This window comes from Algibacter amylolyticus (genome assembly GCF_014202225.1).
In the GTDB taxonomy this organism is placed as follows: domain Bacteria; phylum Bacteroidota; class Bacteroidia; order Flavobacteriales; family Flavobacteriaceae; genus Algibacter_B; species Algibacter_B amylolyticus.
This window is the reverse complement of the sequence record NZ_JACHGE010000001.1, coordinates 1023735-1081405: the sequence shown is the minus strand read 5'-3', so window position 1 is coordinate 1081405 and position 57671 is coordinate 1023735. Positions and strand designations below refer to the sequence as shown.

Annotated in this window: 53 protein-coding genes and 1 tRNA gene (2 of these 54 cut by a window edge); 25 read left to right on the top strand and 29 right to left on the bottom strand. The window is 34.1% G+C overall.

From position 1 onward, the window contains the following. The 3 genes from HNQ90_RS04640 to HNQ90_RS04630 all read right to left on the bottom strand — a co-directional run. On the bottom strand, positions 1 to 102 hold the beginning of the coding sequence (locus HNQ90_RS04640) for a DUF4136 domain-containing protein (protein ID WP_144115486.1). Its footprint begins 423 nt before the window's first position; the window shows 102 of its 525 coding nt (coding positions 1-102); the start codon lies at positions 100 to 102; the stop codon falls past the left edge of the window. 209 nt (positions 103 to 311) lie between these two features. Beyond that, entirely contained in the window at positions 312 to 1310 is a 999-nt protein-coding gene (gene obgE / locus HNQ90_RS04635) for a GTPase ObgE (protein ID WP_144115485.1), read from the bottom strand. 175 nt (positions 1311 to 1485) lie between these two features. Next, positions 1486 to 2595, bottom strand: a complete 1110-nt coding sequence (locus HNQ90_RS04630; RefSeq protein ID WP_144115484.1) for an adenylate kinase — start codon at positions 2593 to 2595, stop codon at positions 1486 to 1488. Positions 2596 to 2798: 203 nt separating this feature from the next. On the opposite strand from HNQ90_RS04630, the gene HNQ90_RS04625 reads away from it, so the two are divergent. The 8 genes from HNQ90_RS04625 to HNQ90_RS04590 all read left to right on the top strand — a co-directional run bounded on the left by HNQ90_RS04625 (position 2799) and on the right by HNQ90_RS04590 (position 9563). Further along, positions 2799 to 3956, top strand: coding sequence for a 5-(carboxyamino)imidazole ribonucleotide synthase (locus tag HNQ90_RS04625; RefSeq protein ID WP_144115483.1), 1158 nt, complete (start codon positions 2799 to 2801; stop codon positions 3954 to 3956). Positions 3957 to 4024: 68 nt separating this feature from the next. Beyond that, on the top strand, positions 4025 to 4504 hold the full coding sequence (purE, locus tag HNQ90_RS04620) for a 5-(carboxyamino)imidazole ribonucleotide mutase (RefSeq protein WP_144115482.1): 480 nt from the start codon (positions 4025 to 4027) through the stop codon (positions 4502 to 4504). Positions 4505 to 4651: 147 nt separating this feature from the next. After that, positions 4652 to 6685, top strand: a complete 2034-nt coding sequence (locus tag HNQ90_RS04615; RefSeq protein WP_144115481.1) for a M3 family metallopeptidase — start codon at positions 4652 to 4654, stop codon at positions 6683 to 6685. Between the two features lie 100 nt (positions 6686 to 6785). Further along, on the top strand, positions 6786 to 7289 hold the full coding sequence (locus HNQ90_RS04610; RefSeq protein ID WP_144115480.1) for a GbsR/MarR family transcriptional regulator: 504 nt from the start codon (positions 6786 to 6788) through the stop codon (positions 7287 to 7289). 52 nt (positions 7290 to 7341) lie between these two features. Further along, a complete protein-coding gene (locus HNQ90_RS04605; RefSeq protein ID WP_144115479.1) occupies positions 7342 to 7713 on the top strand; it encodes a hypothetical protein in 372 nt (123 codons plus the stop codon). Continuing rightward, positions 7710 to 8096 carry a DoxX-like family protein gene (locus HNQ90_RS04600; RefSeq protein WP_144115478.1) on the top strand — a complete coding sequence of 129 codons (387 nt, stop codon included), beginning with the start codon at positions 7710 to 7712 and terminating at the stop codon, positions 8094 to 8096. Before HNQ90_RS04605 ends, HNQ90_RS04600 begins: the two co-directional genes overlap by 4 nt. Continuing rightward, entirely contained in the window at positions 8080 to 8820 is a 741-nt protein-coding gene (locus HNQ90_RS04595) for a DUF2071 domain-containing protein (protein WP_144115477.1), read from the top strand. Before HNQ90_RS04600 ends, HNQ90_RS04595 begins: the two co-directional genes overlap by 17 nt. Then, complete coding sequence (locus HNQ90_RS04590; protein ID WP_144115476.1) at positions 8811 to 9563, top strand: class I SAM-dependent methyltransferase; 753 nt, start codon at positions 8811 to 8813, stop codon at positions 9561 to 9563. The genes HNQ90_RS04595 and HNQ90_RS04590 overlap by 10 nt, the downstream gene beginning before the upstream one ends. A 444-nt stretch (positions 9564 to 10007) precedes the next feature. Here the strand turns inward: HNQ90_RS04590 and HNQ90_RS04585 are convergent, their stop codons facing one another. The 3 genes from HNQ90_RS04585 to HNQ90_RS04575 form a co-directional block, all read right to left on the bottom strand. Beyond that, complete coding sequence (locus HNQ90_RS04585; RefSeq protein ID WP_144115474.1) at positions 10008 to 10928, bottom strand: LuxR C-terminal-related transcriptional regulator; 921 nt, start codon at positions 10926 to 10928, stop codon at positions 10008 to 10010. 51 nt (positions 10929 to 10979) lie between these two features. Then, entirely contained in the window at positions 10980 to 12032 is a 1053-nt protein-coding gene (locus tag HNQ90_RS04580) for a hypothetical protein (RefSeq protein ID WP_144115473.1), read from the bottom strand. A gap of 177 nt (positions 12033 to 12209) precedes the next feature. Next, positions 12210 to 13301, bottom strand: a complete 1092-nt coding sequence (locus tag HNQ90_RS04575) for a hypothetical protein (RefSeq protein ID WP_144115472.1) — start codon at positions 13299 to 13301, stop codon at positions 12210 to 12212. A gap of 159 nt (positions 13302 to 13460) precedes the next feature. Between HNQ90_RS04575 and HNQ90_RS04570 the strand changes: the two genes are divergently transcribed. Further along, positions 13461 to 14012, top strand: coding sequence for a sigma-70 family RNA polymerase sigma factor (locus HNQ90_RS04570; protein WP_144115471.1), 552 nt, complete (start codon positions 13461 to 13463; stop codon positions 14010 to 14012). Positions 14013 to 14014: 2 nt separating this feature from the next. Next, positions 14015 to 14275, top strand: a complete 261-nt coding sequence (locus tag HNQ90_RS04565; RefSeq protein WP_172625821.1) for a hypothetical protein — start codon at positions 14015 to 14017, stop codon at positions 14273 to 14275. Here the strand turns inward: HNQ90_RS04565 and HNQ90_RS04560 are convergent. Continuing rightward, positions 14268 to 15086, bottom strand: a complete 819-nt coding sequence (locus HNQ90_RS04560) for a UbiA prenyltransferase family protein (RefSeq protein ID WP_144115469.1) — start codon at positions 15084 to 15086, stop codon at positions 14268 to 14270. The two genes, HNQ90_RS04565 and HNQ90_RS04560, sit on opposite strands and share 8 nt — an antisense overlap. A gap of 120 nt (positions 15087 to 15206) precedes the next feature. On the opposite strand from HNQ90_RS04560, the gene gcvP reads away from it, so the two are divergent. From gcvP to HNQ90_RS04535, 5 genes are all read left to right on the top strand, one after another. Beyond that, on the top strand, positions 15207 to 18056 hold the full coding sequence (gene gcvP / locus HNQ90_RS04555; RefSeq protein ID WP_144115468.1) for an aminomethyl-transferring glycine dehydrogenase: 2850 nt from the start codon (positions 15207 to 15209) through the stop codon (positions 18054 to 18056). A gap of 104 nt (positions 18057 to 18160) precedes the next feature. Next, the gene (locus HNQ90_RS04550) at positions 18161 to 19219 is read left to right on the top strand and encodes a 3-oxoacyl-ACP synthase III family protein (RefSeq protein WP_144115467.1); all 1059 of its coding nucleotides are present in this window, start codon (positions 18161 to 18163) and stop codon (positions 19217 to 19219) included. Positions 19220 to 19302: 83 nt separating this feature from the next. Continuing rightward, on the top strand, positions 19303 to 19824 hold the full coding sequence (locus HNQ90_RS04545; RefSeq protein WP_144115466.1) for a class I SAM-dependent methyltransferase: 522 nt from the start codon (positions 19303 to 19305) through the stop codon (positions 19822 to 19824). Between the two features lie 84 nt (positions 19825 to 19908). Continuing rightward, positions 19909 to 20757 (top strand): glycosyltransferase family 2 protein, encoded by an 849-nt coding sequence (locus HNQ90_RS04540; RefSeq protein ID WP_144115465.1) that lies wholly within the window; start codon positions 19909 to 19911, stop codon positions 20755 to 20757. A gap of 4 nt (positions 20758 to 20761) precedes the next feature. Then, positions 20762 to 20983, top strand: coding sequence for a hypothetical protein (locus HNQ90_RS04535; protein WP_144115464.1), 222 nt, complete (start codon positions 20762 to 20764; stop codon positions 20981 to 20983). 24 nt (positions 20984 to 21007) lie between these two features. On the opposite strand, the gene HNQ90_RS04530 is transcribed toward HNQ90_RS04535, so the two are convergent. Both HNQ90_RS04530 and pafA read right to left on the bottom strand, forming a co-directional pair. After that, on the bottom strand, positions 21008 to 21817 hold the full coding sequence (locus HNQ90_RS04530; RefSeq protein ID WP_144115463.1) for a DNA/RNA non-specific endonuclease: 810 nt from the start codon (positions 21815 to 21817) through the stop codon (positions 21008 to 21010). Continuing rightward, entirely contained in the window at positions 21817 to 23439 is a 1623-nt protein-coding gene (gene pafA / locus HNQ90_RS04525) for an alkaline phosphatase PafA (RefSeq protein ID WP_144115462.1), read from the bottom strand. The genes HNQ90_RS04530 and pafA overlap by 1 nt, the downstream gene beginning before the upstream one ends. A 111-nt stretch (positions 23440 to 23550) precedes the next feature. On the opposite strand from pafA, the gene HNQ90_RS04520 reads away from it, so the two are divergent. Further along, positions 23551 to 24291: an MlaE family ABC transporter permease gene (locus tag HNQ90_RS04520; RefSeq protein ID WP_144115461.1), complete on the top strand. Its 741-nt coding sequence runs from the start codon at positions 23551 to 23553 to the stop codon at positions 24289 to 24291. Further along, positions 24288 to 25055 carry an ABC transporter ATP-binding protein gene (locus HNQ90_RS04515; RefSeq protein WP_144115460.1) on the top strand — a complete coding sequence of 256 codons (768 nt, stop codon included), beginning with the start codon at positions 24288 to 24290 and terminating at the stop codon, positions 25053 to 25055. Before HNQ90_RS04520 ends, HNQ90_RS04515 begins: the two co-directional genes overlap by 4 nt. 55 nt (positions 25056 to 25110) lie before the next feature. On the opposite strand, the gene HNQ90_RS04510 is transcribed toward HNQ90_RS04515, so the two are convergent. Genes HNQ90_RS04510 through HNQ90_RS04500 form a run of 3 tightly spaced genes read right to left on the bottom strand, consistent with a single transcriptional unit; the run spans position 25111 to position 28274 of the window. Continuing rightward, complete coding sequence (locus HNQ90_RS04510) at positions 25111 to 26592, bottom strand: DUF389 domain-containing protein (protein ID WP_144115459.1); 1482 nt, start codon at positions 26590 to 26592, stop codon at positions 25111 to 25113. A 2-nt stretch (positions 26593 to 26594) separates the two neighbouring features. Next, positions 26595 to 27674: a mannose-1-phosphate guanylyltransferase gene (locus HNQ90_RS04505; protein WP_144115458.1), complete on the bottom strand. Its 1080-nt coding sequence runs from the start codon at positions 27672 to 27674 to the stop codon at positions 26595 to 26597. A gap of 3 nt (positions 27675 to 27677) precedes the next feature. Then, complete coding sequence (locus tag HNQ90_RS04500; RefSeq protein ID WP_144115457.1) at positions 27678 to 28274, bottom strand: SprT-like domain-containing protein; 597 nt, start codon at positions 28272 to 28274, stop codon at positions 27678 to 27680. A 121-nt stretch (positions 28275 to 28395) separates the two neighbouring features. Here HNQ90_RS04500 and HNQ90_RS04495 point away from each other — a divergent pair, with 121 nt between their 5' ends. Next, on the top strand, positions 28396 to 29040 hold the full coding sequence (locus HNQ90_RS04495; protein ID WP_144115456.1) for a DUF1801 domain-containing protein: 645 nt from the start codon (positions 28396 to 28398) through the stop codon (positions 29038 to 29040). 21 nt (positions 29041 to 29061) lie between these two features. Here the strand turns inward: HNQ90_RS04495 and HNQ90_RS04490 are convergent, their stop codons facing one another. The 8 genes from HNQ90_RS04490 to porU all read right to left on the bottom strand — a co-directional run bounded on the left by HNQ90_RS04490 (position 29062) and on the right by porU (position 40111). Next, a complete protein-coding gene (locus HNQ90_RS04490) occupies positions 29062 to 29697 on the bottom strand; it encodes an HAD family hydrolase (RefSeq protein ID WP_144115455.1) in 636 nt (211 codons plus the stop codon). 3 nt (positions 29698 to 29700) lie between these two features. Continuing rightward, entirely contained in the window at positions 29701 to 30384 is a 684-nt protein-coding gene (locus HNQ90_RS04485) for an SDR family NAD(P)-dependent oxidoreductase (protein ID WP_144115454.1), read from the bottom strand. Further along, positions 30377 to 31408: a M20/M25/M40 family metallo-hydrolase gene (locus HNQ90_RS04480; RefSeq protein WP_144115453.1), complete on the bottom strand. Its 1032-nt coding sequence runs from the start codon at positions 31406 to 31408 to the stop codon at positions 30377 to 30379. Before HNQ90_RS04480 ends, HNQ90_RS04485 begins: the two co-directional genes overlap by 8 nt. 87 nt (positions 31409 to 31495) lie before the next feature. Continuing rightward, on the bottom strand, positions 31496 to 33139 hold the full coding sequence (locus HNQ90_RS04475) for a dihydrolipoamide acetyltransferase family protein (protein ID WP_144115452.1): 1644 nt from the start codon (positions 33137 to 33139) through the stop codon (positions 31496 to 31498). 3 nt (positions 33140 to 33142) lie between these two features. Beyond that, positions 33143 to 34141 (bottom strand): pyruvate dehydrogenase (acetyl-transferring) E1 component subunit alpha, encoded by a 999-nt coding sequence (gene pdhA / locus HNQ90_RS04470; RefSeq protein WP_144115451.1) that lies wholly within the window; start codon positions 34139 to 34141, stop codon positions 33143 to 33145. Between the two features lie 185 nt (positions 34142 to 34326). Then, positions 34327 to 34809 carry a cytidine deaminase gene (gene cdd, locus HNQ90_RS04465; protein ID WP_144115450.1) on the bottom strand — a complete coding sequence of 161 codons (483 nt, stop codon included), beginning with the start codon at positions 34807 to 34809 and terminating at the stop codon, positions 34327 to 34329. Between the two features lie 141 nt (positions 34810 to 34950). Next, positions 34951 to 36192, bottom strand: coding sequence for a type IX secretion system outer membrane channel protein PorV (porV, locus tag HNQ90_RS04460; RefSeq protein ID WP_144115449.1), 1242 nt, complete (start codon positions 36190 to 36192; stop codon positions 34951 to 34953). A gap of 34 nt (positions 36193 to 36226) precedes the next feature. Further along, positions 36227 to 40111 carry a type IX secretion system sortase PorU gene (gene porU, locus HNQ90_RS04455; protein ID WP_144115448.1) on the bottom strand — a complete coding sequence of 1295 codons (3885 nt, stop codon included), beginning with the start codon at positions 40109 to 40111 and terminating at the stop codon, positions 36227 to 36229. Between the two features lie 265 nt (positions 40112 to 40376). Between porU and gldJ the strand changes: the two genes are divergently transcribed. Both gldJ and HNQ90_RS04445 read left to right on the top strand, forming a co-directional pair. Continuing rightward, positions 40377 to 42071 (top strand): gliding motility lipoprotein GldJ, encoded by a 1695-nt coding sequence (gene gldJ, locus HNQ90_RS04450; RefSeq protein ID WP_172625820.1) that lies wholly within the window; start codon positions 40377 to 40379, stop codon positions 42069 to 42071. A gap of 89 nt (positions 42072 to 42160) precedes the next feature. After that, positions 42161 to 43444 carry a UDP-N-acetylmuramoyl-tripeptide--D-alanyl-D-alanine ligase gene (locus HNQ90_RS04445; protein WP_144115446.1) on the top strand — a complete coding sequence of 428 codons (1284 nt, stop codon included), beginning with the start codon at positions 42161 to 42163 and terminating at the stop codon, positions 43442 to 43444. 134 nt (positions 43445 to 43578) lie between these two features. On the opposite strand, the gene HNQ90_RS04440 is transcribed toward HNQ90_RS04445, so the two are convergent. The 9 genes from HNQ90_RS04440 to HNQ90_RS04400 all read right to left on the bottom strand — a co-directional run bounded on the left by HNQ90_RS04440 (position 43579) and on the right by HNQ90_RS04400 (position 52057). Beyond that, on the bottom strand, positions 43579 to 44349 hold the full coding sequence (locus HNQ90_RS04440) for a LuxR C-terminal-related transcriptional regulator (RefSeq protein WP_144115445.1): 771 nt from the start codon (positions 44347 to 44349) through the stop codon (positions 43579 to 43581). Positions 44350 to 44572: 223 nt separating this feature from the next. Next, positions 44573 to 44647, bottom strand: a tRNA-Val gene (locus HNQ90_RS04435). A gap of 86 nt (positions 44648 to 44733) precedes the next feature. Beyond that, positions 44734 to 45951, bottom strand: coding sequence for a bifunctional folylpolyglutamate synthase/dihydrofolate synthase (locus HNQ90_RS04430; protein ID WP_144115444.1), 1218 nt, complete (start codon positions 45949 to 45951; stop codon positions 44734 to 44736). Positions 45952 to 45955: 4 nt separating this feature from the next. Further along, positions 45956 to 46855: an energy transducer TonB gene (locus tag HNQ90_RS04425; protein ID WP_144115443.1), complete on the bottom strand. Its 900-nt coding sequence runs from the start codon at positions 46853 to 46855 to the stop codon at positions 45956 to 45958. A gap of 10 nt (positions 46856 to 46865) precedes the next feature. Beyond that, on the bottom strand, positions 46866 to 47255 hold the full coding sequence (locus HNQ90_RS04420; protein ID WP_144115442.1) for an ExbD/TolR family protein: 390 nt from the start codon (positions 47253 to 47255) through the stop codon (positions 46866 to 46868). Position 47256: 1 nt separating this feature from the next. Further along, positions 47257 to 47958, bottom strand: a complete 702-nt coding sequence (locus HNQ90_RS04415; RefSeq protein ID WP_144115441.1) for a MotA/TolQ/ExbB proton channel family protein — start codon at positions 47956 to 47958, stop codon at positions 47257 to 47259. 237 nt (positions 47959 to 48195) lie between these two features. Further along, complete coding sequence (gene nhaD, locus HNQ90_RS04410) at positions 48196 to 49596, bottom strand: sodium:proton antiporter NhaD (RefSeq protein ID WP_144115440.1); 1401 nt, start codon at positions 49594 to 49596, stop codon at positions 48196 to 48198. Between the two features lie 17 nt (positions 49597 to 49613). After that, on the bottom strand, positions 49614 to 50840 hold the full coding sequence (locus tag HNQ90_RS04405) for a Glu/Leu/Phe/Val dehydrogenase dimerization domain-containing protein (RefSeq protein ID WP_144115439.1): 1227 nt from the start codon (positions 50838 to 50840) through the stop codon (positions 49614 to 49616). Between the two features lie 158 nt (positions 50841 to 50998). Beyond that, positions 50999 to 52057 carry an anhydro-N-acetylmuramic acid kinase gene (locus tag HNQ90_RS04400; protein ID WP_144115438.1) on the bottom strand — a complete coding sequence of 353 codons (1059 nt, stop codon included), beginning with the start codon at positions 52055 to 52057 and terminating at the stop codon, positions 50999 to 51001. A 139-nt stretch (positions 52058 to 52196) separates the two neighbouring features. Here HNQ90_RS04400 and HNQ90_RS04395 point away from each other — a divergent pair, with 139 nt between their 5' ends. The 5 genes from HNQ90_RS04395 to HNQ90_RS04375 all read left to right on the top strand — a co-directional run. Then, entirely contained in the window at positions 52197 to 53339 is a 1143-nt protein-coding gene (locus tag HNQ90_RS04395) for an acyl-CoA dehydrogenase (protein WP_144115437.1), read from the top strand. Between the two features lie 130 nt (positions 53340 to 53469). Next, complete coding sequence (locus HNQ90_RS04390) at positions 53470 to 53805, top strand: arsenosugar biosynthesis-associated peroxidase-like protein (RefSeq protein WP_092847926.1); 336 nt, start codon at positions 53470 to 53472, stop codon at positions 53803 to 53805. A gap of 404 nt (positions 53806 to 54209) precedes the next feature. After that, a complete protein-coding gene (gene arsS, locus HNQ90_RS04385) occupies positions 54210 to 55274 on the top strand; it encodes an arsenosugar biosynthesis radical SAM (seleno)protein ArsS (RefSeq protein WP_144115436.1) in 1065 nt (354 codons plus the stop codon). 23 nt (positions 55275 to 55297) lie between these two features. After that, positions 55298 to 55978 carry a DUF2064 domain-containing protein gene (locus HNQ90_RS04380; RefSeq protein WP_221279724.1) on the top strand — a complete coding sequence of 227 codons (681 nt, stop codon included), beginning with the start codon at positions 55298 to 55300 and terminating at the stop codon, positions 55976 to 55978. A gap of 67 nt (positions 55979 to 56045) precedes the next feature. Continuing rightward, positions 56046 to 57671, top strand: partial view of a SusC/RagA family TonB-linked outer membrane protein gene (locus tag HNQ90_RS04375; protein ID WP_144115434.1) — the 5' portion only. It continues 1569 nt past the right edge of the window; only the first 1626 of its 3195 coding nucleotides appear in the window; its start codon is at positions 56046 to 56048; its stop codon lies off the right edge, out of view.

Sequence of the window (57671 nt, the reverse complement as noted above, 5' to 3'; positions counted from 1 at the left end):
ATAACTGTTAAAGCTCGTTGTTTTATCGTAATCGTAATTTACACGTATTGGTGCACAAGACACAATTAAGATAGCTAGAATAGCAATTTTTAGAAATTTCATAACAGGTTCTTTTTTATTTATAGAATCAATCAAAAATTATTCCAATGTTGAATATTATCTAAAATGCCCGCGTTAGGGATTGCAGAGGAAAGCCCACAGCCTGACGACGGAAGTGCGAGGACTTGCAACCTTTCGACTTAACTCAAGACAAGCTCCAAGCCCGACCCTTAGGGTAACCTGCCTGCCGGCAGGCAGGCGCCCAAATTATTTTAATCGTTCAACATTTTCCATAAAACATCTTTAAGTTCGGTAATGCCTTTTTGGGTCACAGAAGATATAAACATATATGGAATTGGTAGTTCGTTATCGAGTTCTATTTTCATTTCTGCTTGTAACTCATCGTCTAGCATATCGCATTTTGATATGGCGATAATACGCTCTTTATCCAGCATTTCTGGGTTGTAACGACGAAGCTCATCTAACAGAATATCGTATTGTTTTCTAATATCGTCGGCATCTGCAGGTATCATAAACAACAAAATAGAATTACGCTCTATATGGCGTAAAAAATAATGTCCAAGACCTTTACCTTCGGCTGCGCCTTCGATAATTCCAGGAATATCTGCCATAACAAACGTTTGGAAATCGCGATATTTTACAATACCTAAATTGGGTTTAAGTGTTGTAAACTCGTAATCGGCAATTTTAGGTTTTGCAGATGTAACTACAGATAGTAAGGTTGATTTTCCAGCATTTGGAAACCCTACAAGACCAACATCGGCAAGTACCTTTAACTCCATAGTTACGTACTTCTCTTCCATTGGTATTCCTGGTTGAGCGTAACGTGGTGTTTGGTTTGTAGAGGATTTAAAGTGCCAGTTTCCCAGACCACCTTTACCACCTTGGGCTAATATAACTTCCTCGCCATCGAAAGTAATTTCGAAAAGAATTTCATTCGTTTCTGTATCTCGAATTACGGTTCCTAAAGGTACATCGATATAAACATCTTCACCATCGGATCCAAAACTACGACCACTACTTCCGTGCTCTCCATGTCCTGCTCTACTATGTTTTTTAAACTTTAGGTGTAATAAAGTCCATAAATTTGATTTACCACGAACAATAACATGACCTCCACGACCACCATCTCCTCCATCTGGACCACCTTTTGTAATATATTTTTCGCGATGTAAATGCACAGAGCCTTTACCTCCGTTTCCGGAAGACACGAACATTTTTACGTAGTCTACAAAGTTTCCCTCAGTCATAGTAATTTATTTTTATTGAAGCTATAAAACCAAAATACGCGACAGCCACTGGCTACACTCTATTTAATTTTAAACCCTCTGTAATGATTTAAGTTTATATTAAAAATACAAAAACTATAACTTCTATTTTAAAAGTTATAGTTTTTAATAATGAGATTCCTAATTATGCAGGAATTTATAATTTATTGATTACAGTACTTAAGCGTTCTGTAATTTCTTCGATACCGCCAATACCATCAACACCAAAATATTTATCTTGAGCTGCGTAATAATCTTTTAAAATAGCTGTTTCGTCGTAATACACTTTAATTCTGTTTCTAATAACAGTTTCATCGGCATCATCTTTTCTTCCGCTAGTTTTCCCTCTTTCTAGTAAACGCTTTACTAAAACTTCATCATCAACCTCTAAGGCTATCATTGCATTAATTTGAGAATCTTTGCTATCCATTAACTTATCTAAAGCTTCTGCTTGAGCGTTAGTACGTGGAAAACCATCAAAAATGAATCCATTTGCATCGGCATTTTTTTCTACCTCTGCATTTAACATATCTATAGTAACTTGGTCTGGCACCAACTGTCCTTTCTCAATAAAAGATTTAGCCAGCATACCCAAAGCAGTATCATTTTTCATGTTGTATCTAAATACATCACCTGTAGAAATATGTACTAAATTATATTTCTCTTTTAAAAATTCTGCTTGTGTTCCTTTACCTGCTCCTGGAGGGCCAAATAATACTAAGTTAGTCATGTGTTGAGTTTGTTTAATTTGATAGACTTCTGGTAAATCTCTTCCTAAACCATCATAATCTAAGCCGTAGCCTACTATAAATTTATTAGGAATTTCAATACCTATATAATGTAATTTAAAATCTTTTTTATACGCTTCGGGCTTGTAAAATAGGGTTGCTATTTTTAATGCCTTTACGTTTTCGTTTTTAAAAATTCTGTGAATTTCAGCCAGTGTTTTTCCCGTATCTATAATATCTTCTAAAATTATTACGGTTCGCCCTGTTAAATCTTGTGTTAAACCAATTAGCCTTTGTATATCATCGCTAGATTTAACACCCTCGTACGATGCTAATTTTATAAATGTTACTTCGCACGGTTTAGGATACTTTTTAACAAAGTCGCTAACCACCATAAACGAGCCATTTAAAACACCAACAAACACTGGTATTTCGTCGCCAACATCTGCTGCAATTTCATTAGCCATACGTTGTAAAGCAGCGTCTATCTCTTTGGCAGAAACAAAGGGTTTAAAATATTTATCGTGTAGCTTTATCAAGGGAAATAATTTTTAAAGTTGCAAAGATAATCAATATACTTAATACATTTAGTTTTTAGGCGAAATTGACGTGTAAAAAGAATAAAACACACCTATTACAGTTAAATTTAGCAATCCTATTTTTTTGATTTATGATTTCTCGACTAATTTAAGATTTAAGTGTATTTTTGCGTAACTTTAATAGCGTATTAGCAGTAAAAATCATGACAAATTATTTTTCTTCAAAATTTAAACTTGGTATTCTTGGTGGTGGTCAATTAGGCAAAATGTTACTTTACAATACTAGAAAGTTTGACATTTTCACAGCCGTTCTAGATTCTAGTAACGAAGCGCCTTCTAAGATAGCTAGTAACGAATTTCATTTAGGAGATTTAATGGATTATGATGCTGTTTATAATTTTGGTAAACAAGTAGATATTTTAACTATCGAAATTGAAAACGTAAACGTTGATGCCCTAGAAACTCTTGAGAAAGAGGGTGTAAAAGTGTATCCAGCATCAAAAACATTACGTCAAATTCAAAATAAGGCGAAACAAAAATTATTTTATCGCGATCAAAACATCCCAACATCCGATTTTACAAGGTTTGCTTACCTATCGGAAATCGAAGATGCTATTGTAAATGGCGGTTTGCACTTTCCTTTTGTTTGGAAGGCTGCCCAGTTTGGTTACGATGGTAATGGTGTAAAAGTGGTTAGAACATTAGAAGACCTTGAAGGGTTACCTAAAGGCGAATGTATTGCCGAAGAACTAATTCCTTTTAAAAACGAATTAGCTGTTATTGTGGCAAGAAGCGCATCGGGCGAAATAAAAACCTACCCGGTTGTTGAAATGGAATTTCACCCAGAAGCTAATCAAGTTGAGTACGTAATTTGTCCAGCTAGAATTCCTGATAGTGTTGCAAAAAAAGCCGAAGAAGTAGCTTTAAAAACGTCGAAAGCATTTAATCATGTTGGCTTATTGGCTGTTGAAATGTTTCAGACAGAAAACGACGATATTTTAGTTAATGAAGTAGCACCTAGACCTCATAATTCTGGGCACCAAACCATAGAAGCAAGTTATACGTCGCAGTTTGAACAGCATATTAGAGCTATTTTAGATTTACCTTTAGGAAGAACCGATAGTAAAGTTGGCGGAGTTATGGTAAACCTAGTTGGCGCAGAAGGTTATACAGGTAACGTGGTTTATCAAAACATTGAAAACATCATGAAGCTAGATGGTGTAACCCCACATATTTACGGTAAAAAAGAAACACGACCATTTAGAAAAATGGGACATGTAACTATTGTAAATGAAGATTTAAATGAGGCAAGACGGGTTGCAGAATTAGTAAAGAAAAGTATAAAAGTTATAAGCGAATAAACATCAATAAAAACAAAATCCTGATTAATAATCTTTAGGTTTTTGAAATTTAAAAAATTGTAATTTATATGAAAGTAGGAGTTGTTATGGGAAGTAAAAGTGATCTTCCTGTTATGCAAGAAGCCATAGACATCTTAAATGGTTTTGATATTGAAGTTGAAGTAGATATAGTTTCGGCACACCGTACACCCGAAAAACTATTCGATTACGGTAAACATGCACACACTAGAGGTTTTGCTGTAGTAATTGCTGGTGCTGGTGGTGCTGCGCACTTGCCTGGTATGATTGCTTCTTTATCGCCATTACCTGTAATAGGTGTGCCTGTAAAAAGCAGCAACTCTATTGATGGTTGGGACTCTGTACTTTCTATTTTACAAATGCCAGGTGGTGTGCCTGTAGCTACAGTAGCTTTAAACGGCGCGAAAAATGCCGGAATTCTTGCTGCTCAAATTATTGGAACTAGCGACAAATGTGTACTAGATAAAATAATTGCTTACAAGAAAGGTCTAAAAATAAAAGTAAACGAATCTGCTAAAGATTTACAATAAAAAAAGCCCCGAAGTTATTCAGGGCTTTTTAGCTATTAACAAATAATTCTCATGAGTTAGTCACTCTTCGTATTATCGAGTGCAAAAATATATAATATTTACTATGCATACATAATAAATATTTTTTTTAACACATTCATTAAAGAAATGATAAAAAAAACTCTACTTACACCGTTTAAAACCAAATATAACACGCCTCCCTTCAGAATAATTGAAACTTCTGATTACCTACCAACCATAACAGAGGCAATAAAAATGGCTAAAAATGAAATTGATGCCATTGTAAACAATCCTGAAAGTCCAACCTTCGAGAACACTATTGTAGCTCTCGATTTTTCTGGAGAGCAACTGGATAGAATTTCTAGTATTTTCTTTAATTTAAATTCGGCCGAAACGAATGAAGACATTCAAAAAATAGCTCAAGAAGTATCGCCTTTACTATCAGAATTCAGTAACGACATTACTTTAAATGAAGATTTATTTAAGCGAGTTAAGGCTGTGTATGATGCTAAATCAGAGTTAAATTTAACGGTTGAGCAAACCACACTTCTAGATAAAAAATATAAAGGTTTCTCTAGAAACGGAGCCAACTTACCTGAAGACAAAAAAGACAAACTTAGAGACATTGATAAAAAACTAAGTCAGTTAAGTTTAAAATTTGGTGAAAATGTTTTAGCTGAAACCAACAAGTTTGAAATGCTTATTACAAACGAGGCTGATTTATCTGGACTACCAGAAGGCACAATAGAAGCCGCAAAGCAATTAGCAGAATCTAAAGATAAAGAAGGCTGGTTATTTACTTTAGACTATCCGAGTTACATACCGTTTGTAACCTATGCAGATAATAGAGAACTAAGAAAAAGAATAACCTTAGCAGCAGGTAGTAAAGCGTTTAAAAACGATGCATTAGATAATCAAGATAACGTATTACAAATCACAAAACTTAGGCACGAGCGTGCTAAATTATTGGGTTACAAAACTCATGCACATTTTGTTTTAGAAGAGCGTATGGCCCAAACGCCTGAAACAGTTCTTAATTTTTCGAATGAATTATTAGAAAAAGCAAAACCAGCAGCACAACAGGAATTTAAAAACCTTGAAAACTTTGCTAAAGAACTCGATAATATCGATCGCTTAGAAAAATGGGATAGCTCATATTATTCTGAAAAGTTAAAGCAGAAACTTTATAGTTTAGATGACGAAAAACTTAAACCGTACTTTAAATTAGAAAACGTTATTAATGGTGCGTTTACAATAGCTAATAAATTATTCGATTTAAAATTTGAAGAAATTGACACCATTGACAAATACCATGACGATGTTTTAACATATAAAGTTACAGATACTAATGGCAAGTTTATTTCTATTTTTTATGCCGATTTTTTTCCAAGACCAGGAAAGCGAAATGGCGCGTGGATGACCTCATACAAACCACAATACATTGTAAATGGCGAAAATAGCAGACCGCACGTTTCTATAGTTTGCAACTTTACAAAACCAACAAAAAGCAAACCTTCATTATTAACTTTTAATGAGGTTACAACTTTGTTTCACGAATTCGGACATGCATTACATGGTATGTTGGCTAACACCACTTACCCTAGCCTTTCTGGGACGAGTGTATTTTGGGATTTTGTAGAGTTACCAAGCCAAGTTATGGAAAACTGGTGTTTCGAGAAAGAAGCCCTGGAGCTTTTTGCCACGCATTATAAAACCGGAGAAGTTATCCCAATGGAATTGGTAGAAAAAATAAAAGAATCGGCTACGTTTCATGAAGGTATGCAAACCTTGCGTCAATTAAGTTTTGGCTTATTAGATATGAGTTGGCATGGTCAAGATCCTTCAAACATAACAGATGTTAAAGCTTTTGAAACGGACATGTTTAAAAATACATCCTTATACCCAGCCACCAAAGAAACCTGTATGAGCACCGCGTTTTCTCATATTTTTCAAGGTGGATATTCATCGGGCTATTACAGCTACAAATGGGCCGAAGTTTTAGATGCAGATGCTTTTGAGTATTTTAAAGAAGAAGGCATTTTCAATAAAACAGTTGCCACAAAATTTAAAGACAACGTATTAAGCCAAGGCGGAACAGAAAACCCAATGACGCTTTACAAGCGTTTTAGAGGACAAGAACCAAAACCTGAAGCGTTATTAAGACGCGCAGGATTAATATAAATTATTAAAAAGAAAAGCTGAATCTTAACGATCAGCTTTCTTTTTAGAATAAACTTTCAATAATTACTGAAAGTTTAAAAAGTTTTATTATCTTTGTGACATGGAATATCAAGAGGCAAAAGAAAAATTTATTAGCACATGGGGAAGTTTAGGCACATTATGGGGCATAAACAAGGCTATGGCTCAAATTCAATCGTTGCTTTTTATTTCTACAAAAGCGCTATCCATGGAAGAAATCATGGAAGAGTTAAAAATTTCTAGAGGAAACACAAGCATGAATTTACGCCAATTAATGGATTGGGGTATTGTAACTAAAGAGTTAATTCCTGGTGAGCGTAAAGAGTATTTTACCACAGAAAAAGATGTTCAAGAACTAGCAAGACATATTGCAAAACAACGTAGCAGACGAGAAATTAAACCGGTAATTAAAATTTTAAAAGAGGTATCGTCCATAAAAGATGATGGCACCGAAAAAACGAAGGAACTTATTAAACAAACCAAAGCTTTACACGATTTGGCCGAAACAGCAGATTCTATGATGAACAAAATTGTTAATCAAGAACAAACTTGGATCACTAAGTCTTTAATGAAATTGATAAAATAAAAAAATTTAAAACTAAGTTTCAGTAATTTCTGAAAGTTTAATAATATTAAAAATGAAAATAATACACTTTACAAACCTAGTCATGTATTTGTTATGCATATCTATTTGGGCTTTACCTCTTAATTATGTTTTCAACTATCCTATTGAAAATCTATCAGAGTATAGCTTAATATCCATGATAGCACTTGGCATCGGTCAACCTTTTATGGCACTTATTAGTCTCTTCCTTATAAATTCTAGACACAAATCAGAAAAAAGATTACTAATTATTTATTGGTTATTAGTGCTAATATACTTTTCAGCTTTAGCTTTATTAATATCATTCTTTAACAGTTATGGCATTGAAGCTTTTGTAATCTTTCCATCCATAATAGCGTCGTATTTTGTTTATGTGACTTATAAAACCCAATTAATAAACTCATGAAAACACAAAAATTATATAACTTGTTACATATTATTATAGCCTTGGTTTGGGTTATAAACGGAATGTTTTGTAAAATTCTAAACCTTGTTCCACGTCATCAAGAAATTGTAGAACGCATTATAGGTAATGCAAATTCACGAGCTATTACTATTTTAATCGGAGTAGCCGAAGTATGTATGGCTATATGGATCTTAAGCCATTACAAACTTAAACTAAATGCAATAACCCAAATATGTATCGTTGCAATTATGAACTTAATAGAGTTTGTACTAGCGCAAGATTTATTGCTTTGGGGCACATTCAATTCTTTATTCGCTCTATTATTTATTGCTGTAGTTTACCATACAAATTTTAAAACACACAACTATGTTAGCTTTCCTTAAAAACCATCCTTTTGCAGTTGAAGCTTTCTTTAAAAGTTCTCTTGTATTAACCTTCGCTGTTCCTAAAGAAGAATTACAAAACATGTTACCTGAGTGTTTAGAGTTAGACACGCATAACAACACATATGCTTTTGTTGCAGCAGCCATGGTACAAACCAAACAATTACGTCCTAAAGGATTCCCGAAATTTATGGGTAATAATTTCTTTTTGATTGGCTTTAGGATATTTGTGCGTTACACTAACAAAGAAGGCAAACGCTTACGAGGCCTCTTCATTTTAAAATCTGAAACAAACAAAAAGAAAATGGCGTTAATGGGTAATTTTTTTACGCATTACAACTATACAACAACCGATATAACGCAGACATTAAAAGGCAATATAAACGAAATTATTTCTATAAAATCAGACTTTAAAATTGAAATAGATGCCACAGAAAATGAAGACCTACAATTACCAAAACACTCACCATTTAAAACCTGGCAAGAAGCCCGACGTTTTGCAGGACCGCTGCCCTTTACGTTTACATATAATGAAAAAACAAAAGAAATTTTAATTATTGAAGGTGTAAGGCAAAACTGGAAACCCAAACCTGTAAAAATCAATAACTATCATATTAATTTTTTAGAATCACTAAATTTAAAAACACCTGTATTAGCCAATGCTTTTATTATTGAAAACATACCCTATTACTGGAAAAAAGGAAGAAAAGAATTATGGAAATAAATAGAAAAAAGTTTCAAGGTGTACTAAATATATTAAGCTTTAACAGACATTTTTATATTTACGGTTTAAGTGTTTTAATACTAATAACACTAAGCTATGTTGTGTTTCAATGGTCAACTACCTTATATTGGTTAATTGTTGCTGCTTTTGGTTATGGTTTGCTAATGCCTTTAATTGTATCTGCTTATGTATATGACTTTTCAGGGTATTACAAATTTGAATGGATAAATACATTAAACTTTAGTGATTCTAAGTCAAAACAGATTATAAACATTAATGCTGGTTTTGATGAAACTAGCTTCATTCTTAAAAACCATTTCCCTATTTCAAATTTAAAAGTTTTTGATTTTTATCATGCCGAACAACATACAGAACCTGCTATTGTAAGAGCTAGAAAAGTAAGTTTGGTGTATCCAAACACACAACAAATAAAGTCTGGTCTTATTCCATTAAAAGATAATTCAATTGATGCTATTTTTTTACTTTCTGCGGCTCATGAAATAAGATCTCATAAAGAAAAAGTGATGTTTTTAAAAGAATGCCACAGAGTATGTAAACCCGACGGTACAGTAATTATGGTTGAGCATTTAAGAGATTTTCCAAATTTCTTAGCATTCTCAATTGGGTTCACCCATTTTTTTTCAAAAACCACATGGAAAAAAGCATATAAAAACGCTGGATTCTCAACATTTAGCGAGAATAAATTCACCCCATTTATGTCTGTTTTTAGCAGTAAACCTTAAACCTTTAAATTACAAAAAACATGTATATTCATTTAAAATTAATAGGTGTTTTACTTATCCTGTTAGCCCTAATTCATATCTTTTTCTATAAATATTTTAAATGGGAAACCAATTTGAAATCATTAAGCTTAATCAATAAGCAGATGATGACAACACACACGTTTTTTATTGCATTAACTATTTTCTTAATGGGTTTACTCTGTTTAACAAGCTCAACAGCGCTTATAGAAACTAGTTTAGGTCGAAAAATATGTTTAGGTTTAGGTGTATTCTGGAGTTTCAGACTGTTTTTTCAGTTTTTTGTCTATTCTAAAAAACTTTGGAAAGGCAAAAAGTTTGAAACACTAATGCATATCCTATTTTCAATTTTCTGGGTATATTTCAGTACAACTTTTATTATGATTTATTTGAATTAACAACCGTTAAAAGGAGGTATAACAACTATTACAAGGTCTTTATATAATCATCTATTTTAACATTCGATTCTATTTCAAGCCGTTTCTTTAATCTGTACTTTCTACTTTCTACCGATTTAATGGTAGTATTAGAAACAACTGCTATTTCTTTGGTATCTAACCCAATCTTTATTAGTGCTAAAACATACAAGTCCATGGTATTGAAAGAACCACTTCCTTTTTGAATATTTTTCAAAAATTCCGGAAAATAAATTTCAAATTTTTCCAAAAATAAAACCGAATTCATTTTTGCTATGGATAATAAATCTGAAATTTCTTGTTTCGTAAATTGTTTATTTAAACCACGAAGCGACTTTTCAATTTTATTTACTTTGGATTTTGTCTCTTGAAAATGAACATCTTTTTGCACAAAAAAAACAGTAGTGTATATAACGGTAAGCATAGCAAAACTAATATTATAATACCGCAATAACTCAATAGATGTGGAGCTGCTAAGTATCAAATATTTATCACCTAAACTAAAAGTATTTAATACAATTACAGAAATAACAGAGGCTAGAACAAGTAATATAAATTTTTTCTTATCAGTTCTAATATCAAAAATAATAGGTAAAATAGTAATTAACCCCAAAAAATAATAGCCGTTATCTATTTTGTTATCATACCTTAAAGAGAAAAAACAAGTAGTAATAACCAATCCTAAAACAAAATAAAAGGCTATGATTTTAAAGGTTTTTAAAGAAAATTTGGTTCTTAAATGACTAACAATCGCTAAAAAACTTATTACTACCCAAAACAGATATATAAATGAATCAAATTTAAACCCATTTAAAACCGCGGTACAAATACTAAAAAAAACAAAAGTAATTAGGTTAAATAGTAAAAGGATTTTAATATTTGCGTAGTAGTCATTAGAATAAATACTAATATTTAGTATGTTCTTAACCATATAAGTGAGAGTTACATCTTTAAAATCAAAAATAAGCTTTATCTAGCAAACTCACCTTGTAATACTTAAAGAAGCTCCTGCTAATGGGTAATGCCCATACCCTTCTATAAAGTAAAAGTGAGTGGTATAACGTGCCACTGCTGACGTATATCCATCTGGCTTAACTACTGTTTGTCTAGTTTCTAAACCATAAGAACTATTGGTAGGGTTTGTAGGTCTAACATCTGTATCACCCAGAATAGCATCGCCTAAATCATTTGTGGAACGTGTATAGTTTGGCACATACAAATAAGGTTGGGTATTGTTATTATTGTAATAACCTGGCTCGAACCCAAACCCAGATACAACGTAGGCTGTATCGACAAAAGGAATAATAAAATCTACTCTAAACACACCATCATCCATCCTTTTAACTCGCGCTATATTGATAGAACCTGGCAAAATAGTAGCCAACTCACCATCTAAAGAAATACCTCTAGAGCCACTACCATAAGCATCAAAACTTACTTGCGCATATTCGCTTATCTGGCGTTTTTCACCACCAACAATAGCAGTACAACTTTGCCCACCTATATTTATATTAAAACTGGTGGTGTAAGGACTAGTAACTGTAGGTGTACCTGAGACACTATACACTAAATCTCCTGCTCCTGTATTAAAATTACCAGGAGCCAAAGTTGCTGTTAATCCATTTATAGGCCCAATAGATTGCGCAGGAAAAGCACCTCCATCGCCTCCTAAATAAGAAATAGTCATTGTTCCATTATACGAAACTCCACTTGTATATCTTGAAGGCGCTAATGATGCATTTGAACAATTTAAGTTATCAATAGTTCCAGAACCAATAGACTGATCTGCTAAAGTTCGCCACTCACTACCGTTCCAAAACAAATAGCCAACATAATTTAAGGCCGCAAGCCCTGTATTATATATCAATAAACCATCGGCAGGATTTGCTACAGTGGTTTGATCTGTATTTGATACTAAAGCTACATTTGGAAAAAGAACGCCTTTATCGTCAGCATGAACTTCTAGCATTGCAGACGCATCAACAGTAGCAGTACCAATTCCTACTTGAGCAAAAGCCGAGAGATTAAATACCATTATAAATAATAGTATTATATAAAATCTGATTTGGAACATATTTATTAATATTTTGAATTTCATATATTTATTTTAAAACCTCTTGCTCTCTCATAAACACCACTAAAGCAAGCGATTAACACTGATTTACAATTCCCCCTTCTCAATTTATCTCTAATTAAAATCCTTCAAACCAACTTACCTTGTTATACTTAAAGAAGCTCCCGCTAAAGGATAATGTGAATAACCTTCAATAAAATAAAAATGCGTTCTATATCGTGCAACTGCCGAAGTATACCCATCAGACTTTACTACCGTTTGCCTGGTTTCCAAACCATAAGCACTATTAGTTGGGTTAGTGGGCCTAACATCGTTATCAGCTAATATGGCATCACCTAAATCATTCGTTGAACGCGTGTAGTTAGGCACATACAAATAAGGCTGCCTAGAGTCATTGTTATAATAACCAGGTTCAAACCCAAAACCAGATACAACATAAGCAGTATCATCAAAAGGCTCTACAAAATCTACCCTAAACACACCATCATCTAATCTTTTAACTCTCGCTACATTTATTGAACCAGGTAAAATTGTGGCTAACTCACCATTTAATGAAATACCCCTAGATCCGCTTCCATAGGCATCAAAACTTACTTGCGCATAATCACTTATCAAACGTTTTTCACCGCCCACGATAGCTGTACAACTTTGTCCTCCTGTATTTACATTAAAACTAGTTGTATTTGGGCTTGTAATTGTAGGCGTGCCAGTTACGCTATAAACTAAATCTCCTGCCCCGGTATTAAAATTTCCGGCAGCTAAAGTTGCTGTTAATCCGTTTATTGGGCCTATAGATTGTTCAGGAAAAGTACCTCCATCTCCTCCTAAATAAGAAATAGTCATTGTTCCATTATACGCAACTCCGCTTGAATAACTGGAAGGTGCCAACGAAACATTTGAACAATTAAGATAATCAATACTACCTGAACCCGAAGATTTATTCAATAAAGTACGCCATTCACTTCCATTCCAAAACACGTACCCAACATAAGCTAAAGCACCCAAGCCAGTATTATAGACCAATACCCCATCAACAGGACTTGGTATAGTTGTTTGATCTGTGTTAGACATTAATGCAACATTAGGAAAAAGAACGCCTTTATCATTTGCATAAACTTCTAGAATTGCTGAAGCATCTATATCGGTTGTTCCAATTCCAACTTGCGAAAAAGCTGAAAATTTAAATAGAAATAGAAATAAGTATAAATAATATTTTTCTTTTGGGGGCATGCTTCCTTATTTAACGAGGCAAAATAAAAATTTTAAAAACTAAACACATAAAATTACAACCCTCAATAACACTCAACCCTCTAAATAAGCAAGTAATTAATAAAATATTTAATGGGATTACCTACTATTCTGAAAATTGTCTATTTTTACCATAAAACTATGCAAAAACAAATTATTAATCCTGATAAGTGGATCGACTTATATGCCGATTACCTCTTTAATTACACCATAACGCGTGTAAGTGATAGAGATAAGGCTCAAGACTTGGTGCAAGACACGTTTTTGGCGGGTTTAAAGTCTATGAAAAACTTTAAGGGAGAGGCTAGCGAACGTACTTGGCTCATTTCAATTTTAAAGCGAAAAATTATAGATCACTACCGCAAAATTAATTCTAACAAGGGAAAAGCCGAAGTAAGAATTAATTATAACGATAGCGAAAGTGAAGGTGATTGGCTAGAAGAACGTGTAGCAGATCCGTTTGACAAAACAGCAGAAGACACCTTACAAAACAACGAATTAGGCGACGCAATACACAACTGTTTGGGTAAATTGCCAACAAAACAATCTGAAGTTTTTAAAATGAAAACCATACTTGGTTATGAAACAGAAGTTATTTGTAATGAATTAAATATTACAGCGTCTAATCTATGGGTTATCATCCACAGAGCTAGAACAGCCATGGCTGATTGCTTAAAAGAAAATTGGTTTTAATTATGAGTAATATAAGATTTATGATTCCTTGCGAAGAAGCAAATCATGTTTGTGATAAAACACAGTACAAAAATGCCAGCTTAAAGGAAAAGATATTGCTAAACTTGCATTTAATTTTTTGTAGAGCTTGTAGAAAGTATTCTTCTAACAATGCCAAACTTACAAAAACTATTAAAAAAGCAGAAGTTGAGTGTTTAGATAAAAAATGTAAAGAAGCCATGAGAGAAGATTTTAATCAGGCTTTAAAAGAAGTTTCTAATTAATTAGAAATACTAAAAGAAGCCATAAAATGGGCAATCCTTCTACCCAAAAAGAACAATAATATTTATTTTGGTCTATTTTACTTAAACGCACAAAAATTGCGGTTAATATAGTTATAATGAGTAATGCTAAAATGGTGTTTCCATGAGTCTCTTTTTTTAGAAATTCTAATACGAAAAAGCCAACCAATAGTAACACACCTAGGTTTTTAGTTTTTTTGACACCTAATTTTTGTGGTATTGTAGAGAGGTTAAGAGCATCATACTTTAAATCTCGTATCTCGAACGGCAGCATTAATATTAGTACATATAAAAAACGCTGTACACCCAAAATTATCACATCTGCATTAACAGAATAATCGGCATTTATTATTGGCACAAAAACAGTTACTCCAGCCCAAACTAAAGCTATTAAATACACCTTAATCCCACTTACGTTTCTTAAGTTACTTTTTTGCTTTGAAAAAACAGGAATGGCATAAAAAACGGTTAACACAGCTAAAGCCAAAAGAAAAACATACGTTCTAACTTCTAGTTTTAACGCGTAATAACACATCAATAAAAAGCAAATAAAGGATAATAACTGTATCCATTTTAGCCAATTGGTTAAACGTCTATGATGAAATTTTGCTACCCCAAAATACTTCACAAAATTATAACCTGTAATAGTAGCAAAAAACAAAAAAAGTAAAACGGTATGACTTGCAGGAAACCCAACCGTTAAAAACGTAATCCACGTTAAGGAAACCACCGAAAAAGCGACGTGAATACTACTATTTATATAAAAGTTAAAAAGCTGCTTTAATAACTGCATATAGCAAATGTAACTAAAGTGTTGATAACGTTTAGTAATAGTTAAAAACTTTCCAAAACGCTCTATAAAACACATCTAATATTATGTATTTTTGCGAAATATATAAAAGATTTTTGCTTAATGAATACAAACGCTTTCGCTTTGCGTCATATCGGTCCTAGGGAAGATGACCAAAAACAAATGTTAAACACTATTGGTTTAGATACGTTAGATGAATTAATTTACGAAACTATACCTGACGATATTCGTTTAAAAAAAGAGTTAAATTTAGATGAACCAATGACGGAGCATGAGTATTTACTTCATATCCATGATTTATCTAAAAAAAATAAAGCATATAAAACATATATAGGTTTAGGCTACCACCCTACTATTTTGCCAGCTGTAATTCAAAGAAACATTCTAGAAAATCCGGGTTGGTACACAGCATACACGCCTTACCAAGCCGAAATTGCTCAAGGTAGATTAGAGGCCTTATTAAATTTCCAAACCATGGTTATAGACCTAACGGGAATGGAAATTGCAAACGCCTCTTTACTAGATGAAAGTACTGCTGCTGCCGAGGCCATGAGTTTACTTTTTGCCGTTCGCGAACGCGATCAGAAAAAAGCAGGTATCAATAAGTTTTTTGTTTCCGAAAACATATTGCCACAAACCTTATCTTTATTAAAAACTAGAGCAAATCCTATTGGAATTGAACTTGTAATAGGCAAGGAAGAAGCTTTTGATTTTTCGGAAGAATTTTTTGGAGCCATATTGCAATACCCAGGAAAAGACGGGCAAATTACCGATATAAAATCTTTTATAAGTAAAGCTAGTGATGCTCGCATTAAAGTAGCTGTTGCAGCCGATTTTTTAAGTTTAGTAAAACTAGAAGCTCCAGGTAAATTTGGAGCAGATGTTGTGGTTGGAACTACACAACGTTTTGGAATCCCGATGGGATATGGTGGTCCTCACGCCGCTTATTTTGCAACTAAAGAAGCTTATAAACGCGATTTACCAGGACGTATTATTGGTGTTACTAAAGATGCCAATGGTAACCGCGCTTTACGTATGGCTTTACAAACCAGAGAACAGCATATTAAGCGAGATAAGGCAACATCTAATATCTGTACCGCTCAAGTTTTATTGGCGGTTATGGCAAGTATGTATGGCGTTTATCATGGTCCTAAAGGCTTAAAATTTATCGCCAATAAAATTCATAATAAAACAGCAACTTTAGCAAGTGCTCTACAGAAGTTAGGATACAATCAAATAAACACCTCTTACTTTGATACCCTTCAAATAAAAACAAAAGCTAAAAAAATAAAAAAGGTAGCTACAAAAAAGAAGGCTAATTTATTTTATCCAGATTCAAAAACAGTTACGATTTCAATTAACGAAACAACCTCTATTCGCGATATCAATTATTTAATTGCCATATTTGCCGAAGCTGCTAAAAAGGAAACGATTACAATTTCTGAAATAGAACAAGCCAACAACATTTCGGAAACAATACAAAGACAATCTGATTTTTTAACCGATGTTGTTTTTAACACACACCATTCTGAAACAGAATTAATGCGCTACATAAAATCTTTAGAGCGTAAAGATTTAGCATTAAACCACTCTATGATTTCATTAGGTTCTTGCACCATGAAACTAAATGCGGCTTCAGAAATGCTTCCTTTAAGTTGGTTTAAATGGGGTAATATTCATCCTTTTGCGCCTTTAAAACAAGCCAAAGGTTATTTAACTATTTTAAAAGAACTTGAAGACCAGTTAACAGAAATTACTGGTTTTGCTGCAACATCATTACAACCAAACTCTGGTGCACAGGGTGAATTTGCTGGTTTAATGGTAATAAAAGCGTATCACGAATCGCGTAACGATCACCACAGAAACATATGCTTAATCCCATCGTCTGCACATGGTACAAACCCTGCAAGTGCGGTTATGGCAGGCATGAAAGTTGTGGTAACAAAATCGACTGCCGAAGGTAATATTGATGTTGACGATTTACGTGAAAAGGCAGAACTTCATAAAGATAATCTTTCAGCCTTAATGGTAACCTATCCATCTACACATGGTGTTTACGAATCGGCTATTAAAGAAATTACTAAAATAATACATGATAACGGCGGACAAGTATACATGGATGGTGCAAATATGAATGCTCAAGTTGGTTTAACCAACCCAGGACATATTGGTGCCGATGTTTGTCACCTTAACTTACACAAAACGTTTGCCATACCGCATGGTGGTGGTGGTCCAGGTGTAGGTCCAATTTGTGTTGCTAAACAACTGGTACCATTTTTACCTGGAAGTCCATTAGTAAAAGTTGGAGGTAAACAAGCTATTACTGCTATTTCGGCAGCGCCTTTTGGCTCTGCTCTAGCCTGTTTAATATCTTATGGTTACATTAAAATGCTTGGTGCACATGGCTTAACAGAATCTACAAAGATTGCCATTTTAAATGCTAACTATATTAAGCAACGCTTACAGGGTAATTTTGATACATTATATTCAGGCGAACGCGGTCGTGCAGCTCATGAAATGATTGTAGATTGTCGTCCGTTTAAAGCAAACGGCATTGAGGTTACAGATATCGCAAAACGATTAATGGATTATGGTTTCCATGCGCCAACAGTATCTTTTCCGGTAGCAGGAACTTTAATGATTGAGCCTACAGAAAGTGAAAGCAAAGCAGAAATAGATCGCTTTTGTGATGCTATGATTTCAATAAAAAAAGAAATAGACAGCGTAACTAAAGAGGATGCAAATAACGTATTAAAAAACGCTCCACATACACTACATATGATTACAGCAAACAACTGGGACTTCCCTTATTCTCGTGAAGCAGCAGCCTTCCCACTAGAGTATGTAAGAGATAATAAGTTTTGGCCAAGTGTAAGACGTGTGGACGATGCTTACGGAGACAGAAACTTAATTTGTTCTTGCGTACCAATTGAGGCTTATGCCGAAGCCTAAAATAACATGTTGAACATCGTAATTTTAATCAATATTGAATAGCTATTAACTGAGAACCGCGTAATTTAGTATGCACGCATAACACAATAGTAAATTTCTATTTTATGAATATTAAAATAACTGGTACAGGAAGCTATATTCCTTCCAAGATTGCAACCAATGAAAACTTTCATAATCACGAATTTTTAAATACCGATGGTAGTTCTATAAAGGCACCAAATGAGGTCATTGTTAAAAAATTTAAAGCAATAACTGGTATAGATGAACGTCGTTACGCTAAGAATCATCTTAACACATCAGACCTCGCTTCTTTTGCTGCCGAAAAAGCAATTGAAAGTGCTAAAATTAATCGTGAAGAACTAGATTATATTATAGTTGCACACAATTATGGAGATGTAAGGCATGACAGCATTCAAAGTGATACAGTACCAAGTATTGCCTCTAGAGTTAAGCATTTATTGCAAATTAAAAATCCTAAATGTGTGGGTTACGATTTACTTTTTGGATGCCCTGGTTGGGTGCAAGGTGTTATTCAAGCTAATGCATTTATAAAAGCAGGTATTGCCAATAAATGTTTAGTAATTGGTGCCGAAACCTTATCGCGTATTTTAGATCCGCATGATAGAGATTCCATGATTTATAGTGATGGTGCTGGCGCTGTAGTCATTGAACGCACCAATGATGAAGGCGGAATTATTGCTCACGACTCAGCTACCTTTTCTCTAGACGAAGCACACTATATTTACTTTGGAGAAACCAATAATCAAAACACTAATGATCACCGTCGCTATATAAAAATGTATGGTCGTAAAATTTACGAATTTGCATTAACAAACGTACCGGTTGCCATGAAATCGTGTTTAGATAGCAGTGGAATTGATATTACACAGGTTAAAAAAGTATTGATTCACCAGGCTAATGAAAAAATGGACGAAGCCATTGTTAAGCGTTTTTACGAACTTTATAATATGGAAATGCCAGAAGGTATAATGCCTATGAGTATTGGTAAATTAGGAAATTCTAGCGTGGCCACAATACCTACGCTTTACGATATAATTTTAAACGGCAAGTTAGAAAACCAAGAAATTAACAAAGGTGATATTATCCTTTTTGCGAGTGTAGGCGCCGGAATGAATATTAATGCTATTGTTTATAAGCAGTAATGTTTTAATTGATTATTTTGTGATTTCTGCCAGCATTTTTATTGTTGAAGATGAAAGGTGGAAATGAAAAATAATATAATTTTATGTACGAGAAAACTTTTCCGAATAAACGCTTTAAACATACCATTGAGTTTTTAGAGAAACATGTAAACAACTCCCAATCTATTTTAGATTTGGGGGTTGTAAATCCGTTTTCTAAAATCATGGAAGAACATGGTTTTTCTGTTGAAAACACTAAAGGTGAAGATTTAGATCTAGACACATCAACCATTGAAAATTCGAAAGCAGATGTTGTAACAGCATTCGAAATTTTCGAACACTTACTCTCCCCTTTTACAGTTTTAAAATCTATTCAATCAGATAAATTAGTGGCTAGCATCCCCCTAAAACTATGGTTTTCTTCGGCTTACCGAAGCAAGACTGATATGTTAGACAGACATTACCATGAGTTTGAAGATTGGCAGTTCGATTGGCTATTAGAAAAAGCAGGTTGGAAAATTATTGACAGAAAAAAATGGACCAACCCAACTAAAAAAATTGGTATCCGTCCTATTTTAAGATGGTTTACACCTAGATATTACATAGTTTACGCCGAAAGAATTTAAAGTTCCGATAGCCAAAAATTAAATTCCAAGAACATAATTACCATAAAAATTGCGATTTGGAGTTTAATTATTGACATTTACAACATGGATTTTTACATCATCATTCCTGCTCACAACGAAGCCGATTCCATTGGTCTTACGCTTCAGTCTTTGGTTAATCAAACTTTAAAACCAAAGCAAATTGTTGTAGTTAATGATAATTCTACCGATGCTACGCAGTCAATTATTGATGATTATATTAAAACGTATTCCTTTATTTCAATAGTAAACAATAAATCGTCCAATCAACATTTACCGGGTTCCAAAATTATAAATGCATTTTATAAAGGTTACGAAACCTTAGATAGCGCCTACGATATACTATGTAAATTTGACGCCGATTTAATTTTTCCTGAAAACTACCTGGAAAAATTAGCGATTCATTTTAAAAGCAATCCTAAATTAGGAATGGCTTCGGGATTTTGTTACATTGAAAAAAACAACCAATGGGTTTTAGAAAACTTAACTAACAGAGACCATATTCGTGGCGCTTTAAAGGCCTACAGGCAAGATTGTTTTCTCGAAATAGGTAAACTTAAACGATCTATGGGTTGGGATACCGTTGATGAGTTGCTAGCTAAATATTACGGCTGGAAAATTTTAACTGATGAGTCATTACATGTAAAACATTTAAAGCCAACTGGCGTTAGTTATAATAAAGCATCAAAGTATTTGCAAGGTGAGGCTATGTATAAAATGCGATATGGCTTTGTAATTACATTAATTTCCGCCTTAAAACTAGCTTACAAAAAAGGAAGCTTTTCATTATTTAAAGATTATATGAGTGGATATTTTAAAGCTAAAAACGAAAAAACAGCCTACTTAGTTAACAAGCAAGAAGGTGTATTTATTAGAAATTTACGATGGAAAGGCATGCTTAATAAATTCAAATAACAAAATGAAAATTTTTGCTCTCATATTATTTTTAGGTATTGGCTTATTCTTTTTAACGAAAAAGAAGCCCGAACCTGAGGTTATTAAAATAAATAACAAATTGGCTAATAAAAATTGTGTTGTTCCAAATGGTGCTAATAGTACCCAGACGCATAGCTGTTCCTATATTAAAGGACGCGCTTATTATATGGTTGAACTTGTAAAGCATCAAGAAAATCAAAAATAAGATTCCCTCTTTCGATGGAATATATTATTTAAAACTCCAACCTTTATAACTACTTGAAGCTTCTAGTTTATTCTCTATGGAATCTTCCAACTCAGGGAAAAAGTCTATTCCTGTTAATTCTTCAACCTCATCAACAGACACTACAAAATCGTACAAAGGCTTGTTAGAAGCCTCGTGTGGCATTAAAAACGCAATCATTTTAGTGGTTCCAGAATTGGTATCAATTAACACCTTGTAAAACTGATTTGGAACAGAAACCTGCTCTGTGCCTATAGACTTCATATTACCGTTTAAAACACCTCCGGTTACAACAAAAACACCGTCGTACTTACTTGCCCAATACCTCACTTTTTGCTCCAAACTATTCCAAATTCCGGCATTGAATTGATGTTCTTGCGGACTAATATTACTCGTTAAAAAAGTTTCGTCGTGCGCCGCTTTAGTATAACGTCTGTCTCCAGCAGGACAAAGATGTCCGCGATCGTAACCCGATTTTTTATAGTTTCTCCAGCTTGCCGCACCTGTTTTTACAGCTTTATCAATTTCAAAATAAGGCCGTTTATGATTCGTATTAGATAGATGCGCTTTTTTTAATTCGTATGCAACCCATTCCGCTTGTTCATGTTTCTCGTTATACGACAATGAATAACCATTATGATGCACTATTTGTCCTGTTGTCGAAGTTGGTAAAAAATACTCGTTGGTATCACTTTTAGTTGTTTGACCTTCAGTAATAATTTCGGCTTTTTCTTCTTCACCTAAAAAATACTCATAGCCATAAACAGCCAAAACGATAACCAAAACAACAATGGAAGATAGTGTACGTTTGCTCATTAATTTAAAACAAATTCTAAAGGTTGTCCTATTGAAAAGTTTGGAAAACTAGTTCCTATAAGTGCAGACATGGTTGGTGCAATATCTGTTATTTCGGTCTTTTTAAAAGTTTCTCCTTTCTTAATTCCTTTTCCGAAAAACAATAAAGGTACGTGGGTATCATAATTTAAGCCACTACCATGTGTAGACCCCACTTTACTATAAGAAATATATGCCGGATCGTTTAATAACAGGACATCGCCAGATGCTTTTTGGTTAAACCCTTTTTGCATAAGCGCTTCAATACCTTCAACAAAATTTACAGAACCCATGCTTGTTGCAGTATAGGCTTTGTATATATTTTTGTATGTTATTTGCTCATTTACTATGGCTTCTTGCACATCCTTCAAATTTAAATTTAAGGCTTTAATTTTTTCTCTATTTAAGAAAATTTGGTCGTTACTTATATTCTCTAAAACCTCAGTTGTACCGTAAGTATCAATTAAAAACGCATTAAACTGCTTTTTACGTTCGGAGTTATTTACGTATCCTGCAGGAATTTTTACAGATTGTAAATAAGATGGCACATCAATAGCTGCATGATCTGCTGTTAAGAAAACAGTATACTCACCTTTGCCTACCTCTTTATCTAGTGCCTGGAATAATCGCTCTAAATCCTTATCTAAACGAATATAAGTATCCTCAACCTCTTTTGAGTTTACTCCAAATTTATGACCAACATAATCGGTACTTGAAAAGCTTACCGTTAAAACATCGGTAATCTCATCTTCACCTAAAGCTTCACCTTTTATAGCAGCTATGGCAAAATCTGCGACAATACTATTCCCGTAAGGCGTTCCTTTAATAATATCAAAATTTCCATTTTTATCTTTTAAAGCACCTAAGTCATAAGGAAATGTTGCTGTTTCTTTGCCTTTAAAAGTGCCTTCAAAATCATTTAAATCTGAACCACTTTCAGTATAAGTTGAAATATTATATAAGGTATTCCATGGCTTTAAATACGATTCAGCAATATTAGAATCGTTAAATTTATTTACCCATTTAGGTAAGCTATTCATATAAAAAGAACTACTAATAAAGTACCCTTCATCGCTTCCGTTAAACCAATAAGCTGCATTGGCGGTATGACCAGCTGGTAAAATTGCACCTCTATCTTTTATTGAAATACCAATTGTTTTTCCTCGCATTTGTGTAAACAATCTGTTTTCGTCAGCAAATGTTGTTGTTTTCATACGGTGTGGAGACATTTTACCGGCCTTACTTTCTGTGCCTATAGGATCAACGTTTTCATCACCTGCACAATACACCATTTTTTTTATCTCTCTGTCGTAAAAATTATTACCTATAATTCCATGATATTTTGGTGTAGTACCCGTATATATCGATGTATGCCCTGGTGCTGTGTAAGTTGGCACATAATTATAATGATTGTTTTTACAATTAAATCCTTCGTTCATCATACGTTTAAAACCACCATCGCCATATTTACTATAAAATCGAGTTAAATAATCGTAACGCATTTGATCTACAACAATACCAACAACCAATTTCGGATTATCGTTTTGTGCTACCACAGGTAAGCTTAATGTAAAAACTAACAAAAAGGAAAAAATATATTTCATTCTAGAATTAAATTTATAAAGCCAAAAATACACATAATTAATCCATCATTATTTTAAATTAAAGTTAAATACCACTAACTTTTTTTTACTTTAGCATTTACAAATTTGTATATGACTTATCTGCATAACATAGGTGCTTACTTTTTAATGATAGTAGAAATGTTTCGTAAACCAACCAAATGGACGGTAATGAAACAATTAATACTTAAAGATATAGACGATTTAATAATTGGCTCTTTGGGCATTGTTGCCTTTATTTCCTTTTTTGTTGGAGGTGTTGTAACCATACAAACAGCATTAAATATTGATAGCCCATTAATACCTAAATACCTTGTTGGTTTTGCAACGAGGCAATCTATTATATTAGAATTTGCGCCAACATTTATGTCTATAATTATGGCAGGTAAAGTTGGTTCATTTATAACATCAAGCATAGGTACCATGCGTGTTACCGAACAAATTGACGCACTAGAAGTTATGGGAATTAACTCCCTTAACTATTTAGTTTTCCCTAAATTTATAGCCTTGCTTTTATATCCTTTTATTATATCAATTGCTATGTTTTTAGGTATTTTAGGAGGAATGGCCGCATGTGTATATGGAGGCTTTAGCTCGTTAGAAGATTACAATGTAGGTATCCAAACAGATTTTGAAACTTTCCATGTCATATATGCATTTATAAAAACTATTGTTTTTGCCTTTATATTGGCAACCATCCCATCGTTTCATGGCTATTATATGAAAGGTGGTGCGTTAGAAGTAGGTAAAGCAAGTACGACATCGTTTGTATGGACTAGTGTTGTTATTATTATTTTAAACTATTTCCTAACCCAAATGTTACTAAGCTCATGATAGAAGTTACTAATTTACATAAGTCATTTGGAGACGTTGAAGTTTTAAAAGGTATTAGTACAACTTTTGAAAAAGGCAAAACAAATTTAATTATTGGGCAAAGTGGTTCTGGTAAAACTGTATTTTTAAAGTGCCTATTAGGTTTATTTGACTACGAACAAGGCGCGATAGCTTATGATGGTAAGGTATTCGCAAAACTAACCGAAGACGAAAAGAGAAATATACGTGCAGAAATAGGCATGGTATTTCAAGGCAGTGCCTTATTCGATTCTATGACTATTGCACAAAACGTCATGTTTCCGCTTAAAATGTTTACTAATCAAAGTAAAAGCGAAATGGAAGACCGCGTAAACTTTGTTTTAAAGCGCGTTAATCTTGATACTGCACATAATAAAATGCCAAGTGAAGCTTCCGGAGGGATGCAAAAACGTGTTGCTATTGCTCGCGCTATCGTTAACAACCCCAAGTATTTATTTTGTGATGAACCTAACTCAGGTTTAGATCCAAAAACAGCCATAGTTATTGATAACCTTATTCAAGAAATTACAGACGAATATCAAATTACCACAGTAATAAATTCGCATGACATGAACTCGGTTATGGAAATTGGTGAAAAAATTGTTTTCCTAAGAAATGGATTAAAAGCATGGGAAGGATCGAACAAAACCATTTTTAAAACAGATAACGAAGTCGTTACCGATTTTGTTTATTCTTCAAACTTATTTAAAAAAGTACGTAAAATGTACATTGAAGAAAATGAATAAAACCTAATTTTTCAAGAAGGTTTTATTCATTATAAATTATTTAACGAAAATAGATTTATTTTAAAATTAAGATATTGGATTTGTTTAATTGCGTGCTTATCCAAGTTTTTAATTCTTCTTCCTTTTTTACTTGAATGCTGTCTGGTAAATTCGTGTTCCACTTTAAACGCACTACCGAAACCGTATCGATATTAATAAAATCTTTAGACTCTAACATATTAGAATACCCAAAGTATTCCAAATCTTTAAACCTCACCTTGGCATCGCGAGATAAACTAGAAAACGGAATGGTATTAGATATTGTTTTCGACTCTAATTGTTTATTTAAATTGGTAATATTTACCTGCAAACCTTCAATTTGATTCTGTAATCCAGTAATAATTATATCCTTTTGGTCTAAATCGCGTATGGCTCTATCGTAAGCATCAGAAATTTTATCGATACTTCTATTTTTATTCCCCTGAATTACTAAACTGTAATCTTTTATTTTTTCGTAAGTTTTAATTTCATTTTCCAAATCTGCTATAGTAGCATCTGGAACTTCACCATTAAAATAAAGGGTAATTGTTTTTTCTTCCCAGTTTGGTATTCCTTTTTGCAACCATAACTCGTGGTTAGATTTAACCTCGGTTTCCATAAAATTATTATAATCGCCCTCTAAACCAGATTGCGTTATAAAGTTAACAAAGGTCCAAATTGCAGGTGCCATAACCAAAACAGCAATTAAAGAAGCCAACTGTGCAATTCTTTTTCTTTTTTTAGAATTCGCATACCTTAACATTGGGAACCTTAATATTTTTAGCACTAAAAAGGTTGCTAGAGCAATAAAAATGGTATTTATGGTAAACAAATACATGGCTCCAATAAAGTAGTCCCAATTGTGCGCTAATCCATAACCAGCCGTACATAATGGTGGCATTAATGCTGTTGCAATAGCAACACCAAAAATGACCGAAGCAATCGTTCCTTTTTTAGTCCGTGCTATAATTAAGGCAGCACCACCAAAAAAGGCAATTAAAACATCACGTAAATCGGGTTTGGTACGACCAAAAAGCTCGGTCGTCATAATATCTGCAGTTGGAAAAAATTTAAAAAACAAAAACGCTGTCATTAAACTTAAAACAATCATTGTTACTAAGTTTATAAGCGATTTTTTAAGCGTATCAATATCGTTTATAGCAATAGATAAGCCAATACCCAAAATAGGCCCCATTAATGGCGAAATTAACATGGCACCAATTACCACAGCTGTAGAGTTTGCGTTTAAACCAATAGAGGCTACAAATATGGAACAAATTAAAATCCAAGCTGTAGCACCTTTAAATGGAATATCACCTTTTATTGCTTGAATTGTAGCGTCTCTGTCGGTGTCATCTCTGAAATCTAAAAGCTCGCTTAAAAATTTTGAGATACTGGTAAAAAGACCTTGAGCATCCTTTTTTACATTTTCTTTAGACTGCTCAACGCTCTGTTCCTTTTTTAAAGCTTCTGCCTTTTCCTCTTCTTCAGAGAAATTAAACTTACTCTCTTCACTCATAATTAACCGTATTGCTCTCCAAATTTATCTTTTACTTGTTGGAGTGTTTTCTTTATATCTTGTTCTTTAGACTTAGGAAAGATAAGCAAAACTTCTTCTTTATCCACAACAATATAATCTTGTAAGCCATCAATAACAACAATTTTATCTTTTTTTGTTCTTATCATATTTCCCGAAGCATCTTCGGCCAAAGTCCTAGCATTTACCACAGCATTGTTAGCTTCATCCTTATCCAACTTGTCGTATAAACTTCCCCAAGTTCCTAAATCGTTCCAATCAAATTCTGCCGCAATAACATGAACATTGGTAGATTTTTCCATAATAGCATAATCCACCGATATATTTTCTGCCTTAGGATAATTATCACGAATAAAGTCGTCTTCAAATTCGGTATTATACACCGATATGCCTTTTTCGAATAGCTCAAACAATTCTGGTTGATTACTTTTAAATGCTTTAACTACACTCTTTGCGCTCCACATAAAAATACCAGCATTCCATAAAAAATTACCTTTAGAAATAAAGTCTTTTGCTGTTTCGTAATCTGGTTTTTCTCTAAATTGATTTACCGATTTTATCGCTTTCGCGGAAGACTTATCAAACTCAATATAACCGTAACCTGTGTTAGGAAAAGTAGGTTGAATTCCTAAAGTCATTAATGCATCATTTTCAGAACAATACTCGAAGGCTTGTTGCACATTGCTCGCAAATGTTTTTTCGTCCTCAATCCAATGATCACTTGGTGCCACAATCATAACCGCATCTGGGTTTTCTTTCTGAATTTTTAACGAGGCGTATAAAATACAAGGCGCTGTGTTACGCATTGCAGGTTCTAAAACCACTTGACGCTGCTCAACTTCCGGTAATTGCTCTAAAACTAAATCGTTATATTGCTCGTTTGTTAAAATAAAAATATTTTCCTTCGGAATTAAATCTGCCAAACGATGAAATGTTTTTTGAATAAGCGTATCGCCCGTTCCTAACATATCATGAAACTGCTTTGGAAAATCCTGTGTGCTTACTGGCCAAAATCGTGACCCTACTCCTCCGGCCATTAATATGGCATAATAGTTTTTATTCATATTTTAATTTATTAATTCTACTTCTGCATTTGGATTAAAAAGGTATAAACGACCTGTTTTAATTTCAATGCACTCATAACGTTTAACACGTTTTTCACCCATTTTAAAAACCTTACCATTATAAAGTTTAAAACTTACACCCAAAGGTACTTCAAAAATAAAGGTTTTATTATTGGGTTCGTCAAATTGCTTTAAAGCTAAGGCCAATGACGCATCTGTATCGCTAGATGCTTTAGGGTTTTTAAAATGTTTTGCCAATAAAGGCAATAAGGCATCTGGAAATATCTTTGGGTTTAAAAACGGTAGCATTAAATGCTGAAATGTTTGTTTCCACTCCAAACCATGCGGTTTTATAAAGGTCCCATAAGCTTTAAAAGCCTCCAAATGGGCAATTTCATGAATAAGCGTTATTAAAAAGCGATAGGTATTTAAGTTTGAATTTATTGTAATTTGATGCTTGCCATTTGGTAATTTTCTATAATCACCATGCCTTGTTTTACGCTCATTTTTAATTTTAACCAACAAATCGTCCCGTTCTAAAAGATTTAAAACTGGAAGAACTGCATTTGTAGGTATATATTTTTGGAGCTCATTTTGCATTACAGCTAAAATAATGGAATTCCTTAAAAGAAACACTTAGCAACATAGACTTTTATAGAAAAAATTATAATTTAGTAGTTAAGTGCATTTAAATCTTTTGCAATTAAAGATACCTTAAAATATGAACCCGAAAGTTGACAAATATTTAGAACATGTAAAAACTTGGAAGTCGGAATTAGAACTTTTAAGAACAATTATAATAAGTTGCGGACTTTCTGAAGATTTTAAATGGCGAAACCCGTGTTACTCTTTTAAAGGTAAAAACATTGTAATAATTGGAGGTTTTAAGGCCTTTTGCTCGTTAAGTTTTTTTAAAGGCGCTATACTAAAAGACACAGAAGGCATCCTAAAGAAACCAGGTCCTAATTCAAGATCAACAAAGCTTATTCCGTTTACAAGCACAAAAGAAGTTATAGCTTTAGAAGCTATATTGAAACGTTATATTTACGAAGCTATCGCCATTGAAGAAGCAGGAATACAAGTTAAAATTGATAAGACCGATGAGTTAAACTATCCTGAAGAATTAAAATCTGAATTTTTAGAAAAGCCTGAATTTGAAACTGCTTTTAAAGAACTAACTAAGGGTAGACAACGTGGTTATATTTTGCATTTTACCAGTGCCAAACAATCGAAAACACGAACTTCAAGAATACTTAAATGTGAAGCGCGAATTTTAAAGGGATTTGGTTTTAATGATTGTACTTGCGGACTATCAAAACGAAAACCAAATTGCGATGGTTCGCACAAACAATTGCAAAACAAATAGCCTTTAACTAACAGTAGCGAATTATAACATTTTTAAAAGCTTGTCCATGCTATTAAATGTCTTTGTAGCTTCTTTACTTAGCGCATTACCATAGTCGTGCTCTGTATAACCAAAAACATCAAAACCGCCTGTATTAGCAGCTCTAACTCCCGACAAACTATCCTCTACCACCAAACAGTCTTCTGGTTTAAACCCCATGGTTTCTGCTGCCCATAGAAATACATCGGGCTCTGGCTTCCATTTTTGTATCGCATAACAACTAAAGATATGCCCTTCAAAAAAAGGAAGTAGCCCCGTAAGCTCTAAGTTTAACCGAATTTTATTTTCGGGTCCACTTGATGCTACACAGAACGGTACGTTTATGTTTTCGAGAACTGCTTTTATACCTTTTATTGGTTGAATATTTTTCCGGAAGGCTTCAAACGTATTAATACGATAATCTTGTTCAAAATGAATAGGTAATGGTTTTTCAATACGTTGCGAAATATAATTAGTACAGTATTTAAAAGATTTCCCTTTTAATGCAATCATAGCAGCATCAAGCTCCATATTAGCACCTAAATAATTAGCCATTTCAACCAAAACACCTATAGCAATAGGTTCGCTATCAATTAAAACGCCATCGCAATCGAAAATTATACATTTGTATTTACTCATAAATTAAGGCGTAGAATTAGAAACTTGCAACAGTTTACCATTATAATACTTATTCCCGGTTAATGAAAAATCAAGAATATATTCCGCCATTTCTATAGCTGTTGTAGGTGCTTGATAGCCTGGAAAGGCTTCTTCTAACATTTCGGTTTGTACAGCGCCTAAAGCCAAAACATTAAATGCTATTCCAGATTCTTTATACTCTTCGGCTAGTAACTCGGTTAAAGTAATTACCGCAGCTTTACTAGAACTATAGGCCGCTAACCCAGGAAACTTCATACTACCTTGTACACCGCCCATTGAGCTAATGGTAACAACATGACTATTATTAACCATAAACGGAATTACTTTTCGTGTTAACTCTGCTACTCCAAAAACATTGGTTTTATAAACAGCCTCAAACTCATCCATAGTAATTTCTGCAAACGGTTTATTTAATAAAGCACCAGCGTTATTTATTAAAACATCTACATGCTTCCATTCTTTGGCTATAAAATCTTCAACATGACTATAAGCCTTAGCATCATTCAAGTTGAACGAAAATGCAGTTACATTATCTAATTTCAAGCTTTGAACCGGCTTCTCATTCCGCGAAAGCGCTAAAACTTTATGTCCTGCTTTTGCAAAGAGTTGTACTAGCTCGAAACCAATACCGCGGCTTGTTCCTGTTATAATTATATGTTTACTCATTATTCATTTTTATTACTTTAGTTGGTGCATTTATCATGCCTTCTAAGGCCGGAACCATTTTACTTATAAAATTTGTCATGTGATTAAAATCCATTTTATCGGCTTCATCATCTACATGATGATAGTATTCAAAATTGGTAAAATCGAAAGTAGAAATAGCGTGAGCAGGCACTTTAAAGGCGTTGTAAAACGGGTAGTTATCCGAGCGTTGAAACAAATTAAATTCCTTTGCCTTTGGAAAGAACCCTATCATTTCGGAACCGCCATAAACATTAAGTTGCTTTGCTAAATTAGATTTTTCGTATCCAGACATATAGGCCATAATTTCGGTTGTTGCTCTTGGCACACCAATCATTTCGAAATTAATCATGGTATATAAATCTATATTTTGTTTTTTTAAGCGTTTCGCTAAATGCTCTGAACCTTTAAGCCCCATTTCTTCGGCGGCATACAAGGTGAATAGCACACTACGTTTATTACTTTTGGTTTTTGCAAAGTGTTTTGCCCATTCTAAAACGGCAACTGTTCCAGAGGCATCATCGTTAGCGCCATTGGCAATTACATCGCCATTTACAGCTTTTGCTGTTCCAATATGATCGTAATGCGCACCAAGAATTACAAACTCATTTTTAAGTTTTGGGTCGTTACCTTCTAAATACCCAACCACGTTATATCCTATTACTGTTTCAATATTGAAACTATCGCGATAGGTTTCAAAATAAGGTTTAATATGATTTGCTTTGAAATGATTTTCAATAAAAACAGCTGCTTTTTCAATGCCTTTAGAGCCTGTATTTCTACCTTCCAATTCATCTGAAGCCAAATACTCTAGACTCGCCTTTATAGTTTCTAAAGAAATAGTGTTAGACACCAAACTACTTGAATTTGAAACGGATTTACTTATAGATTCCTCTGTAGTTTGCGCTACTGGTTTAATAGCATCGGGATTGGTTTCGATAATTTTTTTTTGTCCGCCGCAACTTAAAATAAGTGCTAGTACTAAAAGACTGAATATTTTTTTCATGGTGTTTTTATTAAAATTTAAAGATAAAAAAAACCTGTATCAAACTAATGATACAGGTTCTTATATTATAAATTAAAAACTTAATATCTATGCTATCATAGTTACAGGGTTTTCAATAAACGTTTTTAATGTTTGTAAAAATTGTGCTCCCACAGCTCCATCTACTGTTCTGTGATCGCATGCCAAGGTAAGCATCATAGTATTACCAACTACTATTTGACCATCTTTAACTACAGGCTTTTGCACAATAGCTCCTACAGATAAAATTGCAGAATTTGGCTGGTTAATAATTGATGTAAAACTCTGAATACCAAACATTCCTAAGTTAGAAACCGTAAATGTACTTCCAGACATTTCATCTGGCTTAATTTTTTTGTTTCTAGCTTTACCGGCTAAATCTCTTACCGAAGATCCAATTTGTGTTAAACTTAACGCATTGGTATGCTTAATTACAGGTACAACCAAACCATCATCTACAGCTACTGCTACACCTACGTGAATGTGGCTGTGTATTTTAGTTACATTATCACTCCAAGTTGTATTAACTTGTGGGTGCTTTAATAACGCCATAGCACAAGCTTTAACAACCATATCATTAAATGACACTTTTGTATCTGGAATGGCATTGATTATTTTACGAGAAGCCATAGCATTATCCATATCGACCTCGATATTTAAGTAGAAATGCGGTGCTGTAAACTTAGATGATCCTAAAGCTTTCGCAATAGCCTTACGCATAGAAGAATTTTTAACTTCTTCTGTGTTTTCTTCTCCTGCTACAGCAAAACTTGTAACAGCAGCAGAACTAGTTGGTGCGGCGGCGGCAGGTTCGTAATTTTCGATATCGCGTTTAACGATACGTCCATTTTCACCTGAACCTTGAACTTTAGTTAAGTTGATCCCTTTATCTTCTGCTAATTTCTTAGCCAATGGAGACACAAACACACGTCCATTTTCTGTAACCGGTGTTGGTGCCGGAGCACTTGCTTTTTTAGGAGCCGATGCTGCAGTAGACGCTGCTTTTGGAGCTTCCTTTTTAGCTTCGGCTTTTGGAGCTTCTTTTGCAGGAGCTGCCGATGCTGAAAAACTAGAAGCCACACCAGAAACATCTGTTCCTGCAGGACCTATTATTGCTAATAGAGCATCTACTTTTGCAGATTCTCCTTCTTGTAATCCTATTTCTAATAACGTACCAGATTGGAAAGATTCAAATTCCATGGTTGCTTTATCTGTTTCAATTTCAGCTAAAATATCGCCTTCTTCAACAGTATCTCCCACTTTCTTTAACCATGTTGCCACAGTTCCTTCTTCCATAGTATCACTTAATCGTGGCATAGTTACTACTATAACACCTTCAGGTAATGCGGCACTTGCAGCAGGAGCCGCAGCTGTTTCTGCAGGAGCTTCTTGAGTAGATTCAGCTTCTGCTGTTTCTTCTTTTGCTTCCGCGGAAGCGTTACCACCACCATTTAAAAGGCCAGATATATCTTCACCTTCGTCACCAATTATAGCTAAAAGCTCATCTACCTTTGTAGTTTCACCTTCTTGAACACCAATATGAAGTAGTGTACCTTCGTTAAAAGATTCGAATTCCATGGTCGCTTTATCGGTTTCGATTTCAGCTAAAATATCTCCTTCTTCTATCTTATCTCCTACTTTTTTTAACCAAGTAGCAACGGTACCTTCTTCCATGGTATCGCTTAAACGGGGCATATTTACAACTATTGCCATATCTTATATTTTGTGTTGAATGAATGGATAATCTTCTTGCTCGTAAACCATATCGTATAGTTGTTGCTTATCTGGGAATGGAGATTCTTCAGCGAATTTCTCACATTCAGCAACACGTTCTTTTACGCGCTTATCAATTACTTTAATATCGTCCTCTGTAGCAAATTTCTTTTCAAGAATAACATCCTTAACTTGCGTAATAGGATCTATTTTCTTGTATTCATTTACTTCATCTTTCGTTCTGTAATGCTGTGCATCGGACATAGAGTGTCCTCTATAACGGTATGTTTTTAACTCTAAAAATGTTGGTCCGCCACCTTTACGTGCTCTTGTAATAGCTTCATCGAAAGCTTCGGCAACTTTAATAGGATTCATTCCATCAACAGGTCCACAAGGCATATCGTAGCCTAAACCTAATTTCCATATTTCGGTATGGTTTGCTGTTCTTTCTACCGAAGTTCCCATAGCGTACCCGTTGTTTTCACAAACAAATACTACTGGTAAATTCCATAACATCGCTAAATTAAACGTTTCGTGAAGTGACCCTTGACGAGCAGCACCATCACCAAAGCAACAAATTGTTACACCGTCTACACCATGATATTTATCTCCAAAAGCAATACCAGCACCCAAAGGAATTTGACCTCCAACAATACCATGACCACCATAAAATCTAAATTCTTTAGAGAAAATATGCATAGAACCTCCCATACCTTGAGATGTTCCAGTTACTTTTCCAAATAATTCTGCCATAACACGTTTAGGATCAACTCCCATACCTATTGGTTGTACGTGGTTACGATAAGCGGTAATCATTTTATCTTTTGTCAAGTCCATAGCATGTAAAGCACCAGCTAAAACAGCTTCTTGACCATTATACAAATGAAGAAATCCTCTTACTTTTTGTTGAATGTATACTGCGGCAAGTTTATCTTCAAACTTTCTCCAGAATAACATCTCTTCGTACCATTTTAGGTAAACCTCTTTTGTGATTTTTTTCATTGAATACTTTTTGAGTACTATTAATATAATTAGCGGAACACAAAAGTAACACTTTGTGCCGTATTGCAAAAACACAATATGACTAAAATACAAAAAAAATGAAAAAATAGGATCGTAAGCTAATTTAGTTTCACTAATTATTATAATTTACTGATAAAAACTAAAATATCTTAAATATAAAGCGGTTAGAGTACTGATTTATCAAACATTAAAGGTAACAAGTTTGCAAGCGAGTTTGATTTAGCAATAGCACCGGTTTCGCCCATAAAATAGATCTCTATTGGAGCGTCTTGTTTTATTTCATATTCGGCTATGGCTTGTCTGCACGCACCACAAGGCGGAATAGGCTTTGTAGTTTTACTGGTTTTAGATCCTGCAGTAATAGCCATACGAACCATTTTTGCTCCGGGAAATTGTGACCCTGCATAATAAATAGCCGTACGCTCTGCACACAAACCTGAAGGGTATGACGCATTTTCTTGATTACTTCCACATACAATCTCGTTATTATCTAAAAGTATGGCGGCACCTACATTAAAGTTGGAATATGGTGCATATGCTTTTTCTCTTGCCTGAACAGCCTTTTCCATAAGGGACAATACGTCTTTAGGAAGTTCTTGTAAGCTATCAAAAACGTATAACCTAGACTCTATTTTTATTTCCTTCATAATCAAATGTATTTAATAAACTACCTCTAGTCAAGCCTACGAGGTAATTAAATTCTAAAAAAGCAAATACTAAATTCCAAAAACAAAAAACTATTGTCAATTAAGACAATAGTTTTTTAATATAAATTATTTTTAAAAATTCTAGTATTCCAAATATTCCCCTGCACCAAAGTTAAAGGTTAAAGAGAAACGTAATGTATTTTCTAATGGACTTTGCACTTTTGATGCCGAGAACAAGTATGATAAATCAATATTTACAACATTTGCTTTAAACCCTGCTCCTAAAGCTAAAAATTTTCTAGCTCCTTTCTCCTCACTTTCATTAAAATAACCTGTTCTAAATGCAAATGAATCTTGATATACATATTCTGCTCCTAAAGCCCATGTAAACTCTTTTAACTCTTCGCTAAATCCACCTGGTGCATCTCCAAAAGACTGAAACATTCCTGATAAAAAGTTTACATCTTGAGATTTTCCTTTATAGATAACGTTATCTGTTTCCCTAATAAAAGTATCTTCATCTTCTTCATAAGTACCGTTACCATTAACATCTTCAAAAACGGTTTCTCTTCCTAATTGCGGAGGTGTTGGCACCAATAGTTTAGCAATTTCTGCAGTTACAGATATTTTATTATAATCGTCGAAAATAAAATCGAACCCAGTTCCTATACGTAAATTTGTAGGCTGAAAATTTTCTTCGCCGCCTTCATCATATTTAAATTTTGGACCAATATTTTGAATAGCAAAACCTGCTCTCCAACGTCCATTAAAATCTGAATAAGCTTCTTCTTCACTTTGGTAATATCCAGAAAGATCTACGCCAAACGTACTTGCAGGTGTAATATCCCCACCAACGCCTTGAATTCTTAAATCTGAACGTAAATAACGCATAAGTACCGACATTGAAAATTGATCCGATAAACGTAACGCGTATGATGCATCTAATGAAAACTCATTTGGTTTTTGCTCTCTTGGTGTATCATCAGGTCCGTCAACAAACTCAATAGATCCTAGAGAAAAATATCTTAAACTTGCTGCAAATGCACTACGATCGTCTAGACGATTAAAGTATGTGAAATTCCCTAAAAAGATGTCGTTAACCAATTTACTTAAATATGGTGTATAACTTACACCCACACCAGATTTAGCTTCTGAAAAGGCGTATTTTGACGAATTCCATTGTTGTGAAAAAGCATCAACAGAGGTTGCAACACCCATATCTCCCATACCAGCTGCACGAGCATCTGATGCTATAAGTAGAAACGGAATTCCTGTTGTAATAACACTACTAGAATTCTCATATGGTACAACTACGGTTGTTTCTTGTGAATAACCTTTAAAAACAAAAGCAAAGGCTATAAATAGCAATAATCTATTCTTCATGAAATCTTTTTTAGTTTAGCAAATATAATTTTTTTTATAATATGACGAGTTTTTCAATTTTTTCGACCGTTTTGTTCAATAAACTAGAACGTACTTTTAGTTTATAAATATAAACGCCTTTACCTATTTTACCACCAAAATCATCTCTTCCATCCCAAACGATATCTCGAGACAACGAACTTGTTGTTTTTATACCTCCAGAAGTTTGCCCGTTAAGCGTTCTAATAATTTTCCCGGTAACGGTGAATATCTGTATAGAAACGTCTAAAGGTTCCGAACTATTGTGATTGAACCAAAATTCTGTATAATTTACAAATGGATTTGGGTAATTAAGCACATTATTTATTACTAAACCTTGATCTTTATCGAACACCATAAACTGAATTTCAGAAATAGAAGAGTTATTATAAACATCCCAAGCTTTTACTGTTAGCGTATGTAAACCTGGTTCTAAATCTTTAAAAGGAAAACTTACTGTACCTTTAGTATAATCATCCACTTCGGTTTGATAATAATCGTTTAAAATTACAGGGTTTGTTTCATCGCCATCTAAAACACCAACAATATCATGCCCTATACCACTGGCTGTATTAATTCCGTTAGCATCTTCTAATTTTGCTAATAATGTAGGCGATTCGTTTGTAATTCCGCCTGTCACGAAATTTTCATCATTCATGTATAATGTAACTAAAGGACCGGTATTATCTTCTGGCGCATCTTCATTTAAACCACCAATTCTTATTGTATTTACACTTGCTCCTGTTTTATCTTCGGTTAAGGCTTCATTTTTTGCATAAAAACTTACTTTACCAAACCCAACGGGTATCCCAATGTCTTTAGGCACAACAAAATCGAATTCAAATAAACCATTAGTAACCGATGCTTGCCCTCTAAAAATAATTTCTCCTAAGGTCTTAAAGTCCATAATTATCACACCGCCACTATCAGAAACACCATCGTTACCTAAGGTTTTTCTATTCACTTCTTTATCATAAATAGTGGTAGATAATGTGCCGTTGTATGTAGTTAATAAATTACCGGAAATATCTATAACCTCGCCTGCTAACTTAACATAACTCAATCCTTTAAGGGTGTCAGTTGCTGTTGCAATAGGCATATCGTTAATTTTAGTAAGCCTAATATTTGGTTTCGGGAATGCCAACTTCATGGCTGGATCACCAATAAAAAACACTAAACTTTTTTGACTATTACCAGTAATTACCGGATCGTTTTTTGCCAATCGTAATGCCTCGGCCATAGTTGGATATTCGTAATCCTCGTAAGTATCGTCATCGCTGTAGGAATATAGATACTGCCCTAATTCTTTATTAAAATTAATACCAAAATTAACAAAAACTTGACGTGTTGTGGTTATTAAACCAATAGCACCGGTTTCTTTATTCCAAAAGGTAAACTCGCCTGCAGTTTCTCTTAACGGATTATCAAAACGCGTAAACTCGCAGGTTACCGTTACAAAACAATTTAATTTGCAGACATTACGAAGATCTGTTATATCGTTTTTTAGAAAAATGCGCTCTTCTGCTAAGCCATCTTCTCCTCCATGTCCAAAATAATTTACAACTAAGGCACCATTATCCATAGCACTTACTATTTCGGAGGTTACAACGGGATATCTATCCCCACCCGCCGATGATTCTTGCTTAAAAGCATCAGAATGAATTTTAATAACATTAACATACGGTTTTTCATCGGAAACCAAATCGCCAATTTCATCTGTCGTAGCCTGTAAAGTTCCGTTAAGCTTAGAATCATTGTCATCTGACATGACCACAAAATTGTTTCTCCAACTTCCATAAGCCTCCTTTATATAATAAGACTCAACTTTATCTACCATTTCTACCCCTCGTTGCGGCGTATCGGCTAAAATTCTACCAATAGCAATATCTAATTTATCGTTAGAGCTCATGGCACCTTCATTTTCGTCCATCATGCCGTAAAAATCATCAGACACAAAGGATGTTGCTAAACTAAAACTATTGTAAGAATACCAAGAAGGCACAATATTAGTGTTACCCGAAACCCTATCCTTATAATCATATGAGCCATCACCGAACAGGCATAAATATTTAATTCTATTTTCTGGTGTGCTGGCGTTATCATACACATATTTAACCATATTCCTTATAGCACCAATATCTTGATTTCCCGAACTAAACTCATTATAAATCTCATCTAGACCTACCACTTTAACATTTAACCCATATTGATTTCTATTGATCTGAGCTAAACGCTCTGCTTGATTATACATGTTATTAGGAGTTACAATAACATAATCTATATCCTGAAAAGCACCTTGACTATTTTGAAAAATAGTTCCTTTAATATTCTGATTAACTATAGTAGTTTGCGAATCGGTTTTAGCCTCAAGATAATTAGAAGAAGGCACAGCCACGTAAGATTTTAAAGTCCCTAAGTTGGAAGTAAAACTAAATGTTGATTCGCCCGAATCATTACTAGCTTTTGATACGTTGTATATATCTGTTACATCCCAAACCTCCATAAGCTTAGACGCATTTGTAATATTATATTGTCCAATTCCTGAAACAGAAGACACCATTTTATTTTTAAACAGAAACTGATTTCCATCAAAATTTAATGCGCGCTTACCTTCTACAGCGATATAATCTAAATAGCCCACAACGCTAGGGTTTCCTAGATTATTAAAATCTAATCCTACTTTAATAGTAGATGAATCTACATTTAAACTACCAGAATAAGTAGCACCATTTGCTAGTGTTGGAGACGTTACTCCAGAAATTCCCAAGGTGGATACAGCAGTCCCATTAACACTCACTTTCATTTCACTTGAACTACCAGACGCCGTAGCTACAAGTACCTTTAAACTAATAGGTTCTGAGGTCACTAAACCCGTAAAATCGAATTCGAACTCTTTACTGCTTTCAACATCAAATTTATCACCAAACCAACGTCTACCCAATGAGATAAGGTTATAATCATCTACCTCATGAAATTGGTAATCATCATAAGATTCAATCACCATATCCACACTACCAGTTGGCTGATTAAAACTTTGAATACGCTTACCGTTACCAGAACTCACATTAATATAATAGTATGTTTTATCGGTATAACAATTAATATGACTCTTTTCGCTAAAATACTCATAGCCAGCAGGTCCTTGTCCGTAGAATAGAATATAATCACTATCATCTATAACCCCATCCTCTTCTCCAACAAATTCTATAGCATTTTCCGGAACATCAAAAGGATAATCTACAGCATTGGCATAAGGAATCATTTCTCCACCATGTCCATATAATTTAATTGTTCTAGGATCTACACTATTAACGTTAATACCTAAAGATTGTAAAAACCTTTTATTCAACTTAAAGACTCCCGTTGCATCAATATAAAATCGATACCAATCGCCAGAACTTAAAACAGAATTAGAAATAGCTTTTGAACCACTAAATTTCGATGAAACCTTGCTATTTAAATTACTTCCTGTCTTATAACTTAATTGAAAGGAAGTAACCTTTTTAAATCTCCCGTTATCTTCTTCTATAATTGGAGACAATTGTAAACCGATATATTTTTTATCTCTAGCTGAAGAATTTTTTAAACTAAAATTTAACTCGCTAGGAATTTTAGCAGCATCTAAATCTTTTAATTCCGATTTAGAAATTGTTGCGTATACTACATTACTAATAGTTACCGATGCTTCATTAATTACGGCATCGGTTTCCCATTGGTGATTAAACAAAAGGCCTTTATCCAAATCATAGTTAAAGTACTCTGCATCAAACGCAGGTACTTCCATAGCAAAATCAGCTATTGTTAGGATTTGAGTATCACCCCAAGTTATACTATACTTTTTTTGTTGTGCAAACACCACTGTTGAGATCGTCAACAGTAAAAATAAAATAGTCTTCTTCATTGCTAAAATAACGTCGTTAGGCAATTGTTATTATCAATAAAAAATAACAATTTTAAAAACTGATTCAAAAATACAATAATAAATTAGTAAATCGTGCGTTAATAAAACACAAAACAATGATTGAGCAGTATTAAATCATCGTTATAATACACAAAAAACAGGACGAAATACGTGGTTTTTTGGTTAAAATGCAAAAAACAGCTTGCGTTATTAGGTTAAATTCTTATATTGCAGCACCAAAATTATTATTAGCTTACTTAAAGGTATGAATATGAAAAAAGTAGTAGCATTCAAGATTTTGTTAGTTTTAGCGCTAACAGTGGCTTCAACGAGTTGCAAAAAATCTTCGAGTTCAAAAAATAGCTCCAGAGCTACTGGATGGAATATCAACGACAGAGACGGTGGTTTCCAATACAATACAGACTTTAAAGAACAAGAAACCTCCCCAGGTTTAGTGTTTGTTGAAGGTGGTACATTTACCAAAGGTCGAGTTCAAGATGATGTTATGCATGATTGGAACAATAGTCCTAATCAACAACATGTGCAATCATTTTACATGGACGAAACCGAGGTAACCAATGCTATGTATATGGAGTACTTAGATTGGATTAAACGTGTTTACCCGCCATCTGACGAAAATTTTAGAGCCATTTATCATGGTGCTTTACCAGATACATTAGTTTGGAGAAACCGTTTAGGATTCAACGAAGTAATGACGGATAACTATTTACGTCACCCTGGATATGGTGAGTACCCTGTTGTTGGTGTAAGCTGGATTCAAGCTGTTGAGTTTGCTAACTGGCGTTCGGACCGTGTTAATGAGTACAACTTAGAAAAAGCTGGATACATTAAACGTGGTGCTAAAATTACAGACGTAGATTCTGAACAAACTTTTAGTACAGACACCTATATTAATGCTCCAACATTAACTTACGGTGGTAATGAAGAAATTATAAATGGTGATGGACGTAGCAAGAGAAATTCAAGAACTGATGCTGACGGAAACGAAACTGGCATTTATGCTACTCGTGAAACAGGTATCATTTCTCCAAAATACAGACTTCCAACTGAAACTGAGTGGGAATATGCTGCTTTAGGTTTAAGTGAAATCAGAAGCTACAACCTATACCGTGGACGCAAAAAATATCCATGGGACGGACAGTACACACGTTCTGGAAAACGTAAAATTCGTGGTGACCAAATGGCTAATTTCAAGCAAGGTAAAGGTGATTACGGTGGAATTGCTGGTTGGTCTGATGATGGTGCAGATATTACTAACCAAGTTAAATCTTACGATCCAAATGATTTTGGTTTATACGACATGGCTGGTAATGTAGCCGAATGGGTTGCAGATGTTTACAGACCTATAATAGATGATGAGTTTAATGACTTTAACTACTATCGTGGAAACGTTTACACAAAAAACGCATTAAATGAAGACGGTACAGTAAAAATTGTAACTTCTGATGATATCGTTTATGATACCCTATCAAACGGAAAAGTGATTGCTAGAAATTTGCCAGGTGAAATATTACAAGTGCCTGTTGATGAAAACGAAACATATTTACGTTCAAACTTCGATAAAAGTAACGAAATAAACTTTAGAGATGGTGACAGACGCTCATCTAGAAACTACGAAAGTTTTAATGATGATGAAGGTATTGATGGTCAAGAAGCTTCTACAACAAGACAAATGTACAATTCACCTAAACACTCTATCACAAGAGATTCATTAGGAAATATTGTTAGAGAATACGACAAAGGAAACAACAGAACCTCTTTAATTAATGATGAAGTAAGAGTTTACAAAGGTGGATCATGGAAAGACAGAGAGTACTGGCTAGACCCAGCACAACGACGTTACTTCCCACAAGATATGGCAACAGATTACATTGGTTTTAGATGTGCAATGTCTAGAGTTGGATCTAAAAGTAAAGGAAAACAGAAAAAGAAAAACTAAATTTTAGTTTTATAAAATAATGGAAAAGTCCTAGCGCGAGTTAGGACTTTTTTATTTAAATTTATTTAGATTATTAAAAACACTTTTTTTTGAAACTAGCAGATTTACACACCCTATTTTTAGAATGCAATGCCGTATGCACAGATACAAGAAAAATAAAATCAAATGATTTATTTTTCGCTCTAAAAGGCGATAATTATAACGGTAATAGTTATGCCGATGCTGCTATTAAAAGCGGTGCAAAATTTGCTGTAATTGACGAAGAGCAGTACAACACATCTAGCAAAACAATTCTCGTAGAAGATGTTTTAAAAACTTTACAAGAACTAGCCGCCTTCCATAGGAACTATTTAAAAACACCTATTGTAGCGTTAACGGGGAGCAACGGTAAAACAACTACCAAAGAATTAATTAACGCTGTATTATCTAAAAAATATAATACAACAGCTACCATTGGCAACCTAAATAACCACATTGGTGTACCGCTTACGCTCTTATCAATGACTAAAGATACTCAAATTGGTATTGTAGAAATGGGAGCGAATCACTTAAAAGAAATTGAATTTTTATGCGGTATAGCGCATCCTGATTATGGCTACATTACAAATTTCGGGAAAGCACATTTAGAAGGTTTTGGAGGTATTCAAGGGGTTATTGAAGGTAAAAGCGAAATGTATAATTATTTAACTACTAACAAGAAGACCATTTTCGTTAACCTTAGTGATGCCATACAAAAGAAAAAAACAAAAAATACCAATAGATATACGTTTGGAAACAAAACCGAAAACACAGATGTCTCCATAAGTTTTATTGAAGCACAACCTTTTGTAAAAAGCTTATATAATACCTTAGAAATTAAAAGCCAGCTTATTGGCGACTACAATTTTAATAATATAGCAGCAGCTATTACTATAGGACACTTCTTTAAAGTTAAAGATTTAGATTTAAAAGATGCTATTGAAAACTATATACCTTCAAACAATCGTTCGCAAATAATAAACCAAGACTCGAATAAAATAATTTTAGATGCTTATAACGCTAACCCAACAAGCATGCAAGCAGCTTTATTAAATTTCGAAAAACAAGATGGTAAAAAAATAGCTATTCTTGGTGATATGTTTGAACTTGGAAACTCCGCTATTGAAGAACATCAAACCATTGCTAATTTAGCGCAATCGCTAGATATAGATCAAATTATATTTATTGGAGAAAACTTTAATCTCGCTGAGACCAACACTACTAAAGCCATACAATTTGAATCATTTAACACCTTTACAGAAGGGTTTAATATAAAATCTATAGAAGACTCTACCATTTTAATAAAAGGTTCCAGAGGCATGGCGTTAGAGCGCACATTAAAATTCTTACCATAAAGTAAAAGTGCCAGTTTGAAAATTCCAAACTGACACTTTATTTAATATAATTCTCCCTAAGAACTAATTAATAGCACTGTAAAGATGCATATTAAATTAGTACTGCACAATACTCAATTTGAGTAGTACAATTTTTAAATAAGGTTTTTGTTCATTTTAAGCATACCTATAAGTTCTCCGGTTGAAGAAATATTTAATTTTCTTAAAATATTCCTTCTATGCGTATCCACTGTATTTGCTGTAATACCGAGACTTTTCCCTATCGTTTTACTCGAATAATTCAAAATTAAAAGTCTTATAATATCGCGTTCTCTGTTACTAATACAGTCAGATAATAATTTTTGAGAAAAATTATTAAAATAAATAGTTTCATATTCGTTATTAGCATTCAATAATTTGGCCGAAGCACAAATCTGCATTTCAATTTGATGAGACAACACCGTATAATGCGCTAACCCAATAATAGGCTTATTGTCGCTATCGAATTCTAGTGGCGTGGTATTCTGAATTACATTTACATAATTATCATTAGCGTCTCTAAATCGATAATTCCATGTATAACTAGCTCTCATTCTATCTTCAATAGATATTTCTTTTAATGTAAACTTCATTAACTCATTTAGAGCACTAAGCCAGATTTCTAGATCGTCTGGATGAATTCTGCTCCAAAAGTATCGCATACCTAATGATTTAAGATCGTTATTATCTATACCCAAACAGGCTTTCATATTCTTACTTATGTACTCGAAGGACAGATTTTGCGTATTGGTAATACAGAAAAACGTTGAACTATAAGGCAAGTAAACATCTAGCTCTATTATTTTCTCAATATGCTTTTCTAACGTTGGATTATCGTGAGATTTAAATATTTCCTTATAGGCATGTTTAATATTTAGCGTTTCCATAGACCGAGAGATTTCCTTAAAAGTAAAAAAAAACCTGAAACCTCATTAAGATATACCTTATAAAAAAAACAGGAAGATTAAAGTTTTATGGTTTTATACCATAATCTAAGTAAAAAAAGTGGTAACGCAATAAAATATGAGTTTCAATAGACATATAAAAACACAACATATTATAAAACAAAAAATTCCGATTTGAATAATCAAATCGGAATCTTAATTGTTGTGGGCGCGAAGGGATTCGAACCCCTGACCCCTTGGGTGTAAACCAAGTGCTCTGAACCAACTGAGCTACGCGCCCGATCTTTAAAAAGCTATATGCCTTTGTTATCGGTGTGCAAATATAAACTAGTTTTTAACATTGCAAAAACTTTTTTTAAAAAATTTTTAAATTATTTCTGCAACAACAAAAGTACTGCCACCAACAAAAATAAAATCTTCTTTTTTTGCAGCTTTTAAAGCAAACTTATAAGCTTCATTAACAGAACCATAAGCTTCACCACTCAAACCATACTCCGCCATTCTCTGTTTTAAAACCTTTGCACTTAATCCGCGAGAAATATTTGGTTTACAAAAGTAATACCTTGCATTTTTTGGTAATAAATCTACAATTGTACTTAAATCTTTATCATTTACTACTCCAAAAACAATATGCAGAGTATTGAAAACTTCATTTTTAAGCTGATTCATAACATAAGTTAAACCTTCTTTATTATGACCAGTATCGCAAACTACCTTTGGACTCGTATTTAAAATTTGCCAACGCCCAAGTAATCCTGTATTATTAACAACACGAAGTAAGCCTTCTTTTAAATTTTTATTTGTTATTCGATACCCGATGCTTTGAAGTTCCTTTACAGATTGAATAACTGTTTTTATATTTTTTTCTTGATAACTTCCCATTAAATCAGATTTTAAAACCTCAACTTCTACCTGATCTGCAAATACAATTTTAGATTGTTGTTTTTGCGCTAAGTCTTTAAAAACCTGCTCTGTTTCTTGTTGTGTCTCGCCAATTACCACAGGAACATTTTTTTTAATAATACCACCTTTTTCAAAAGCGATAGCTTCTAAGGTATTTCCTAAAAATTGTGTATGATCTAAACCTATGTTTGTAATTACAGAAACTTCAGGTGTTATGACGTTAGTAGAATCTAATCGGCCTCCTAAACCAACCTCAACAATAGCAATATCTACATTTTCTTGCGAAAAATAATCGAATGCCATACCAACAGTCATTTCAAAAAAAGATAAGCTATTAGCCTCGAAAAACCCTTTATTTTGTTTTATAAAATCCACAACAAATTCCTCGCTAACTTCTTTACCATTTATTTTAATACGCTCTCTAAAATCCTTTAAATGCGGAGAGGTATACAAACCAACCTTATAGCCCGATTCTTGAAGAACAGATGCTAACATGTGGCTAGTAGAACCTTTTCCGTTAGTTCCGGCTACATGAACGGACTTAAACTTATCGTGTGGATTATTTAAATGATTTATTAGCAAAACCGTGTTGGACAAATCTACTTTATAAGCAGATACTCCTTGGCGTTGATACATTGGAAGTTGAGAAAACATCCAATTAAGTGTATCTTGATATGTCATGTACTTACTGGCTTAATTTGAAATTAACACTAACAAAACCAACTTGACGCGTTGGTGCTTTAGGATCTGATGGCCATTTATGAGACATGGCAATTTTTTTTGCTGGCTCTAATAAACATTGTGCTGTATTGGTTGTGCCTCTTTGCCCTGGTTCGGCAGATACAACATTACCACTTTGATTCACAATAATTTTAACTATTACCATCCCAGACTCATTACAATCTTGTTGCAATCTTTTAAAAGATGCTTTACCTCTACCATTTAATCCGTAACCTACGCCTCCACTTCCTGTACCTTGACCACCAAAGTAACTTGGTGCATAAGGATCGCCATCTAATTGACCTTTATCTCCTGGTTTATTATCATTTCCTTCACTTCCACTTTCGGAACCTTCAGATTTACTAACACCTCCAATTAGCGCATCTAGTTTTTTCTTTTTCTCCTCTTGTTCGCGCTTTTCCTTTGCTATTCTATCGGCTTCAGCTTTTGCTTTGGCATCCGCAACCGCTTTTGCTTTTGCTTCAGCCTTAGCTTTAGCATCTTCAATAGCTTTGGCCTTTGCATCAGCTTCTTTTTGCTTTTTAATAGCAATATCCTCTGCATTTTCTTGGGTAAGCACTTCTTCTTTAACTTCGGAAGTTTTTGCAGGAGCTGCAGGTTCTGGTTCTGCCTTAGAGACATCGGGTTGTGGCGGCTCTGGAATATCTAGAGGCTCTGATTTTACAGGTTTTAAAGGCTGTACATTACCCATACCTGTATTGGAATTACCAAAATTAACAGCTACACCGTACTCTTCTGGCGGATCCATATATTTTGTACCAACCACAAAAAGTAACAACACAATTATAATCGCTATTAAAGCGGTTAATTTGGCAGAATTCTTTTCATGTTTGGTATTAAGCATTCTATTTTATTTATGGTTTTACTGCCAATACAACTTTAAACTTATTTCTATTAGCAATATCCATTACTTTAACCACGTTTTTTACAGGAACAGACTCCTCTGCTCTAAGTACAATTGTTGGTTGGTCTTGAGATGACAAAGCTGCTAACAGCTCGTTCTCTAAAACACTTTCGCCAACACGTTTTTGGTCTATATAATAGGTTAAATCTTTTTTTATACTCACTGCAACAGATTTTTTGTTTTCTGTTTTACCACTTGCTTTTGGCAATAAAATATCGATAGCATTTGTGGTGACTAAAGTTGAAGCAATCATAAAAAAGATAAGTAATAGAAACACAATATCCGTCATGGACGACATATTGAATTCTGGTGTAACCTTATTTCTTCCTCTAAAGTTCATACTATGTAGGTTCGTTTAGGTGATCTAAAAACTCTAATGAATTAGCTTCCATTTGATATACCACTTTGTCTGTTTTAACTACTAGATGATTGTAAGCCATATAAGCCACAATACCTACTATTAAACCAGCAACAGTTGTTGTCATTGCAGTATACAATCCACTTGCAAGAACATCCATTTGAATGGTTCCTCCTGCATTGGCTAATTCGAATATGGCTAATATCATTCCTACTACGGTACCAAGAAACCCAATCATTGGGGCTGCACCAGAAATAGTTGCTAAAACACTAACGTTTTTTTCTAGACCGTAAATTTCTAAACGACCCGCATTTTCAAGCGCTGTATTAATATCGGCTAATGGTTTACCTATTCTAGTAATACCTTTACCAATTAATCGAGATACTGGGGTGTTTTGTTGCGCACATAGCATTTGTGCTGAATCTATTTTACCGTTACTAACGTGGTCCTTAATTTGATTCATGAAATTAGAATCGACTTGAGACGCTGCTTTTATAGCAAAAATACGTTCGAAGTAAATATAAATAGCAGCTATAAGCAATAGAAATAAAATGGCTATTATAAGTTGTCCTGCAAGACCACCACTGCTTATTAATTCTATTATTGATAGTGTTTTTTCAACAGGTTCGCCATCGGTAACAACTTCTGTAGCGTCTTGAGTATTTTGTAATAATGTACTTAGCATATAATATTAATTTATTGCAAATGTATAACGTTTGAATTCCTATTAAAGTATAAAGAAACTTTAAATATGAAACTTTACTAATTATTTAATAGTTGTTGGGTTTGCGCTAGGGATTGCAATGAAAAGCCCACAGCACCTCATTTTTTTTTGTGAGGTGCGAGGACTTGTAACCTTTCGACCTAGCTCAAGACAGGCTCTAAGCCCGACCCTTGTGGTAGCGCCCAAATATTTTTTATTCTAAAATAAAGTTCTAGTAAACATAAATGCTACAGCACCTACTATAAAACCAATAAATGCTAACCAAGCTATCTTTTTTAAGTACCAGAAAAAATCAATTTTTTCCATTCCCATAGCAACAACACCTGCTGCAGAACCTATAATTAACATACTTCCTCCTGTACCTGCGGAGTAGGCTATAAAGTGCCATAACTCATTATCTATTGGCTCATGGAACATACCTAAACTTGCCGCTACTAATGGCACGTTATCGATAACTGCAGAACCTACACCTAATAATAAAACCACTAAATCTGATACGCCTGTATGACCTTCCATGTGTAGCTCTGTACCTAACATAGGCATAGAATCTTGCAATGAACCTGCAAAATTGAATAGAATACCTAAAGACTCTAGCGCTGCTACAGCCATTAAAATACCTAAGAAGAATAATATACTTGGTAATTCGATTTTAGATAATGAATGGTGTACAGGGCTATGGTGTGCGTGCGCATCACTTTCTTCTGAATCAAACTCGGTTAAACTAAATTTAGAACTACTATAAATCTCTGCAAAAATAGCTACAACACCTAATGATAACATCATACCAACATAAGGAGGTAAATGTGTAATTACTTTAAATATTGGAACAAAAATAATAGCACCTAAACCTAAGTATAGCATTCTGCCACTAAATCTGGATTTCTTTTTTTCTACAACTTCTTCAACATCTAAATCGCCCTTAAACGCTGGTAAAAACGATGCGATAAATGTTGGTACTGCCATACATAAAAATGATGGTAATAATAAATAACCAATTAAATGCCCAGTGGTTACTTTTTTCCCAATCCAAAGCATAGTTGTAGTTACATCCCCTATTGGCGACCAAGCACCACCTGCATTTGCTGCGATTATAATTAATCCAGCATACCAAATACGAACGCTTCTGTCTTTTACTATTTTTTGTAGAATAGAAATTAATACAATAGTAGCCGTAAGGTTATCGATAATAGCTGATAAGATGAAGGCTAATATGGCAAAAATCCAAAGTATTTTACTTTTCTTCTTGGTTTTTATGAAGTCTTTAATAGTTGAGAAACCATCAAAATAATCGATAATCTCTACAATAGTCATTGCTCCTAAAAGAAAGACTAAAATCTCTGAAGTTTTACCTAAATGATGCAATAATGTTTCTTCCATTAAATGCATTTTATCATCGTGACCTAAACTTCCAAAACCTTCCATTAGGTTATGGTTTGCAGAATCGAACCACTGCGGAAAACTATCGATTCCTAAAGCAACTAATGCCCAACAAATAGCCATCATGACCAATGCCGGAATGAGTTTGTCGATTTTAATACTATGTTCTAACGTTATGGCTAAATAACCCATAACAAATACTAAGATAATTGCTGCTTCCATATATTACTGTTAATTAATTAGATTAGTTGATTTAGTGCTATTTGAAATGCGGTTGCACTAATTTCCGTTTTTGATGTATTACTATTATAAACTTTTTGTATTGCTTCTTTTATTCTGTTTGATGTATCGTTAAAAATAGCCTCGTCTGTCATTTGTACTTTTCGCTCCATAAAATAGGCAAAAACTCTTGCCATACCACAGTTTGAAATAAAATCTGGAATTAAACTCACTTTATAATCGGTGTGTTCCATAATAGGTCCAAAGAAAATCTCTTTATCTGCAAAAGGTACATTTGCGCCACAAGATATAACTTCTAATCCACTATCTATCATTTCGTCTATTTGATGAATTGTGATAAGTCTTGACGCTGCACAAGGTGCGAATATTTCGGTTTTTAACGACCATATTTCTTTATTAATTTCCTCAAAAGGAATTAAATTACTGGCAACCAAAGTGTTTCCTTTTTTTGCTAAAAACAATTCGTTTATTTCCTCGAATGTAAAACCTTCTTCATTTATTAATCCGCCTGCAATATCTATAATTCCAACAATTTTAGCACCCATTTGCGACAAATAAAATGCTGCTGCGGCTCCAACATTACCAAAACCTTGAATTACGGCTCGCTTTCCTTTTATTGATCCACCGTAAACATTATAGTATTGTTTAACTGCCACAGCCACACCAAAACCAGTAATCATATCAGCAACAGTATATTTTCTAGCTACACTAGGTGAATACATTGGGTTTTCAATAACTTTTATAACGCCTTGGCGCAATTGCCCTATTCTATTTATTTTATCAGCTTCAGTTGGTTTAAAATGTCCATTAAAAACACCTTCTTGCGGATGCCAAACCCCACTTGCCTCGGTAATAGGAATAACTTCGTGGATTTCGTCCACGTTTAAATCGCCACCTGTACCGTAATAACTTTTAAGTAAAGGCGAAACAACAGCATACCAACGCTCTAAAACTCCTTTTTTTCTAGGGTCGTTAGGATCAAAATTTATTCCCGATTTTGCGCCACCAATAGCCGGACCAGAAACCGTAAATTTGATTTCCATTGTTTTTGCTAAAGATAAAACCTCGTTCATATCTAGGCCTTTGCGCATTCGTGTTCCACCACCTGCTGCTCCACCGCGTAGTGAGTTTATAACTACCCAGCCTTCTGCTTCGGTTTCAGAATCTTTCCAATTAAAGATTATTTCTGGTGATTTATTTTCGTATTTTTTTAGTAATTTTTTCATTTATTTTTATTTAGCATATTCATATATACAGTTTTCTTGTTTAGAACCGGAAGTTGTATGTAGAGTAGCTATAATTGATTCATAAAAAAATGATTAAAAAAAATAATATAACAAATATAAAAAACTAAAAATCCTTTAAGATTAATTTTGTATTATTTTTAAGGAAGAAATATTTTGCCCGAACTATGGTTTTTCATAGCGCCAGTAACGCTGTTTAAACAATTCACTTCATTTCTAAGTTTTAGTATGCCTAAAAATGCAAAAATAAGCGCTTCTTTAAACTCTACTAATTCTGGTTCTGGTATTATAATATCGACTTGTTTATTCAGCTTTATTTTAGAAATAATGTAATCATTATAAGCACCGCCTCCGGTAACCAAAACTTTAGAATCTTTTTTTAACACCCAAGCAATTTGATGTGCAATATGATTGGAAAATGTTTTTAAAACATCCTTTTCCTCTAGCTTTGCAGCATCCAAAAGCGGGAAAATATTTTTATTAACCCACTCTAAACCTAAAGACTTTGGTGGTTTTGCTTTGTAAAATTCTAAAGCATTTAATAAGTTCCCTAAGGCTAACAATTCACTTCCAGAAGCTGCTATTTGGCCACCATCATCGTAATCGAAACCCAATTGTTTGGCATATTTATTAAGCACAATATTAACCGGACAAACATCGTAAGCAATACGCGCACCATCTAACTCCATCGATATATTAGCAAAACCACCTAAATTTAAACAGTAATCGTATTGCGAGAATAATAATTGATCTCCAATGGGTACCAAAGGTGCTCCTTGACCTCCAAGCTCTACATCTTGTACTCTAAAATCGCAAACTACAGTTTCTTTTAAAATATCTGCTAGAACAGGCAGATTACCAATTTGATAGGTTAATTTATGTTCTGGCTGATGTAAGGCTGTATGTCCATGCGAGCAAACAGCATCAATAGTACTTATTTGGTGTTTCGTTATAAAGTTTTGTATAACCACGCCTAAATACGCAGTATAATCAAGATCAATATTTTTTAATTCGTCTAAAGACTTACTAATTAAATCTTTCAATACTGTGTACCAATACGATGAATACGCTACCGTTTCAGCATTTAAAATTTTAAAATCCCAACCATCATTATAACTAAAAGTAGCATAAACCAAGTCTATACCATCTAATGATGTACCAGACATCACACCAATTACATTATATTCATCCTTTATCATAGAAGGTAAAAATAATCATCTTAAATAAATATATAAAAGAATAATCAGCCGAAATTGAGTTAATAATTTTCAAGTATTCATAATAAAAAAACTATATTTACAAACAATTTTTACAAAAACAACACTTTAATTACGAAATATGGATTTTAGTCTTTCAGAAGAACATATAATGATTCGCGATGCAGCTCGCGATTTTGCAAAAACAGAATTACTACCCGGAGTTATAGAACGCGACAACAAACAGGAATTCCCTCAAGAACTCGTTAAAAAAATGGGCGATTTAGGCTTTCTAGGTATTATGGTAGATCCAAAATACGGCGGTAGCGGAATGGACGCTATATCGTATGTTCTTATTATGGAAGAATTATCTAAAATAGACGCCTCGGCGTCTGTAATTGTTTCTGTAAATAACTCTTTAGTTTGTTACGGCTTAGAAGCCTACGGAAACGAAGAGCAAAAACAAAAATACTTAACAAAATTAGCAACCGGCGAGTTTGTTGGTGCCTTTTGTTTAAGCGAGCCCGAAGCAGGAAGCGACGCCACATCGCAACGCACAACCGCTATCGATAAAGGCGATCATTATATATTAAATGGCACAAAAAATTGGATAACAAACGGTGGTCGTGCCGATGTTTACTTGGTTATTGCACAAACCGATAGAGACAAAGGCTCCCACGGTATAAACGCTTTTATAGTAGAAAAAGGTACAAAAGGATTCGATATTGGTCCGAAAGAGGACAAGTTAGGAATTCGCGGCAGCGACACCCACACCCTTCAATTTAACGATGTAAAAGTGCCTAAAGAAAATAGAATTGGTGCCAACGGCTCAGGTTTCCGTTTCGCCATGAAAACACTTTCTGGAGGCCGAATTGGTATAGCAGCACAAGCCTTAGGCATTGCTTCTGGCGCCTACGAGTTAGCATTAAAATACTCTAAAGAGCGTAAAGCTTTTGGCACCGAAATTTGCAACCACCAAGCCATAGCCTTTAAATTAGCCGACATGTATACCGATATTGAAGCGGCACGCATGATGGTAATGAAAGCCGCTTGGGATAAAGACCAAGGTATTAATTACGATAAATCTAGCGCCATGGCAAAACTATACGCCTCAAAAGTCGCCATGGAACACACCGTAGAAGCCGTACAAATACATGGAGGCAACGGATTTGTAAAAGAATACCATGTAGAACGCCTTATGCGCGATGCTAAAATTACACAGATATACGAAGGCACTTCAGAAATTCAAAAAATAGTAATTTCACGAAGCCTAATAAAAGAGTAAACCCCTCAATAAACCAAAATCATTAAAATCGCCAAAGAATATAAATTATATTTTTTGGCGATTTTTGTTAAGTTACCCTAAATCTTCCGACTTAATAAATTAGATTTCTATCTTTAGGCAAAAAAATTTAATGAGCAAAACATATTACGACCCAGCAGACCTTAGGAAATTTGGAAAAATAACCGAATGGAATGAAGAATTAGGAAACAAATTTTTCGAATATTACGGTAAAGTTTTCGAAGACGGCGCACTTACCGCTCGCGAAAAATCGCTAATCGCATTAGCCGTAGCCCACACCGAGCAATGTCCGTATTGCATAGACGCTTACACCAAAGACGGCCTGCAACGCGGCGTTACCAAAGAAGAAATGATGGAGGCCATACACGTAGGCGCAGCCATAAAAAGTGGAGCAACCTTAGTACATGGTGTTCAAATGATGAATAAAGTAAACAAATTAGACGGGTAGATTATTTTTAGCGCTACCACAAGGGTCGGGCTTTCACTACTCGCTCCCTTCCGTTGGTCGGGGAGCTCAAACAAACCGTTCAATCCCTAGCGCACTAATCCGCATTTGGCAGTCATCAACCAGCAGTAATTTATTTATTTGCAATAGTTAGAATTTAAAAAAATTAATTGGAGACATAAAAATAATAGATAGTCAACACCCCAGTCAATTCACAGAATTGATTGCCAAGGCGCAGAATAGATTTTAAAAGCTCCGAGAACAGGAGAACGCAGTTCGACGCGGAGTTTTCAAACCGGTTTTCTTATCGATAATAATCGAGAAAAAAATTCCTCGCCTTGGTCTTGATCTTTTGGTTCGCTTTGTATCAAGACAAAATGAACATAAAATATTTAGTAAAAATTAACATGACAAAAGTAAAAACACAATCCCTACATAAACGCGAAAGCGACTTAGCAAATAGCAACAGGCAGTTGGATATTCTATCCAACGGTATATTTAAAAACGGAGAATTACCAACCTTTAAAGATAAAATTTCCGAGACTAGCCAATTTCCGCTTAAAGCGAAAAAACTAGAAATTCTGCAAATAAATGTAGGCTACATGTGTAATCAAGTTTGCGATCACTGTCATGTCGATGCAGGTCCAGACCGTAAAGAAATCATGACTCGCGATACCATGCGTGAGTGTTTAGAGGTTATAAAAAACACAGGTGCACACACCTTAGATTTAACAGGTGGAGCCCCAGAAATGAATCCAGATTTCCGTTGGTTTGTAGAAGAAGCAGCCAAAGCGGGCATTACAGATTTTATTGTCCGTTCCAACCTAACAATTATTCGTGCAAACAAAAAATATTACGATTTACCAGAGTTTTTTAAAAAGCACAATGTACATGTAGTTAGTTCTATGCCACACTGGACTCGCGGAAAAACAGATAAACAGCGTGGCGATGGTGTTTTCGATAAATCTATAAGAGCCTTACAAGATTTAAATGCCATTGGATATGGTATGCCAGACAGCAAACTCAAACTCGATTTAGTTTATAACCCTTCGGGGGCCTTTTTACCGGGCGACCAAGCTGCCATGGAAAAAGATTTCAAAAAAGCATTATTAGAAGATTTCGATATTAGATTCCACAATCTTTTTGCCATTACCAATTTACCAATTGCACGTTTTTTAGACTATTTAATAGCCTCAGAAAACTACGAAGACTACATGTATTCACTAGTTGAAGCCTATAATCCTTCGGCAGTAAAAAACGTTATGTGCACCAATACCCTATCCATAAGTTGGGATGGTTATTTATTCGATTGCGATTTTAATCAAATGTTAGGCTTACCTGTAAATAGTAAAGCCAAACACATTTCAGAATATAACGAAGAACTATTAGAAGGACGAAACATTGTAATTTCGCAACACTGCTACGGTTGTACTGCGGGTGCTGGTAGTAGCTGCCAAGGTGTAGTGGCATAATTTAAAAGAAAACAATTATAGTATTGAGTAACAAAACAGCCATATTAATTTTTGCAAATTCTGCCGAAAAGGAGATTGTTTCAAAATCTTTTTCGTCAAAGCAGTTGTTCGAGACTTTAAACGCTCAAACCATAAAAATTGCAAAAAAAACAGGCTTAGCATATTTTGTATACTCAGAACATGAACAAGTTGGATTTTCATTTGGAGAGCGATTTACAAACGCTATTCAATCGGTTTACAATAAAGGCTTCAATCAAGTTATTACCATAGGTAACGACACGCCGCATTTAACAGCAAAGCATCTTTTAAAAACCGTTGAAAAACTGGAAACAAATGCTATTGTTTTAGGTCCTTCAACCGATGGTGGTTTCTATTTAATGGGGCTTAATAAAGCATTTTTTAATAAAAATATATTCTTAAAACTACCTTGGCAAACTTCGGGTTTAAATAGAAGTATTTCTAAAATTTCAGCTTCAAAAAGCATCGCTATTTGCTATTTAGAGGTATTAACAGATATCGATACAGCATCAGATATCCAAATGGTTTTAAATAGTTTCAAAGCTATAGCAACAACCATAAAATCTATATTACTTCAATCGCTATTTGTTGTAAATCGTTTTTCTATTTATCAAAACTTAGCGTTTAAAGACTTCATATTACACTTTCAGTTTAATAAAGGATCACCGGTATTGCTTCACCTTTAGTATTTCTCCTTTACAATTTAAAAACTTTTAAAGGCAAAACAAATTACGTTTTCCCTAAACATTTAAAATGAAGCACATTATACAATGCTGTATGATGCTTGCCATAATTGGCAGTAGTCATGCACAAAAAACTATTACGGGTCGTGTAACCGACGCCTCAACCAATACCCCCATTGCTTTTGTAAATATTCAAAACGGCACAAATGGCACAATCACCAATGAAAATGGCGATTACCAAATAGATTTAGCCTTAAAAACCAACGCGCTAACATTTTCTTACTTAGGTTACAAAACGCAAACTATTACTATTATTAACCAAACCATAATAAATGTTGCACTACAAGAAGATGCGTCGGCCTTGGGGGAAATAGTTATAACCGCTTTAGGTTTAAATCGAGACTCTAAGGAGTTAGGTTATGCTGTACAAGCCATAAATTCTGAGAACTTAAACCAAGTAAAAACCGTTAATTTCTTAGACAACCTTCAAGGTAAATTAGCTGGAGTTACTGTTACTCAAGGCTCCACAGGTGTAGGTTCGTCCTCAAAAATAACTATTAGAGGCGAATCTTCATTTTCAAATAACAATCCACTTTTTGTGGTAGATGGAGTTCCCATTAACAACGAAACCGTTTTTAATTATACCAATGAGGCCGCAGCAGGTTTTCAAGAAATAGATTTTGGTAACGGAGCCATGGCTGTTAACCCAGACGATATCGAATCGGTTACCGTTTTAAAAGGCGCAAACGCCGCAGCACTTTATGGCACCAGAGCTTCAAATGGTGTTATAGTAATAAAAACCAAAGACGGAAGTGCTAAAAAAGGATTTAGCGTTAGTATAAATACAGCCATCACTATCGATTCTGCTTTTAAACTTCCTGAGTTTCAAAATGAATACGGCCAAGGGCAATCTGGACAGTTTGAATATGTAGACGGTTTAGGCGGAGGAACTAGCGATAACATTACCTACTCTTGGGGTCCACGATTAGATGTTGGCAATTTAATTCCGCAATTTGATAGCCCTGTACAACTTACCGACGGCAGTTTTGTAAGAGGTGGAGACACTGCATTATACAACGGTTTACCTATTACGACAACCCCTTTTAACTCCAACCCAAATAATTTAAAAGATTTTTACAGAACAGGAGTTACTACAACCAACAACGTAGCCATTTCAAATGGTTTTGAATCGGGAAATTACAGATTGTCATTCACCGATTTAAGAAGCGAATCCATTATTCCTGGTGTAAATTTAGATAGACAAACCATTGCGGCTAAACTTAATTTTAAACCTTCAAGCAAAACAGAGATAAACACATCTGTTAATTACGTGAACTCCAGTAGCGACAACAGACCATCAAATGGCTATGGTAGCGAAAATGTAAATTACTCGCTAGTGGCTTGGGGACCGCGTTCTTTAAATATTAATAATTTAAAAAATTATTGGCAACCTGGTCTTGAGGGCTTACAGCAATATTCGTTTAACTATACGTTTTTTGACAACCCGTATTTTATTCTTTTAGAAAACAGGAATGCTTTTAATCGCGACAGACTATTTGGAAACATCGCTTTAAAACAGGATGTAACCAATCATTTAAGTATATCGCTACGAACAGGAATGGATTACAGCAGCGAAACTCGAAAACTACAACGAAATTATAGTAGTAACCGATTTAAAAATGGTGCTTACGCAGAG

What these genes read in the sequence shown, in the direction of transcription:
- HNQ90_RS04550 (WP_144115467.1), top strand. Translation starts at nt 18,161, where the DNA reads ATGAATATTAAAATAACTGGTACAGGAAGCTATATTCCTTCCAAGATT.
- HNQ90_RS04480 (WP_144115453.1), bottom strand. Translation starts at nt 31,408, where the DNA reads ATGAAAAAAATATTCAGTCTTTTAGTACTAGCACTTATTTTAAGTTGC.
- HNQ90_RS04415 (WP_144115441.1), bottom strand. Translation starts at nt 47,958, where the DNA reads ATGCTAAGTACATTATTACAAAATACTCAAGACGCTACAGAAGTTGTT.
- HNQ90_RS04510 (WP_144115459.1), bottom strand. Translation starts at nt 26,592, where the DNA reads ATGAGTGAAGAGAGTAAGTTTAATTTCTCTGAAGAAGAGGAAAAGGCA.
- porV (WP_144115449.1), bottom strand. Translation starts at nt 36,192, where the DNA reads ATGAAGAATAGATTATTGCTATTTATAGCCTTTGCTTTTGTTTTTAAA.
- HNQ90_RS04570 (WP_144115471.1), top strand. Translation starts at nt 13,461, where the DNA reads ATGCAAAAACAAATTATTAATCCTGATAAGTGGATCGACTTATATGCC.
- HNQ90_RS04500 (WP_144115457.1), bottom strand. Translation starts at nt 28,274, where the DNA reads ATGCAAAATGAGCTCCAAAAATATATACCTACAAATGCAGTTCTTCCA.
- HNQ90_RS04520 (WP_144115461.1), top strand. Translation starts at nt 23,551, where the DNA reads ATGACTTATCTGCATAACATAGGTGCTTACTTTTTAATGATAGTAGAA.
- HNQ90_RS04440 (WP_144115445.1), bottom strand. Translation starts at nt 44,349, where the DNA reads ATGGAAACGCTAAATATTAAACATGCCTATAAGGAAATATTTAAATCT.
- HNQ90_RS04535 (WP_144115464.1), top strand. Translation starts at nt 20,762, where the DNA reads ATGAAAATTTTTGCTCTCATATTATTTTTAGGTATTGGCTTATTCTTT.
- HNQ90_RS04565 (WP_172625821.1), top strand. Translation starts at nt 14,015, where the DNA reads ATGAGTAATATAAGATTTATGATTCCTTGCGAAGAAGCAAATCATGTT.
- HNQ90_RS04405 (WP_144115439.1), bottom strand. Translation starts at nt 50,840, where the DNA reads ATGAAAAAATTACTAAAAAAATACGAAAATAAATCACCAGAAATAATC.
- HNQ90_RS04615 (WP_144115481.1), top strand. Translation starts at nt 4,652, where the DNA reads ATGATAAAAAAAACTCTACTTACACCGTTTAAAACCAAATATAACACG.
- HNQ90_RS04495 (WP_144115456.1), top strand. Translation starts at nt 28,396, where the DNA reads ATGAACCCGAAAGTTGACAAATATTTAGAACATGTAAAAACTTGGAAG.
- HNQ90_RS04515 (WP_144115460.1), top strand. Translation starts at nt 24,288, where the DNA reads ATGATAGAAGTTACTAATTTACATAAGTCATTTGGAGACGTTGAAGTT.
- HNQ90_RS04490 (WP_144115455.1), bottom strand. Translation starts at nt 29,697, where the DNA reads ATGAGTAAATACAAATGTATAATTTTCGATTGCGATGGCGTTTTAATT.
- arsS (WP_144115436.1), top strand. Translation starts at nt 54,210, where the DNA reads ATGACAAAAGTAAAAACACAATCCCTACATAAACGCGAAAGCGACTTA.
- HNQ90_RS04545 (WP_144115466.1), top strand. Translation starts at nt 19,303, where the DNA reads ATGTACGAGAAAACTTTTCCGAATAAACGCTTTAAACATACCATTGAG.
- HNQ90_RS04625 (WP_144115483.1), top strand. Translation starts at nt 2,799, where the DNA reads ATGACAAATTATTTTTCTTCAAAATTTAAACTTGGTATTCTTGGTGGT.
- HNQ90_RS04580 (WP_144115473.1), bottom strand. Translation starts at nt 12,032, where the DNA reads ATGGTATTTAATCTCTCGGCTTTTGCTCAAGTAGGAATTGGTACTGCT.
- HNQ90_RS04610 (WP_144115480.1), top strand. Translation starts at nt 6,786, where the DNA reads ATGGAATATCAAGAGGCAAAAGAAAAATTTATTAGCACATGGGGAAGT.
- HNQ90_RS04585 (WP_144115474.1), bottom strand. Translation starts at nt 10,928, where the DNA reads ATGGTTAAGAACATACTAAATATTAGTATTTATTCTAATGACTACTAC.
- nhaD (WP_144115440.1), bottom strand. Translation starts at nt 49,596, where the DNA reads ATGGAAGCAGCAATTATCTTAGTATTTGTTATGGGTTATTTAGCCATA.
- HNQ90_RS04400 (WP_144115438.1), bottom strand. Translation starts at nt 52,057, where the DNA reads ATGATAAAGGATGAATATAATGTAATTGGTGTGATGTCTGGTACATCA.
- pdhA (WP_144115451.1), bottom strand. Translation starts at nt 34,141, where the DNA reads ATGAAAAAAATCACAAAAGAGGTTTACCTAAAATGGTACGAAGAGATG.
- gcvP (WP_144115468.1), top strand. Translation starts at nt 15,207, where the DNA reads ATGAATACAAACGCTTTCGCTTTGCGTCATATCGGTCCTAGGGAAGAT.
- obgE (WP_144115485.1), bottom strand. Translation starts at nt 1,310, where the DNA reads ATGACTGAGGGAAACTTTGTAGACTACGTAAAAATGTTCGTGTCTTCC.
- HNQ90_RS04575 (WP_144115472.1), bottom strand. Translation starts at nt 13,301, where the DNA reads ATGCCCCCAAAAGAAAAATATTATTTATACTTATTTCTATTTCTATTT.
- HNQ90_RS04560 (WP_144115469.1), bottom strand. Translation starts at nt 15,086, where the DNA reads ATGCAGTTATTAAAGCAGCTTTTTAACTTTTATATAAATAGTAGTATT.
- HNQ90_RS04590 (WP_144115476.1), top strand. Translation starts at nt 8,811, where the DNA reads ATGGAAATAAATAGAAAAAAGTTTCAAGGTGTACTAAATATATTAAGC.
- cdd (WP_144115450.1), bottom strand. Translation starts at nt 34,809, where the DNA reads ATGAAGGAAATAAAAATAGAGTCTAGGTTATACGTTTTTGATAGCTTA.
- purE (WP_144115482.1), top strand. Translation starts at nt 4,025, where the DNA reads ATGAAAGTAGGAGTTGTTATGGGAAGTAAAAGTGATCTTCCTGTTATG.
- HNQ90_RS04530 (WP_144115463.1), bottom strand. Translation starts at nt 21,817, where the DNA reads ATGAGCAAACGTACACTATCTTCCATTGTTGTTTTGGTTATCGTTTTG.
- HNQ90_RS04425 (WP_144115443.1), bottom strand. Translation starts at nt 46,855, where the DNA reads ATGCTTAATACCAAACATGAAAAGAATTCTGCCAAATTAACCGCTTTA.
- HNQ90_RS04605 (WP_144115479.1), top strand. Translation starts at nt 7,342, where the DNA reads ATGAAAATAATACACTTTACAAACCTAGTCATGTATTTGTTATGCATA.
- porU (WP_144115448.1), bottom strand. Translation starts at nt 40,111, where the DNA reads ATGAAGAAGACTATTTTATTTTTACTGTTGACGATCTCAACAGTGGTG.
- HNQ90_RS04395 (WP_144115437.1), top strand. Translation starts at nt 52,197, where the DNA reads ATGGATTTTAGTCTTTCAGAAGAACATATAATGATTCGCGATGCAGCT.
- pafA (WP_144115462.1), bottom strand. Translation starts at nt 23,439, where the DNA reads ATGAAATATATTTTTTCCTTTTTGTTAGTTTTTACATTAAGCTTACCT.
- HNQ90_RS04420 (WP_144115442.1), bottom strand. Translation starts at nt 47,255, where the DNA reads ATGAACTTTAGAGGAAGAAATAAGGTTACACCAGAATTCAATATGTCG.
- HNQ90_RS04540 (WP_144115465.1), top strand. Translation starts at nt 19,909, where the DNA reads ATGGATTTTTACATCATCATTCCTGCTCACAACGAAGCCGATTCCATT.
- HNQ90_RS04595 (WP_144115477.1), top strand. Translation starts at nt 8,080, where the DNA reads ATGTTAGCTTTCCTTAAAAACCATCCTTTTGCAGTTGAAGCTTTCTTT.
- HNQ90_RS04600 (WP_144115478.1), top strand. Translation starts at nt 7,710, where the DNA reads ATGAAAACACAAAAATTATATAACTTGTTACATATTATTATAGCCTTG.
- HNQ90_RS04475 (WP_144115452.1), bottom strand. Translation starts at nt 33,139, where the DNA reads ATGGCAATAGTTGTAAATATGCCCCGTTTAAGCGATACCATGGAAGAA.
- gldJ (WP_172625820.1), top strand. Translation starts at nt 40,377, where the DNA reads ATGAATATGAAAAAAGTAGTAGCATTCAAGATTTTGTTAGTTTTAGCG.
- HNQ90_RS04390 (WP_092847926.1), top strand. Translation starts at nt 53,470, where the DNA reads ATGAGCAAAACATATTACGACCCAGCAGACCTTAGGAAATTTGGAAAA.
- HNQ90_RS04430 (WP_144115444.1), bottom strand. Translation starts at nt 45,951, where the DNA reads ATGACATATCAAGATACACTTAATTGGATGTTTTCTCAACTTCCAATG.
- HNQ90_RS04485 (WP_144115454.1), bottom strand. Translation starts at nt 30,384, where the DNA reads ATGAGTAAACATATAATTATAACAGGAACAAGCCGCGGTATTGGTTTC.
- HNQ90_RS04505 (WP_144115458.1), bottom strand. Translation starts at nt 27,674, where the DNA reads ATGAATAAAAACTATTATGCCATATTAATGGCCGGAGGAGTAGGGTCA.